We start from the raw sequence: 57671 nt of genomic DNA, 5'->3' as shown, positions 1-57671 counted from the left end.
GGTATTGCTTGGCGCAATTCTAACTTATAGTGGTGTGAGTTTGTTTGTGGTTGTATTTGCAGTATATCCATTTGCAAATCAACTCTTTAAACAAGCAGATATTCCTAAGCGTTTGATTCCAGGCACGATTGCATTAGGTGCATTCACCTTTACGATGGATGCGCTTCCAGGGACACCACAAATCCAAAACGTGATCCCAACGACTTTCTTTGGTACAGATATTTATGCCGCGCCTTTCCTCGGTATTATCGGTGCGATTTTTGTTCTAGGTGTTGGTTTAAGTTATCTTGAATGGCGTCGTCGTGTGGCTGCACGTAATGGTGATGGTTTTGCTTCAGGTATTACACTGACTGCCGCTGAACAGCAATTATTAGACAATGCTTCTACTGATCTCTCAAATGGTTCTGGCTTACGTCAATTCATGGCGTTCGTACCACTGATTTTAGTGGCTGTAACCAATAAATACCTATCAACTGCAATCAAAACTTGGTATCCAAACGGCTTTGATTTTAATGCGATTGGTCTTGCAAATTATACAGTTGATGTTGCGAAAACGTCGGCAATTTGGGCCGTGGGTCTAGCTTTAATCGTTGGTATTATTACCGCTATTTTATTCGATTTCCGTCGTGTGTATAGCAGCTTTAAAGAAGGTGTAAATGCCAGTATTGGTGGTTCGTTATTGGCTGTGATGAACACTGCATCTGAATATGGTTTTGGTGCCATTATTGCAGCGCTTCCGGGCTTTGCTGTGATTAGTCATGCTTTGGGTCATACCTTCACGAATCCTTTGGTCAATGGTGCTGTGACCACAACCGTGTTAGCTGGTATTACAGGTTCAGCATCAGGTGGTATGAGTATTGCGCTGAGTGCGATGGCAGACCAATATAATGCTGCAATTACTGCAATGGGTATTCCACCTGAAGTGATGCATCGTATTGTTGCGATGGCGTCTGGTGGTATGGATACGCTTCCACACAATGGTGCTGTTATTACCTTACTTGCTGTAACAGGGCTTACACATAAACAATCTTATAAAGATATTTTTGCGATTACAGTGATTAAAACAATTGCCGTATTTGTTGCGATTGCAGCATTTACATGGTTCGGCATTGTGTAATTTTGTAGAAAATATTTTTGAAATAGGGAGTAAATAATGAGTCAAATTCTAAAAGACAAAGTTGCATTTATCACAGGTTCAGCAAGTGGAATTGGATTGGAAATAGCGAAAAAATTTGCCTTGGAAGGTGCAAAAGTCGTTATTTCTGATATGAATAGTGAAAAGTGCGATGAAACAGTTTTGGCGCTGAAAAATGAAGGTTTTGATGCCTTATCTGCTCCTTGTGATGTGTCGAATGAAGCAGCCTACGGTGCTGCGATTGATTTAGCACATAAGACCTATGGGCGATTAGATATTTTGATCAATAATGCTGGTTTTCAGTATGTTGCATCTATTGAAGATTTCCCAACTGAAACTTTCCAAAAATTGTTAAATGTTATGCTCGTCGGTTCTTTTATTGGTATCAAGCATGCATTTCCAATCATGAAAGCGCAAAAGTATGGTCGTGTGATCAATATGGCTTCGATCAACGGCTTAATTGGTTTTGCTGGAAAATCGGGCTATAACAGTGCGAAACATGGTGTCATTGGTTTGACCAAAGTTGCGGCACTTGAAGCTGCTCGTGATGGTATTACCGTGAATGCATTGTGTCCGGGTTATGTAGATACGCCACTGGTTCGCGGTCAAATTGCTGATCTTGCGAAAACTCGTAATGTCAGTGAAAGCAGTGCGCTTGAAGATGTTATTTTGGCAATGGTGCCACAAAAACGTTTGCTTAGTGTTGATGAGATTGCTGATTATGCAATCTTCTTGGCGAGTGAAAAAGCAGGTGGTGTAACGGGTCAAGCTGTTGTAATGGATGGTGGTTATACTGCGCAATAATCTTTATTGGTTATTTAGTGGATTGCCTATTTGTTGTATAAGTTGCATGGTGTTTGATTATTCGCTATGTGATTTATACAACAGCGCTTTTGCAAAGTGAACTGATCGTTTAGATTGAATAAGTAAAATATAAAAACTGACGATAAAAAACTCATCATAAAAAATGAATCCAATTGTTCCTTTATAGCGTTATAGATTGTTGTCGTATGTTCAGTATTTAAAAAAAATTCTTTTTTATTTTCAAATTTATTCATTCTCTAAATTTATATTCCCTACGATTCAATTCGCTATAGATTGAATGAACCAATCAAATTGTTATGTGCATTTATTCTTCATTCATGGCTTTAGAAAATGATTGAAAATGAGGGAAACCCAAAGGCTCATTTTTGCTATAGTAGAGCTAGATTTGGGGATATAACAATGCAATTTAATTTTGAAATTGATACAACATGGTGTTTAGAACAATTATTAAAAGACGGTCGAATTACAGAGCGTGAAAAACTATTGGTGCAAACAACGCATCGTCAGCGTGATCAGTTGAAATGGCATCCTTTACAATGGATTGCGAGCTTTAAATTGGTCGATGCAAAAGACCCTGTTAAACGTTTAACACTGACGCATTTAACCGAGTGGTTGGCTGAAAAATCCAAGCTGAATTTATTCACCATAGATCCATTAAAAGCCGATGTAACTTCTTTGACTGGGGTGATGTCACAAGAGTTCGCACTGAGAAATAAAATTTTAGCAGTCGGAGTGACTGCGGACACCATTCTCATTGGTACAGCACAGCCTTTTATCACAGATTGGGTAAATAATTTAGAACGCAGTCTAAGCCCTAAAAAAATTGAACGTGTGGTTTTAAATCCTGAGCAATTGCAACGCTATTTGGTTGAATATTATCAAGTCAGTAAAGCGGTTAGTTCATCACAAAAATCAGGCAATTACGATAAAGAGAATAAAGGTGTCGAAGCACTTTTACAATTGGGAGATACGCAAAACCCAGATGCCAATGATCAGCATATTGTCAAACTGGTCGATTGGGTTTTACAGTTTGCTTTTGAACAAGGTGCTAGTGATATTCACTTAGAACCGCGTAAGGAAAAAGGTAAGATCCGTTTCCGAATTGATGGGGTATTGCATACTATTTATAACATGCCTGCTAATACACTGACTGCTGTGATCTCACGGATTAAAATTCTAGGTCGTATGAATGTTGCGGAAAAGCGTAAACCTCAAGATGGACGCTTGAAAACACGTACGCCGAAAGGGCAAGAAACAGAATTACGTCTTTCAACTTTACCGACTGCTTTTGGTGAAAAGTTAGTGATGCGTATTTTTGACCCAGAAGTGTTGGTACGCAGTTTTCAGCAACTCGGTTTCGATGAGCATTTATTAGAACAGTGGCATAGTTTAACGCAGCATAGTCATGGGATTATTCTGGTTACAGGCCCAACAGGTTCGGGTAAAACCACGACTTTATATTCATCACTGAAACAGTTAGCAACTGAACAAGTCAATGTCTGTACCATTGAAGATCCAATTGAGATGTTAGAGCCAAGTTTTAACCAAATGCAGGTGAATCAAGGCATTGATTTAGGCTTTGCTGATGGTATTCGTGCATTAATGCGTCAAGACCCTGACATTATTATGGTCGGTGAGATTCGTGACCAAGATACGGCAAATATGGCGATTCAAGCAGCTTTGACAGGTCATTTGGTTTTATCGACTTTACATACCAATGATGCACCTTCAAGTTTGACCCGTTTGCATGATTTGGGTATTCAGCCATTTTTGACTGCTGCTACAATTCTCGGGGTACTTGCACAGCGTTTGGTTCGAAAATTATGCCCGCATTGTAAGCAAGAAACTTTTATTAATGAACAAGAATGGAAGCATTTAACCTTTGGTTATCAAACCAAAATGCCTAATTTTGTATTTAAAGCTGTCGGTTGTGAAGAATGTCGTCATACAGGATATAAAGGGCGAGTGGGGATCTATGAATTCATGCCTGTCAGTTTAGAAGCTAAACAAAAAATCAGTGCTAATGCGACTTTAGATGATTTACGTGCTCAGGCGAAGAAAGAAGGCATTGAACCTTTACGCATTAGTGGTGCTCGAAAGGTGTTAGAGGGTACGACAACTTTAGAAGAAGTGTTAAGGGTTGTGCCGTTAAACTAAGCATTGTAAATAAAACGTCAGTTCGGGATAAACTTTGATGTAAGTTATTGAAAAGATAGATTAGGCACAGCGGAGTCTTACCATTTAAAAGTCAAATGCAAGGATTAACCCACTTCGTCTTGCACTTCGCTTGAAATATATTTCAATCTTGTTCAGGTTCGACCTGAGAGGTACTACCTCGCAAGGCTTTCGGGATGAGTGGCACTGCCACGCAATGGCAAAACCTGAGCTGTGATTAAAGCAGCGCAAGAGTCGCCAACTCGACAGATACTATCAAGTACCTAATATATCGCAAAAACAGTATATTGCAGATCTTGCGGAATATATTCCTCATGCCTCGAACAATGCGACTGACGTTTCCGCGTATCATATAGTTGGGAACATATCTTATTCCGAACTCAGGTTAAATAAAGAATTGTAAATATAGCGTTGAATTGAAATTTGCTTAGATTTGAATTTGAAGAAATCTTAAGATTCACCTCATGTTGATTTGTTTAAATGACTTTATTGAAATTGAAATGATCAACATTGAGTGAGTTTGAAGATGAATGTATTGAATAAAACAATTTTAGCGTTAGGTTTGATTGCTACAACAACACTTGCAAGTGCCAATACAACAGCAGTGAATCAATCTGCACTTACACCAAGTTTAACCACGGTAAAGCAAGCTTTAACGATGAAAGACAATAGTAAGGTTCAACTTCGTGGTCATGTTGTAAAAGCGACAGGCGATGAAAAATATCAATTCCGTGATAGCACAGGCTCAATCACTGTCGATATTGATGATGAATTATGGCAGGGCAAACCTATTTCAGCGAATACACCAGTGACGCTGATCGGTGAGGTTGATATTGATTATAAACCACTAAAACGTGTTGAAATTGATGTAGATAGCGTTAAATTTTAATATGTATTTATCCGAAAAATAGCCTGATATTCTCCTAAAACCACATGAGCCATCATGTGGTTTCTTGATGTAAAGTAGCGTTATAACCATAAAATATGATCAATGATTGAGAGATTTTAGATGCGTTTATTACTGGCAGAAGACGATGTATCACAAGCTGAGAGCATTAAAGCTTGGCTAGAAATGGATGGCTATAATGTCGATTGGGTTGAGCGTGGTGATTACGCAATTTTGGCGATTGAGCAACATCAATATGACTGCGTATTGTTAGACCGTGGTTTACCCCAGGCTTCAGGTGATGAAGTTCTTAAAACTCTCAAACAAAAACATCATGATATTCCTGTGATTTTGCTTACAGCAAAAGACAGTATTCAAGATCGTGTGCAAGGTTTGGATTTAGGCGCAAATGATTATTTGGTTAAACCTTTTAGTCTTGAAGAATTATCCGCTCGGGTGCGTGCACAATTAAGGCAAACTCAAACCTCAGGTCAGCATGAAATTAAATATGCAAACCTCATTTTAGATACACAAGCAAAAACAGTTTTACAAAATGAGCAAGTTGTAAATTTGACTGCAAAAGAATTCCAAATTTTATATCGGTTAATGATCAAACCTGAACATATCATAACTCGAGAACAACTTGAAGAATCACTCTATGCGTGGGGAGATGAAATTGAGAGTAATGCTATTGAAGTATTTATTTATCAATTAAGGAAGAAAATAGGCAGCCACATGATTAAGACAATTCGTGGTCTTGGCTATCGTATGAATCAAGAAAATAAATGAAGACATGAGTGAAAATGTAGGATTAAACATGACCCAATCAGCAGTGTCATTACAGTCTAAATTGATCAAAACTTCAATGTTAAGTTCGGTGGTTGCGGGGCTTGTTGCTTTCATTTTGCTGATAGGTCTTTCCATCTACCAAACCATGCAAGTTCAAGATGAAATCATGGATGAAATTGCAGATATGTTGATGATTTCTGATTTAAGTACAACATCAGGATCACAGATTGATGAGTTGAGTGAAGAGTTTGATATCCAGTATCAATTATCCAATCAAACGATGCTTTTGACGCAATCTGCTCAATTTGATTTACATGCTCAAGCTAATAAGAAGTCTAATCAGCAAGAAGGTTATTCATATATTTGGTTTGAACACAAACTATGGCGTAGTTATCAAGCGTTTGATCACGAAACAAAATTAAATGTATTGGTGACTCAGCCCTTAGATATCCGTTTTAAGGATTTATCACAAAGTTTCATCAGTTATCTTCTTATTTTATTTAGCTTATGGTTAATGCAATGGGGCATTTCACATTTTTTAATCAAAAAACAATTTAAACCCATTCAGCAGTTGTCTAAAGATATTGCTGAAAAAAGTGCTCATGATTTAAGCTTGATCCACCAACCGCAACCTGAATTAAAAGAATTACAGCCGATGGTGAATCAGTTAAATCAAATGCTGACCCGGTTGGATCAGTCATTGATTGCAGAACAGCGATTTACAGCCGATGCTTCACATGAATTACGCTCGCCACTTTCTGCAATACAGATGCGGTTACAACTTTTACAACGTCAATATACTGAAATACCTGAATTAAAGTCGCAATTACAATTGATTCAAAATGATGTGAATCGAGGAACACAAGTTTTAGAAAATTTATTATTGTTGGCACGTTTAGACCCGATGGATGAGGTACAACTGCCTAGAAATTGGATAAGTGTCGACACATTAACACAGGATGTATTAAAAACACTTGAACCATTGGTTGATGAAAAACAAATTCAAATTCATATAGATGGTGAAGATTGCAAAATTTATGCAAATGCAGAGCTTATATTTATTTGTATTCGAAATTTAATGGATAATGCAATTCGCTACAGTCCGATACATGGTCATATTTATATTTGCTTTGGGCATTTAAATAATCAAATTTTCTTTGAAATTGAAAATGATGGACAGGGCGTGACGCAAGACGTTTTGGATCGTTTGGGTGAACGTTTCTATCGAGCTTTGGGAACACAAACGCAAGGTTCTGGCTTAGGTTTATCGATTTGTAAGAAAATTATCGCTTTGCATCAAGGACAGATTGAATTTAAGTCATCAGAATATGGCGGTTTAAATGTCACTTTGTATTTACATTAATTTTTTTATTCAATAAACATATCTTAAAGTATTAAAGGAATACGTAAAAAGCAGTATGCGCTGATTCATACTGCTTGTTCCCACGTTTTTTGTTTTTCAGCTTGTTGTTTTTGTTATTTGGTTAAAATTAAACGATTATTACGTGTTAAACGTAAACGGTATTCTTCACCTGCATGCATAATACGAATTTCACGTCCTAGGGCAAATAGATTGTTTGAATGTAACATTGGAAGAGATTGATGAGCTTCGTTGTTACGTGTGAATAGGCTAAAAGGTGCGTTCATTGTTATTACTCCGAGTGGGGTGCTGTTCAAGTAATTTAAATGATAATCATTATCGAATAGATCTGTCAACGATAATTTTTATGATTTATAAAATATCTATAATTCCTTACAATTCTTAAAACCTTGGATGAGTCAGTTTATGTTTAAGCCCAGCATACATGTTGCAATCGGATTGTTATTTTATCGTGGGAAAGTACTGGTTGGATGGCGTAATGCAGATCAGCATCAGGGCAATAAATATGAGTTTCCAGGTGGCAAGGTTGAAGAAGGAGAAACACCTGTAGGCGCCTGTCGTCGAGAAATATTTGAAGAGGTGGGGATTGGTATTCAACAATGGCATGCATTTGATGTGATTCATCATGATTATGAAGATGTTGAAGTTTTCTTACATATTTTCCATGCAACTGTTCCTGAAAAATATTTAGCAGATATTCAAAAGCCTTGGGCGTGGTACACACGTGATCAGTTATTGGAATTAAATTTCCCTAAAGCCAATAAAGATATTATTCAGCGTTTATATTGGTCACATCAGATCAAAATTTCAGATCAATTATCGGCTTATACAACTAGAAAAAATGATCAACTGTTCTATTGGAGAATAGAGTCTAACCAAGAGGCAATTACGCAATTAAATCAGTTTTACAGTTCAAATCAGGATGATTTATCTCAGTTGATAGTAAATATTGATGTGTGGCAACAATTGTCTGAAGCGATACAAAAAAAGATAGGAACGATTCACTTTAAACAGCATCAATTGATGAATTTAACAGTAGGGCAATTACCTATCGGAATCCGTTGTATCGCTGCATGTCATGATCTCGTGTCTTTACAACATGCGCAACAATTGGGTTTTGATGCGGTGACTTTAAGCCCTGTATTAAAAACACAGACTCATTCAGAAACAGTGCCGTTGGGTTGGGAAAACTTTTCGAGCTATGCAAAGACTTGTGATATTCCAGTCTTTGCACTGGGTGGCTTAACTCAGAATGACTTAGAACTTGCGCAACAAAACTATGCATATGGCATTGCTGGAATTCGTCATTTTTAAATTATTGTGCGATTCAATGTGAGCTTTAAACTCATTACAAACTTTGCAGTTGGCGTAATGCTTCTGCAACTGTTTGTTGATTCTTCAATTGTTGCCCTGATTGCAAAATGACATTCCAGAACATTTTTTTCTGTGCTGAACCTTGGGCAAAAGCCAAACCTCGCCGTGCCAATGATTCTGCATTGGCATACTGTTTTTTCTGATTGGCAATGCGTGCTAGATATAAAAATGTTTCAGCAGATTGTGGTGCTAGGCGTTGAGCTTGTAATGCGCTACGTTCAGCAGCATCCCATTGACCTTTTTGAAATGCCAATTGAGTTTGTTGCATCAAATTTTTATACGCAGGAATACTTTGACCATCATCCAATTTTTGTGATTTTGCTTTCTGCTGTGGAATCACAACAGGCACTTTTTCACGTTTAATTTCAGGATGATCATAAGGCGTGATTTTCACGCCGTCTGGTGTTGGAACAGTATGTGTTGCTTTTGGCTTTCCAACAGGTTTGCTTGTTTTGGCTTTCTGTTGAGGTGTTGTTTGACAGCCCACCAAAGCCAAAATAATACCTAAACTTACAGCATATTTTGTATAACGATTAATCATAAGCACTCATCTAAAAGTTCATCAAAACTAGATCAATGTCTAGTTTTGAAAACTACCACTTGAAATGACACGTCCTCTCGAATTAGATAAATCTTGATCCATGTCAGTTTCACTTTCGCGAATATAGTTTTCTATACTATCGTTAGTCTGTGGTTGAGATGCGTTTTGTTGTGTATCGGGAATGTATTGTGGGTCTACTTGGTAATGCGGCATGCCACATTCTGTTGCTGTGTTTGGTACAGTATGACGTAACAACGGAATATACATTGCACCACCACAACCTTGTGCAGATAATTCACCTGTTGCAGAATCAATCCATTGCCATGAAATTTCATCAGGTTGACGTATATTTACAGGTTTTTGGCGTAGTTGTTTCATTGCATTAATCCAAACAGGTAATGCACCTGATGAGCCTGTCAGTCCAGTGACTTTATTATTGTCTAGTCCTAACCAAACCACAGCCAAGTTATTCCCCGAATAGCCGGCAAACCAAGAGTCACGTGTATCATTGGTTGTACCTGATTTTCCTGCAAGTTTTAAATCAGCAGGAAGGGTGTTGTAGGCTGCCTTACCAGTACCTGTTGCCATGACTTGTTGTAAACCATAATTCAGTAAATATGCAGCAGAAGGATCTATGGTTTGTTGTACATTTAAGCCGAAACGTTCAAGTAATCGCCCATTTGCATCTACTACAGTGCGAATGGCTTTATTTGGATATTTAAATCCACCTGTCGCAAAGTTCCCATAAATACTCAGAATTTCCATTGGTGACATATCAACAGCACCCAAGAAAATAGAAGGGTAGTTTGGAATGTTAGAAGTCACACCAAATTTAGTTAAATTATTCTTAAATGAAGAAACACCAAACTCATTTCCTAAACGTACCGCAGATAAGTTGTAGGAATGTGCTAGCGCCTGAGATAAAGGAACAAAGCCATGACCTCCACCACTATAATTTTTTGGTGTCCATGATTTATTACCATCTACAGGTAGGCTAATCGGTGAATCTTCAATTGGACTTGCCCAGTTGTAACGTCCTGACTCTAAAGCATTTAAATAAATCACAGGTTTGAGTAGTGAGCCGACCTGACGTTTTGCATCTAAGGTGCGGTTAAAACCAGTAAACTCTTGAGTTGAGCCGACTGCAGCAATCAATTCACCATTTTCAGGGTGTGAAATTAAAATGGCACCTTGTAAATCTTTTAATCGTGAAGGATTCGCATTGGCTAAGCGCGCTACGGTTTCTCTAAAACTATTTTGAACTTTGGTCTGTGCAATTGGATCAAGGGTGGTGAAAATTCTTAAACCTTGATTGGTTAAATCAGACTCTTGATATTCCGTTTTCAATTGACGACGGACAATATCTAAAAAGTCAGGGAATCTTGCTGTACCTACAGTTGGTTTACTCACCACATTTAATGGACGAGCAATTTCTTTTTCATACTGTGCTTGGTCTAAATAACCCATCACTAACATATTGTTGAGAACAATATCGCGGCGCTTTTTCGCACTTTCAGGATTTTTCCAAGGATTATATAAAGTTGGTCCTTGTACTAAGCCGACTAAGAATGCTTGTTGCGAAATATTGAGTTCACGCAATGGTAGACCGAAATAAAACTGTGATGCCAAGCCATAGCCATTCACAGAATAGTTACCACTTTGCCCTAGATTTACTTCATTTAAGTAAGCTTCTAAAATTTCATCTTTACTGTAATGCAACTCTAATAACAGTGACATCAAGGCTTCATTGACTTTACGTTTTAGGGTTTTTTCAGGGGTTAAGAAGAAATTTTTAACTAACTGCTGCGTGAGTGTAGAACCACCTTGGCGCTTACCACCTGTAACGTTACTCACTAAAGCCCGTGCCGTACCACGGAACGAAATCCCATGATGATGGTAAAAGTTACGGTCTTCAGTTGCGATCAAAGCTTCAATCAAAGGCTTTGGAACTTTATCCAGTTTAATCAGTACACGATCTTCATTATGTTGAGGATAAATTCCGCCAATCAACATCGGCTCTAAACGTGCAATACCTGTATTGGTCGGTTTTGTGGCTTTAACATCAGCAACCGTATCGTCAGTAAAAGTTACTTGTAAAACTTGCTCAGGATCAACGCTGTCACCATAGTCAAAACCACGTGTATGCACATAGACAGAATTGGCTTGAGTCAGATAACTTCCTGATTTGGTATAACTATCACTACTTTTATAACCGAGTAATTTGAGTTCTTGTTCAAACTCATTTTGGGCGATTGGCGCAGTTGCGTAGATTTCTAAAGGACGAGCAAAAACCTTCGCTGGAATATCCCAACGATTGCCTTCAAATTTGTCCCGAATCACATTATCGAGCTTGATAAGGTAGATACTAAATGCGAGAAATGCTGCAATTACTAATACACAAAAAATCAGTGCAATTAAGCCAATACCACGTTCGGTCTTCATATATAGATGATAATGCCCAGTTTATTTTCGTTAATCATGCGAAGCTTTTCTTAAATTTGCAATAATAAAACTGTGAAATACACAAATTTAAAGACTTTTTAAACATTCCGATTATTTTTCATTGAGGAATGATTTTATAAAAATATTCTGAAAGTGTTATTATAGCTCAGAATTTCAATGGAGCCACAGCACCTGTGCAAATTTCACCAAAGACATTTCGTAACATTGGGTTAATTGGGCGACCAGATAAAAACTCTGTAGTCGATACATTATGCCTTATTCATGATCATTTACTGAGTCTAGGTTTGCATCCCATTTTTGATACGGATACGGCAGAACTCGTTCCTTATGAAAATACGCAAAAAGTCAGTAAAGCATTGTTAGGTGAAGTTGCTGATCTTGTGATCGTAGTGGGGGGGGATGGGTCGTTACTCCATGCTGCACGTGCATTGGTTAAACATAATACGCCTGTATTGGGCGTAAACCGTGGTCGTTTGGGCTTTCTCACAGATATTAAGCCGACAGAAGTGATTTTTAAACTTGATCAAGTTTTAAAAGGTGATTTTCAACTGGATCGTCGTTTCTTATTAGAAATTGAAATTCGTAGTAAAAATGAAACGATTTATGATGCGATTGCTTTGAATGATGTGGTGCTTCATTCAGGTAAATCGGTACATATGATTGATTTCGAATTAAATATCGACGGGCAATATGTGTACCGTCAACACAGTGATGGTTTGATCGTTTCGACACCAACAGGTTCGACTGCTTATGCACTGTCGGGCGGTGGGCCTATTCTTCATCCGAGTATGGATGCTATCGCTTTAGTCCCAATGCATCCGCATACATTATCATCACGCCCAATTGTTGTGGGTGGGCACAGTGAAATCAAAATTTTAATTCGTGAAAATCGTGTATTGCCTATGGTCAGTGCCGATGGGCAACACAGTGTTTCATTAAATGTCGGCGATAGTTTGCATATTCGTAAACATCCATTCAAACTAATACTCTTACATCCACCAGGTTATGACTTCTATATGGCATGTCGCACGAAACTTGGTTGGAATCAAGATTTTGATTCATTTCAGCAGGATTGACCATGAATATTGAACAAATGCTTTCTATTTTAGATGCAGATATTGTTGAGCGTTTAAAAACGGCAGTCGAAATTGGTAAATGGCCAAATGGTGTTGCTTTGACTGCTGAGCAACGTCAAACATGTATGCAAGCTGTGATTGCTTGGGAACATCAAAATGTACCTGAAAAAGAGCGTACAGGTTATATTGATAAAGGACATAAGGAAGAAGGCGAAGAGTGTGATTCTCATGTGCCTGAACCTGAGTTTAAACCGATTCGTTTTGTTTGATGTGTAATCGTTTAATGGTGTAATAGATTGAACCACAGCTATAGCTTAAATAGCTGTGGTTCATAACTGATTCATTTTCGTTCTATATCAGCTTAAAAACGTGTTGCCCAAAGTTCTCTTGCTTTCACCATCGCTTCATCAAAATCACTCACCACACCCATGGTGTACAGTGCAATTCCGATGGTTTCAATCACTGCAACTTCACCATACTCATGATGTTGTGAGCCTTCCCAAACGGCTTTAAATACTGCTAAATCCAGTTCTTCTTCTACAGGGCTACGATTATTCGTCAGTTTTGGCAATTCATATTCATAGAGTTCGCCATTTTTAATTCCGCAAATTAACGTTTTGGCATCTGGATTACGTTCAAATTCACCACCTTCGCCTTTAATCACAGCACTATTTTGATAACCCAATTTAAAAGCAGCTTGTTGATGCGAACTACGATAAGCAGGGTGGAAAATGGCTTGCAACGTTGCTTTTGCATTAAATGGATTGATTAAACGAGCAAGTGTATGAATGGGGGAGCGCAAACCCATGACATTTCTAAGGCTAATTAATTCACTCAGGATCGGTGAAATTACCTCAAGTGGTAAGTAAGCAAAATGTTGAGTTTTTAACTGTTCTGCGACTTGCTGTTCATTTTGGCAAATCGGGTAGCCTAAATATTCTAAAACTTGTTCTGTATAAATTCGGTTAATGGTATGCCCAGATGCGCCATGCATGACAATATTGTAACCATGTTTGGCCAGTGTCAGTGCAGCCAGTAAAAACCAAGGATAATGTTTACGTTTACCTGCATAAGACGACCAATCTAGGTCAACACTTAAAGGTTGGAAGTTCAATTGATCTTTGGTTGCTTGAACAAAACCTGCAAGTTCATCGACAGATTCCTCTTTCACTCTGAGCAACATCAAAAAAGCACCAAGCTGAACATCTAAAACTTCATTCTTTAAAATCATTGAAAAAGCATGATAGGCTTCATCATAAGTTAATGATCGTGCACCATTTTTCCCTTTTCCAATAATGCGAACATACTGTGCAAATGGATGCTCAAAGTCTTTATAAAGATTACGTTTTGTGTTCATGATGAAATGACGAATTTGATCTAAGCCGTGTGTTAAACACTATGACATAAATCTGAGCAGAAAATACAGTGATAAGTTTTATTCGACTAAGGTCTAATGATAAATCGATGGATATTTAAACACTCCCGCTTACGGAGGAAGTTTGAGAAGAGAAAATTCATTAAACTTAGCCCGTTTCATATTTTTGATATTTATTGACTCCCAATCTACATTTATTTGGAATTATTTTATTTTTCTAATAAATAGTTTCAAATAACACTTCATAGTTAGCTTGTAGCTAGTATGCACGATTTTCAGAAAACCGATGTCTTCTGAAGGGACTTTTTATTTTCAAAATCTTCTCCCACCCTTATCGTTTTAAAGGGACTTAAGGGCGTGTGCTACGCATGCACGTGGAAAGACGGATATTTCTGCATATAGAAATAAAGACAGAAGTTACTATTATGGCTAAAAAACCACTGTATAAATCACTTTATTTTCAAGTGATTGTCGCTATTATTTTGGGTGTGTTAGTCGGGCATTATTTCCCGAGTGGCACGCAACTGATTAATGGCGTTGAAAAACATATTCCAGGTTTGGGTGAACAACTAAAACCATTGGGTGATGCGTTTATCAAGCTTATTAAAATGATTATTGCACCAGTCATTTTCTGTACAGTTGTAAGCGGTATAGCAGGTATGGAAAGCATGAAATCTGTTGGTAAAACAGGTGGTATTGCACTGCTTTACTTTGAAATTGTTTCCACAATTGCTTTAATCATTGGTTTGGTGGTGATTAACATTGCTAAACCAGGCGTGGGTATGAACGTCGATCCTGCAACTTTAGATACCAGTGGTATCAGTAAGTATGTAGAGTCTGGCGCATCACAATCTACAGTTGATTTCCTTTTACATATTATTCCAAACACCGTTGTAGGTGCATTTGCAGAAGGTGAAATTCTGCAAGTGTTGCTATTTGCATTGTTATTCGGTTTTGCCTTACATAAATTAGGTGATGCAGGTAAACCAGTATTGAAGTTTATTGATCAGATTTCGCATGTGTTCTTTAACATTGTGAATATGATTATGAAACTTGCGCCGATTGGTGCATTTGGGGCGATGGCATTTACCATTGGTAAGTATGGTATTGGCAGTTTGGCGCAATTATTCCAATTAATTTTGTGCTTCTATGTGACTTGCTTATTGTTCATCTTCATTGTCTTAGGTTCGATTAGTCGTTTCTGCGGATTTAGTATTTTAAAAATGATTCGTATGATTCGTGAAGAATTATTGATTGTTTTAGGTACGTCTTCTTCTGAATCTGTTCTGCCACGTATGTTGAAAAAACTTGAGATTGCTGGTTGTGAAAAATCAGTAGTTGGTTTAGTTATTCCAACAGGTTATTCGTTTAACCTTGATGGTACGTCTATTTACTTGACGATGGCTGCGATCTTCATTGCGCAAGCAACCAATACGCATTTAGATATTTGGCATGAAATTACCTTACTTGCAGTTTTATTGATTTCATCAAAAGGCGCTGCGGGTGTGACAGGTTCGGGCTTTATCGTGATGGCAGCGACGTTGGCAGCGGTAGGGAATATTCCTGTAGCTGGTTTGGCACTGATTCTTGGTATTGACCGTTTTATGTCTGAAGCACGTGCATTGACGAACTTGATTGGTAACTCTTTAGCGACGATTGTTGTGGCTAAATGGGTCGGTAAACTCGATATGGAAAAATTTAATGAAGCATTAAATAATCCTGCTGAAGTTGATCGTAAAATGCTTGAAGAGTCTAAGGATGAAGCAGTAAAAGCATAAGGTTAATATTGATTCATTGCATTTAAAATTAAAAAAGGAAGCTTCGGCTTCCTTTTTTAATACTTAGATTCTCAGATGTGAGTTTAATAAAAGTTTTGAAAATATATTTCACTTCTTAAACGATTTCACAGCATTACCACGTTCAATCAAAGCATGTTGTAAATGCTGTGCTTGCTTATGATTTGCATGATTATTTTCAAGTTGTTGCTGTAATTTTAAAGCAATCAATTCTTTTGCCAAACGTTTATTGGCATGTTGACTGCGCTCAGACATGACTTTGACACTGATCCCAGAAGCAATATGTGTTGCATGAATTGCTGAATCAGTCGTATTGATATGCTGCCCACCTGCACCTGAAGCACGACAGGCTTGAAACAGAATCGTGTCATCACTTGGGAGTTGTTGTGGTGTTTCAAACTGCGTAATACCAACAAACCAATTTTTACGTTTATGATTTGGACGAATTGGACTTTGGAATGTCCATTGAATTGTACCTAACCAAGTGTTGAGCCAAGTCGGAGCATCATCTGCAATATTCAACAACAGAGATGAATATCCATGCTGAGTTTTGTTATTTTCAATAATATCGAGTTGTATTTTTTGCGCCTTTGCTTGCTTTTGCATTTCTTGCAAAGTGTATTTTACGGCAAGTTCACATTCTGCGGGTCCAAGCGCAGCACTAATTTGGACGATAGACAATATTGGAATCCTTTAAATCATTTTTGAAAATTGAAAAATAACCGAATTTGATCTTTTGATAGAGCTTGGTTGAGCAATAGAAAAATCTTTTAAATATAAGTTTAGAGAAAAATGAATTGCTGTTGTTATTTTCCAAGATTGATATTGTATAAAAATATGAATAAAAAACAACCGTAAAGTGGAGTCTTAATTGCTATTTACGCTTAATTATAAGCAAAGTGAGTGAAATTTAATGACAAGCTGAATAATACTATTCGAGAAATTTTTCAAAATATGGCAAAATATACAGTTTTAAAGATTTCAGAGGATTGGCAGCATGCGCTTTGTTGATGAAGCAGTCATTACCGTAGAGGCTGGCGACGGTGGCAATGGCGTAGCCAGTTTTCGCCGTGAAAAATTTGTACCATTTGGCGGTCCAGATGGTGGTGATGGTGGTCGTGGTGGGATGGTCTATATCCAAGCTGATGACGACACCAGCACCTTAGTAGATTATCGTTATACCCGTAGATTTCGTGCTGAACGTGGTAAAAATGGTTCTGGCGCAAACTGTGCTGGCCGTGGTGGTGAGTCTGTAACACTGAAAGTTCCAGTGGGAACAACCATTGTGGATACTGAGTCAGGCGATATTATTGGCGACTTGGTTGAAGACGGTCAAAAGGTTTTAGTTGCACTTGGTGGCGATGGTGGTTTAGGAAATACGCATTTTAAATCATCGACAAACCGTTCACCACGTAAGTGTACACATGGTATTAAAGGTGAATACCGTGAAATTCGTTTAGAACTCAAAGTTCTTGCGGATGTTGGTTTACTTGGTATGCCGAATGCAGGGAAATCGACCTTTATTCGTGCAGTTTCTGCTGCAAAACCAAAAGTTGCGGATTATCCATTTACAACCATGGTACCGAACTTAGGTGTGGTCGATGCGGATCGTCATCGTTCATTTGTGATGGCTGATATTCCTGGATTAATCGAAGGTGCATCAGAAGGTGCAGGTTTGGGGATTCGCTTCCTTAAGCATTTGGCACGTACACGTATTCTTTTACATATTGTTGATGTACAACCGATTGATGGTTCAGACCCAGCTCATAATGCAAAAGCAATTATGGAAGAATTGAAAAAATTCTCTCCAACTTTGGCACAATTACCAATGGTACTTGTTTTAAACAAAGTGGATCAGTTGAGTGATGATACGAAAGAAGAATGGTGTAATCATATTCTTGAAGAATTACAATGGGATGGTCCAGTGTTTGAAACTTCTGGCTTGCTTGCAGAAGGGACAAAACCTGTTGTGTATTATCTGATGGATCAAATTGAACAACAACATGAGTTGGAAGCAGAAGATCCTGAATATGCAGCGAAAATGAAAGCATTCCGTGATCAGTTAGAAGCTGAAACACGTGAACAAACCATTGCAGCGAAAGAAGCTTATCGTGAAATGCGTCGTCAACAACGTCTTGCAGGTATGTTGGCAGATGATGATGAAGACGATGACGGTGATGATGGCGAAATGGAAGTGCACTACGTACGTTAATTTCTAAGTACATCGGCTTAGAATAGGAACTGAGGACAAGATGATAGAAGTGGTAGATGGGCAGCGTCAGCTCAAGGCTTTAAAACGTATCGTTGTTAAAATCGGATCATCTTTACTCACAGCAAATGGGCAAGGTCTAGATTTGGAAGCAATTTCGCATTGGGCGAAACAAATTGCAGATCTACACAATGCAGGACATGAGATTATTCTTGTGTCTTCAGGCGCTGTGGCTGAAGGAATGGTTCGCATGAAGCTAGACAGCCGACCCACCGATCTACCCAGTCTGCAAGCTTGTGCCGCTATTGGTCAAATGGGCTTAATCCAAACGTGGTCAAGCGTTTTGGAAAACCATACTATTCAAACGGCTCAAGTACTCTTAACCCATGATGATTTGGCTGATCGCCGCCGTTATTTAAACTCTTGTGATGCTTTGCAAAATTTAATTGATTGGCGCGTGATTCCAGTGATCAATGAAAACGACACAGTTTCTACTGATGAAATTCGTTTCGGTGACAATGACACATTGGCAGCTATGGTTGCAGGTCAAGTACATGCAGATTTGTTAATTATTCTGACAGATCAACAAGGCATGTTTGATTCTGATCCTCGTTCAAATCCGAATGCAAAATTGTTCCATACTGTTCGTGCGATGGATGAAACACTATTTGATATGGCAGGCGGTGGTGGTAAGTTTGGACGTGGTGGTATGCTAACCAAAGTTCGTGCTGCACGTTTAGCGGCTAAGTCAGGTTGCCCAACCTTGATTGCCAGTGGTGAAAGTGACAATGTTCTGGCTCGTTTAATGTCAGGCGAATTATTGGGTACTTTATTTATTACCGACGATGATCGTGTGACAGCGCATCAACAATGGTTAGCCGCACATTTACAAACAGCAGGTCGTTTGGTTTTAGATGATGGCGCAGTAAAAGCTATTAAAGAAAATCATCGTAGTTTGTTGCCTGTGGGTGTTAAAGCCGTTGAAGGGCATTTTGAACGTGGTGATGTGGTTGAATGTGTAGACCAATATGGACACCGTGTTGCAGTTGGACGTGTCAATTTTAGTTCTCGTTCAGCAGATATTGTCAAAGGTTTAGCATCAGATAAAGTTCATCAGGTTTTAGGTGAAGCACGTTCTTTGGAAATGATTCATCGAAACCATATGGCGATTTATTGAGTTAAATACCTCCCTTTACCCTGAGCTATTCATGGTTCAAGGAAAAGGGAGGTTATTAAGTGATTAAAATATTTAACTGATGGAATAACTGCTTTAGTGATTTTTTACTTGAATAGATTTCGTATTTTTATCTAAAAATCAGCACACAATAAAATTCAAATAAATACATTAAGCAAAACGTTTTTCTTCTTCTAAATAAGGTAAATCCTGATCTTTGCCAACCATATATTTAAAATCAGCCAAACTCAGCATATCTAAATCTTCTTCACTATTGCCATAGGCATAAATTTTATTATATTGGGTTAAATTATATTTTTCTAAAATACGAATCCGTTTTTGTTCACAACTACAATCAGGCGTTGAATAATGACCAGTGAATTGGTTATTCACAATTTCTGTACCTGTACAAATCAAATCAATATTCAAAATTTGGCAAATTGTTTTTAAATACAAATCAACCGAAGCCGAAACTAAAACAATGTCATCGCCATTATGCTGATGGTCTAAGAGTTGTTGATAAAGTTTTGAGTCGAGTTGCTCAGTTAAACTATGTGCATATTCTTCAGCAATGGTTAAAATTTCATTGGCTTTCGCATCTTTAAACATGGCTTTAAAAAGGCGAGGGCGCATGGAGTCTGCAGGGTAGATATTTAAATAATAGGCCTGAATCCACGGTAAAATTTTAAAACCTTGTTTGACGATATGTCTTTTTGATAAAGCATAAAAAATGAACCCTGTGAAACTGTCTTTTTTACACAAGGTTCCATCAAAATCAAATAAGGCTAGATTCTTATACGTTTTGCTCGTTGCATGCATGTTTCATATCGTCCGTTTACGCGGCTTGCATACCAATTGGTATTATAATCACGACTGAGTTTAGGGCCTGAAATGACCACTTCTGGCATGATTGCATAGATAGGGTCTTTGCCTGTTTTATCTTTATATAATTTTGAAACTGCAATATAAGTTTGAGTTTTTTCAAAACCTTTCTCTTTCTCTTTTTTCAAATCATCACGTAACTGGCGTGGTGTGATCAGTACATTATTTTTTGCAAATAAAGCTGTCAGTGCTTTTTCGGTCGTCGTGATGGCAGGACGCGGATCACCATTTTTATCGTAAGAGAGTAAATCACCATCTAAGTCCAAATCGACATCTGACGATTTTTCAATCATTTTTTGAAATGCAGCATTTCGACTTGAATACATGCCTGAATTATAATCAGCGAAACGATAAATTGGCTTATCATAATCAGCTGGATACATCATCAAACGATGGATACCATAGTACAAACCACCATATTCTGTATATAAATCATCACGTAATTCATTGGTGCTCATACTGCTACGCTTATGTTCTTTGGCATAGTTAATATGAACTTGCATTGAACCTAAAGTGGTAATTGGGTTCAACTTCTCAGCAAAATCTTGTCCGACGAATTTCGCAGCACCTGTTAAAGCACTGATATGATAATGCTTTGTCATATAGTCAAAAATTTCACGATAAAGAACATCCAGTTCTTTTTCGTTTTTGACTCGACTCATTTGTTTTAAATAGTTGTCTTCAGGTGTTGGTTGGTTTTTTAATACATCCTGAAAATATTCAGCAAGTGGGCCGCCAATGGTTGTACCTAACTTATCTTCAAACTTTTCTTGTAGGCGTGTGCTGACTTCTTTAACAGCTTTCGTACCTAAACCAGGAACATTTGGATTGGCAATAAAATTTGATTCTTGATCTACGACAGCAATAATCGTGCAGATATTTTCTTTGCTGCGAGGAATTTTTAATTCTTCTGAAATATCAAAAATATCTTGCGCCCATGATTTTCGATCATTGACTCGGTTTGGAATAAGCTTACGTATTTGTTCACTTTCTAACTCAGGTTCATCATCATTTGACCACCATGAGCCATTGCCACAAGCAGTAAGCCCAAGAACAAGCGTTGTTAAGCAAGCGGAACGAATCAAGATATTTTGTAAACCAATTTTTATCATACGACTGAAAACACGTTTAGAAATGGATGAGCTCGATGAGCGGATGAAGTATACTATGACTATCTTAAAATGTATGAATATATATGTATATTGGTCCGTATCAACTGTCAAATAATTTAATCGTCGCTCCTATGGCCGGTGGGTTAGACTATTTATAATAATAATTTATAATCAATATCTTAGTGTTTTTTGCGTGGCGTATGGCGTAGAATTGGCGTAAAAAATGAGGTGAAATCAATTCACCTCACTCCAATTTCTCTGAGACTCTTTTTGCAGTGAATCCAACCAAACTGCAACATCCGTTAAGTTTACAAAGTATTCAGATTTATTACCATCTACCTTAAATGCTGGGAAAGGTAGTTTACATTTAGCTGCTCGTTGTTTTGCAGCTGCCATATCTAAATGTGGCATGTAATCTTCAACAATATCTTTTAAGGCAACAACAGGTCTTTTATAACGCAGAATCAACATCATTGATGTGTCGATTTGGTCATTTCGATTGATAGCTACTCCCATTATTCATCCTCCAGAAAATCATCAATATCAAAACGCCATTTTTCAATTTGACCTTTTCCATCAATATTCATAATGATGTAATCGCCATAACCATTTTCAGCAGGGCACAGAGTTCTAGGGACATATCCATCTTCTTGTGATTTAATTGTATTACCAATTGAATCTACCAACTCCCAACCACAGCCATCCGCTACTTTAAAATGGATACTTGCAGTTTTCCCAATTTCCCAATTCTCAATAATTCCAGTAGCCACATTAATGACTGGACACCATAAATCGCCATTTTTACAAGGTGTGCTGTCACCACTATCAGTATCTTCAACACCATTAATTGTAGAATCTTCCCAATATCGAACAGATGCCTTTACAATCACTTTTGCTGGCACCTTTGGTGTTGCACGTGTAATCCAAGATTTTTCGCTTACTTCAAACTCTCGATCTATTTGAGGGTTTTGTTTTAATATAAAGTCGGCTGGCAAGTTATTTGCCTGAATAAAATAATTAAGATGTGCTTTAAGCTCAGTTTCTAAATCAAAATTAACAATTGTTTGCATCACAGCCACCATAATTCAAAGTTAATAAATACAAATCCGTTCACTACCAACCAAGCCACCAGACAACTCATTCCATGTAATTCACCTTTAACAATATGCAGAATTTCCTTTTCTGCTTTTGCTGTACAAGTCTGTTCAGGTGCACGAAGATGGTTTTCAAATTCAGCTCCAAGCTCATAAGCTGCTTGATTACCTGAAAGGTCTGAGCCAACACGCACATAATGATGTGACTTTTTATATGCTCGTTGTGCTTCTCGACTTTTTGCTCGTGCCACAAAACCACCATCTAACTGCTTCACCTCATACCCCAGTTTTTCTAACCAGATTTTGAAGCCTAAGAAGTTTTTCTGTTTTACTATTGGACGCATAAGGCATTTACCTCAGCTTGAGTGTTATATCCAATCTTTTTAAATAGTGGGTTCAATGCAGAAATATCTAACTGCTTTTTAGCTCGAGTAGCAGCAACATATAAAAGTCGAGCTTCATCTTCGGTTAGGATTTTTTCACCAGGTGCAGCAGCTTCTTTATAAAAGAAATCACCACCAAGTTTGACCTTGTTAAACTCCAAGCCTTTAGACTTATGAGCTGTGGTCACAATGCAGTCATAATCACTAGAATTACTTTTTAGTAATGAGCTGATTAGAGCTTCTTCACCCACTTTATTGATTAGGCTAACAAGTGCTTTTAAGTCATTACCTGAAACTTCATTTGTATATTCAATGACTTCTTCCCAATTGCTAAAGCCTTCAAACACACTTCCATCATGGACTTTTATTCCAGATTTAACTTTTTTGGCATCTTCAATGTTTTTTAATAAAGAACCTGTATCAACCTCCAAGCGTGGTTCACGTCCAATTTTCACTAACTCAACCATATTAGAAAGGGCAGCAGCATTGGTGCGATAAATAAATGCATCGGCAATTTCATCGCTAATTTCGTTAACCTGTGAATCTATCTGTTCAAAACCACGTAATGGAATTTCTTCATCCAAAACGTTGAACAAAATTTTATTTGCAAGATCAGCAATGTTTTCACCAAAACGGAATGATTGACTTAAACGTGTTTCAGCAATATCTAGGGATTGCATCGCATTGACAGCACCACGAAACGCATAGATTTGCTGGTGACGATCACCAACATAAATTACCTGAGCACCTTGCTTACTCAATACATTCAACATGATTGGATCAGCATCTTGTGCTTCATCGAATAAAATAAAGTCAGCATTAATGACTGGGTTACTCAAAGCCCAATATTTTAGGTAATGATCATGTTCGAGACGGTTAATTCCAGCAGGATTTAAAATGTCATTCCAATAATCATGTGCCTTAGGTAATAGGATATTTGCTAATTCAGCACGGTATGTATCATCCATCCAATCGGGAAGTGCAGCGTAAACCTGTGATAGTTGAATTTCGTTGTAATTGGATCGGCAGAAATATCCAACGGCATTCATCATTGATGTGGCCATACGTTTTGAGTTAAATAAACGTTTCTGGTCATCTTCACCACGTTGTTTTACCAAGGCTACTGGTACTTGATAATTCTCAAGATCGTGGCGAGATGCCAATTGGTTTGACATCAAACGACGATTTTTAAGTTTATTGGTCAACCAACGGGGAACAGAGTTATAAGCTAGGCTGTGAAATGTTTTGCATTTAACATTTTGGTTAAATTTAGACTGTGCTTCTGTTGCAATCGCCTTGTTAAATGCCAGATACATACCGTATTGATTAGACTTCGCATTGCCAATCAATTTAAGGGTAGAGGTCTTACCAGCACCAGCGTAAGCGGTCACTTTACAAGACTGACCATGTAATGCCATATCAATGGCATGTTGTTGTTCAATAGTTGGATTCATATCTCTATCTCACTATTGGCACCCTCGTAGATGAGGGCACCACATGCCAATGTTATGTTGTTAATTCAGCTGCTTTACGTTCGTAAATTGAATTGATCTTGTCGATTTGAACATCAGATAAGCCAGACGTATTGGGCTCAAAACGCTCACCCATAATTGAGTTGATAATTTCAACATCACCAGCATCTTCAAGATCAACAAGCAACTGCAAGTAGAACTTCTGCCAGCCATGAGCATTTTTAATTTCAGTTTGCGCAGGTTCACCTAAGTTAGTAGGTACTGTGTTGCTGACTTCTTTTAGCTGTTCCAGTGTTTCAGTCGCATAAATTTGTGCAATTAATGCTGCTGTATTGAACTCGGGTGCCATATCAATAACAGTTTCTTGAGACTGTTCACGTTCAGCCATCTGAGCTTTTAAACCCGATGCACCTTGATGTTTTTTTACCGTTGATTGAACTGGGGTAACATCAAGTTCTTCACGTTCAACAATCTCATCTGGGGTATAAACACCTAGAATTACATCGGGTGTATATAAGCGTGACCAGCGTTTAATAGCAAGATACGCAAGTTGTTGGCGTGGATCACTTACCCATAAAGGTGAATTGCGTACTGAGCCTACTTGTCCCATAGAAATATCAATTTCACGTGGAGAAGTTTCACCCTTTAATGTTGCCCAAACTTTAATGCCTTTATCCCATGATTTATCTTCCTTGCCGTTGATCTTTGCCCAATCGCCATACCATTCAAAATTTAAACGACCTGTGATAGGTGCACGATTGGTAATCACAGCATTCACAAGTTGCGCTTCATACCCTAATACACCATTAATTTGATGAGTTTTTTGAGCAACAGCAAAAGGGTCCATTTGCCACTGTGCTGATTGCATAATGATGGCTAAACAATCTCCAGTATTACCCTGAAGATGTTTAGGCACTGCAAACTTAGAGGAAGCCATGACACTTGCAATACGCTCAAAACGATCCATAATTTCAGGATTCATCATGATGTCAAAAGCAGTTAAGTGGGCAATCTGACCATTTTGTGGGGTTGTTAATGCGTTCATAATAAAATTCCTTAAATTGTTTCTTTAAATTTGTTTGAAATACGGAAAACTCGGGTGCTTGAGGTTTTGCTATATTTCGCAAATAAATCAGGTTCTTCTTTTTTCAACAGCGTACTGTCGATACGAGTAGAGGATTGTTCTTTGTAGGTACAGATGGACTTGCCCTGGCTAATCATCATTTCAGCATCCTGCATCGTGGAGACAATCTTTAACTTGATTTCATCTTCACGAGCCTTGTCCGCTTTTTGGCGACCTTGAACAGTGATAAGTTCTTCAGCAAGCTTGATATGTTCAAAATCAGCTTCGACTTGTTTACCCACAACATGATTTGACCAACGATGCAAAACATCATCAAAACAAGTAGGGTCTGGTGGCACATCAGCAATGACATGGTTGAACCAAAATGCTTTAACTTGTTTAAAGATTGATTCAATTAAATCGTCATCACGTTCAATGCGATACATACGGAACTTATTACCACCAATGAGAACGGCAAGGTGCCATACTTGGAAGCCTGTAAGCTTCATGTACCAAAGGCATTGAGTAAGGTAATAGTCTGGAATTTGGTCTGAACCTTCTTCACCGAATAATTTAGAAAGATATTCAGAAGCCGTTTTACATTCCAAACCTTGGTCAGTGGTCAACTTGCCATCTTTATCGAAATAAACACGACCTGCGATTTCAGGATTTACTACAGCACGGTCAATATTACCGATAGCCCAAGACTCTCCAATGTTTTCAAGAGTTAATTGCTGAGTAACACGTTGAACTTTCATACCTGAGCGACGTGAGAACTCTTTTGCAACAACGTCTTCAAGTAAGTTGCCGAAATGTGCAGACTCGTTTTGTGATTCTTTACGTTCACTACGACCTGTTTTATCAAGCCACAATTGGTATGGTGATTTGTATGGGCTAAAACCAAGGATCGCAGCAACGTCTGAACCACCGATACCTTTTTTACGACCTGCAAGAAATTGGTCACGATTAACTTGGGTATTCATGCTTCAACACTCCCTTTGATACTTTCATAAACACTTTGGCAAGTAGCCCAATTTAGAGAACCGTAATCCTCATTTTCTTCATCCCAATCACCGTGAAATGGGTTATCAGAAACAGAAGTCATATGAAATCCAATCGCAGGTACATCTGGATCAGTATCTAAATAGTCTGCAATTGCTGGCCAATGATTAATGTGGTCTTCAGGCTGAGGAAAATCATTTAAAAATGCACGTATATCTTGTGCTGCATGTTTGAAATCTTTTTTCTCAATGTACATTCGATCCATTGTCATTAAATGGAGGGTACGATGAACCAATGGAACAGATTCATCACGACACAGAGCCCAAAGTTTTTCACCACTATCTTCAAAAGTAGCAGCCATAAAATGTGGTTTATCCAGATACTTTTGAGCCATGGCATCCCAAATTACTGGTGCTGAACCCCAAGCATTACCAAGTTCAAATAGTTCCTCGACTTTTTCGCCAGGATGAACAGCTAAAACAGTTGTATAACTCATGCTCTAAATCCTCTACGTAAATTCATAATTTCCAAACAAATTGAACCAATACCCACATCAATAACTAATTCACGGAAATTCTCATTTGAAGAGATACCAAATTTGAAAGCCCATCCACCACCAAATCGACCAGAACCCTTAACCTTTAGAGGGTTCCATCCCCAAAATTCACCGTTATGCTGATCAAATGGTTCATCTTTAAAAACCACATGCCAAGGAAAGCCACGCATTAGGCAAATAACAGTTTTATTCCCAATATCGAATTCAAATTCGTTGTATTTAACAGGTTCACCAAATAAAGCTTGATATACATCAGCTTGAAGGCTTTTAGAGTGATCGGTTGGTTCACTAGAAGCTGTTTTAATTTCAATTAAATCAAGCATATTAACCTCTCAATTTATGCAATTTCACAGCGATAGAGTCTTCAAGAGCATCATTGATTTTTACGAGTTCATAACGATCAAGATATGCATTGATTTCGCCATCTTCATCACCGACCAATTCAGGTTCTAAGCGATCAATCTGAATGCCTACAGCACGATTAAAGCCGTTACCATCATCGAAACCTGAATAGTCAAAATTCACTTCGATGTAATACTGGTTATTTGCTGTTAATAAGGTTGCATGACAGTCATGTTGACAGTCGTTGTATGGGCCTAAATCGAGCTCATCCACCTTGTAGATGTCTGATGCCACTGTGATCTGCTGCTGTTCTTCAACAGGTAGCTTGGCTGGTTGATACATTTGCACAGACGCAAAAACAGCTGTCATTGCTACTGCACCACCTAAACCCAACAAAATTGATTTGAAATTTAATGAAACCATGTTCATAATCTCCTTATAGCGATTGCTATACGCCTTAAAGAAGCCCCGTCCTCGATCAAAATTTCGGGGCTTTTTATTGCTTAATTTTTAGTTTTAAGCGGAAAAGGTACCAATACGGACAGGGTTTTCAGGAAGCAAGGCAATCACTTTTTCTTTGAATTCTTGAATAATTTCATTACGCAAGAGTTCTTCTTTAACGATTTGCAATGCAAACGATGGCTCACCATCTGAGCTATTTACTACAAGACGCAAGCGAATAGTTTTGTCATCAAGACCAACATAAGCTGGATCAATGATTTCAAAATAACTTGGTAATTTCCCTGCTGTGCTTGAAGCTTCAACTTTGTCAAAGACTGAGCGAGTTTCTTGCATGTTTGATACTGACGAGTCAGTAGTTGAAGATGCGCCAACTTTCATGTTGCGAACTGCATTAATTGCTTCCGCAATATGGATGGTTTCACCAGTTTCACTTGTTGCAGCGAATACACTTGCCCAATCTTCAAGTAATGTTGCAAAACGCTTTTGATTGAGTTTGTTATCTTTAAGTTGATTAAGCTTTTCCCAAACTACAGTTGGTTCAAGCTGTAACACTGCTTTATGGTCACAATGACCTTGAGCCAATCCAACAACTTTGAAGTTTAAAATTGCCGTTGCTGATACATTTTTGTGGTCAACAAATACAGGGGCATAAACTTTTACTTCAGGAACAGAATTTTCAGACTGTGTATTACCTAAAACATAACTTTTGAAATCATCAAAAGATGGGGTTTTTAAAACACCACGTGCACGGTTACGACCAGCTTGAAATTGTTCTAAATCATGAATATTGAAGTTTTCATGAATGGCAACAAGTTGACCACGAGATAAATCATTTACAGGTAACGCAAGTTCAACGATTTCTTTAGCAGAGTTTTCCATTTTCAGTACCTTATGGATGGTTGGTAAAATTGTTGTAATGAGAAGGGGGCTGTTTAAGCATCTTCGGTGAATAATTGGCTTGTATGGTTAGCGAACAACGTGACATCACCACCGGCATTCAAATGCATTGGAGTTTTTGAGGTGGTGTCCTCTGCACGTTTACCTTTTGCTGTTGGTTCAACAAAAGCGAGTGTGTGTGCAATTTCGACCTGGCTTGAATCACCGATACGAGCAATATCAAGTGTGATTTTGATTTGCCCTTTTTTGTTGTGCTGAACAGCACCTTGAGAAACCATGCTGATAGCTGCACCGAGTTGGTTAGCAAAGGTTCCTGCACCTAAGTCAGCAACAAATTGCTGTGCGTTGGTTGGTTTGGTAGACATTTTTTACCTCACATTGGGTTGGTGTGTGAGATAAATATTAGGCAAACCTAATTATTTAGTCAATAGGTATTCCTAATTTATTTTTAGGTTTGCCTAATATTTTGTTTTTGATAAAAGAAAACCTGCATAGAGCAGGTTGAGTGGAGTTTTTTGGAATTTTATTAGATCATTAAGATAGGTGGATTGCCAAATTTGTAATATTAATTTCCCCATTTCTCCCAGTCACGATAGCCAGTTAAGCCATGGTTCAAAATTTTTATAGATGAGTCTTTTTTCATTATTTCTAAGCTTTTTTCATATTGGCTACAGTATTTAAAATATTCGAAAGTTTGGTGTCCTCTTATTACATATTCGATATGATAATTACCAAAACCCTTAACTGTTAAATTGGGGTGCGTGACTCTTTGTAAGTGATTTCTGAGTAAATCAAGTTCACTTGGCTTATTTCTGCGATCAAGCCAAAAAACGATATAAAAAAATATAATTATTAAACCAATAATGCCCAAGTTATATATAAAGTCATGCATTTTTAAATACCTAAATTATAATTATTTAATTTTTTCTTACTCGTTTGGGCTTAAAACACTTATACCTTCAGGTGTTACCATTTTTCCAATTTCGCAATCTGCCAAACCCAACCAATAATTTCAAATTGTTGAGAGATTCTTTCTTCTGCTGTTAGTTCAATTTCTTTATATTCTTCTGAATTATCAGATAACAATCGGATTCCACCAAAGGGTAGGTTATATAAACGCTTGCAGTAATGAAGCCCACCTATACAAATCACATAGATACGACCATCTTTAACCTCTTTGCGACCAAGATCGATGTGAATTGTATCGCCATCATTAATGGTTGGTGTCATTGAGTCACCTGATGCAGTTGCTGCAACAGCATTAGATTCTGTGATTGCTAAATTGCGTAAAGTAGCTTTGGACATTCTTAATTTACGTCTTTCATTAGCAATAGCTTCATTGAATGAACCACCGCCACAAGCAAAAGAAAAATCCTTGAAAAATGGGATTTCTACTTCGTCGTCATCTACTGGAGTATTGCTATCCCATTCATTTACCTGGGTGAATTGAGGATTAATTTCACCATCTTGTTTAGGTGAGCCTTTCCCAGTAGCTAGCCAAATAGGATTTACATTCAAGTGATGTGCTGCACGTAAAAGATTCTCCCCCTCCATTGTTTTAGATTTACCAGAAAGCCAGTCACTAACAGATGGTGGCTTAACACCAACAGCACGAGCAAGTTCTACACCCTTAATTTTTTTAGGTGGTAAAACTTCCATTGCATATTTTAGTCTTTCAGCAAGTGTCTTCATAAATAACTCTCAAATCATTAGGAAATCCTAACACGAATAAAATTAGGTATGCCTATTGATTATTTATAAGGAATGCCTAATAATTGCTTTTGTTATAGGAGAGCAACATGAATGACAACCAACTTATAGAAGCCCTTGGTGGATGTAATGCAGTTGCACGGCTTTTAGGTATTACAGGACCTTCAGTGAGTGGTTGGAAAGCTATTCCAACTGACAGAAAAATCCGCCTAGCTGTGATTGCAGAAGATCGTGGAATCTGCACACGCAAAGACCTTTTCCCAGAAGATTATCAGGACATTTGGATTGAACTAAGAGAGCCTGAACAAATTCAATAGGTGAACCTATGGAAACAAAAATAATGTTTGTATTCAGCAAAAAACTGTTGGCACCCATGTCAACACGTGTACCGCTGGAAGTCCAAGAGATCATTGATACTTTGGCTGAAAGCCAAGGTAGTGATCGTGCTAAGTGGTTAAGAGATGCCATAGATAAAAAGATCGAACTGGAGACAGGTCAATCATCATCTGAGCACATAGAAAAATCAAAGAATACAACGTCTACCAGTGTATTCAAGAATGTATGCAGAAATTTAAAAAGTTTTTGGCAGGCATTAAAAAAGCCCGACATTGCAGGTCAGGCTTCTAGTACAGCAATTCATAATCATTCAGGAAAATGAACATGAGTAATTTAACAGAACATAAGTGCGCTGGCAAATGTCCAGAGTTTAAAGGGGAACAGTGCCATCACTGTTTAGTTCAGCAAATTGAAAAACGTGAATTTGAATTGGGTGTTGCACCAGATAGTGCATATTTCATTGGTGTTGATTTAGCTACTGATGGGGAAGATAAGTCGGTTGAAGTGGCTTATTGCGTAATCTCTAAAAAATACTGTACCTGCCCAAACGGTGTGCAGATTTGCTTACATGAGCATGGCGGTGCAGTGGTGGAGGTGCAGTCATGACAAATCCAATCTGTCCATACTGCAATAAAGAGTCTGAAGGAGTAGATGGCACAGCCATTTACCCTCATAGACCTGACCTGTCACATAAATGGTTCTACCAATGTGTGCCTTGTGATGCCTATGTTGGTTGTCACCCTGGTACTAAAAATTCACTTGGTCGATTGGCAAATGCTGAACTTAGAAAATGGAAGTCTATAGCACATCGAGTGTTTGATCCGTTATGGCGTGATGGACACATGAAGCGCAAGGAAGCCTATAAAGCTTTGGCTGAAGTAATGAATATTCATCCAAATGACTGCCATATTGGGATGTTTGATGTTGATCAGTGCAAAAAAGTTTATTCAATTTGCATGAATGAACAAATCAAGGCGGTGCAGCATGAAATCAAATGAAGCTAAAAAACCTATGTATATCTTTACTGAACTAGGCAAAGAAAAACTTTGTAAGCACTGTGATGAATATTGGCCTACAGATTCAGAGTTTTGGTTCATGGTGAAATCAAAGTTAAAGGATGGAACCATTACATTTCGACCAGAATCAGCATGTAAAGGCTGCTATGACCGTGTTTATAGACCACATCATGTAAAAGGTGTGAATAAAGTTCGTTCAAGTCATGAAAAGAAGGTGGCAGCATGAAAAAGAAGCGCACCAAAAAGGTTAATCCAAACAAATTATTGCCTTCACAGGTAAAACAGCTTCAACAGGAAGCACAGTACAAAAAAGATATTTCTGAAACTTATGAAATGAGTATGGAATTTATCTCATCTCATGTACGTGACTTCATTGAAGACAAAAAAATCGGGGAAAAATCCTTATTAGATAAGTTCCCTCATGCGGAAACACTGCCTTATCACTTCACCATTGGTGCATATGACTATCAGGATTTATCCATTGCTTTAATTCTTGGTCATGTTGAACAACCAGAAGCATGGAAATTATCTGCTGATATTCACATGATGAATCTTGATGATTTGAGCAAACCAATGGTCACGGTTGAATTTCGTCGTGATTTGCCAAGCATGAGCCATATCGAATTATTACGTGGCAAGAAAGATTGCAAAATTGATCTTGGCCATGGATTGAAAAAGGTTGGTTGGCTTGGTTTGGATCAGGAAATCATTAAAGAAATCGAATCTCAGAAAAATATACCTGAGGATTTTGGTATTGAACAAATTCAGGTCCTTATCGAAGCTGATATTAAATTTATCAATACCAAGTGCTACCAGGAATTTTTAGCAGTTGCTGAGTGGGTAAATGCTGGACATGAGTTAGCTGAAGATCGTTTACGTAAATTATGGATTGCTGACCAGGTGTTAGGTGGTAGCGGTAAAACCATTGGATATGAGGGGGCAGCATGATTATAGGAGTTGCTGTTAAAGCAGGTGAGCTTATGGTCGCTCTACCAAAACCTAATCGCCATGCAGATTGTATCAATATTATTTTGTCACTTGGTTTGGTACCAGATATTCAAAACCAATGGGGGAAATCTGCGCATCAGGGTTTCTATTGTGAAAATGGGAAGTTCTATACACGACCACAAGCTTTTTTACATGCAGTTGAATGTGGTCAGTTGGAATTTTGTGCAAATCAACTTGAACTGATAGCCCTTGGTGAGATGAAGTTTTCTCGCCTTGGGGTATGCAGCGAAGATTTGTGGTGAGGTGGTATGAGCAATTTCAACTTTGTAAAAGCTGTACGTCAAATTTCCATGCCACCAACAACTAAGTTAGTTGCAATCACTTTGGCTACATACGCTGATTATGAAACTGGCGAATGTTATCCATCTATTCAAACGCTCATGGACGATACTGGACTATCAAACAGAGCAGTGGGCTTACACATTAAACACATCGAAAATTTAGGAATATTGGTTGTAGATCGTTCAAATGGTCGTCGATCTTATTACCGTTTTGATGTAGAAAGTCTCACAAAAGCAGTGACGCAGGGTCATAGCTCGGACAATGAAAGCAGTGACTCTGATAACAACACCAGTGACTCTGACGACAGTGAACCAGTGACTTTCACGCAACAACCAGTGACTCTGGTGCAAAAAGCAGTGACGCAGGGTCATACTAACTACCAAGAACAACCAATAGAACAACCAATAGAACGTAGTAGTAATACGCACGAAGAAAAAATTTCACAACCGCCAGTTCAATTTGTTCAGTACCACAATTTTGATCTTGCAAAAATCTCAGTGATCGAACTTGGTCAGAAATATTCAACATTGAAATCTGATTTCATCGAATTGTCTAAACCTAGACACCCTGATCTTGATCAACACGATCTTGAAAACCTATTTGATGAATTTGGAGATTGGTTTGCATCACCGAATGATTACGGTAAGCAATCTTTCAAGACAGCACAGAAGTGGGCTGTAGCGTTTCTGACATGGGTAAACAACAACAAGCATAAACTTATCAACCGAAAGGAGAAAAATAACGTCACTGAGCAATCAGGACGAAATAAGCCTATCCAAACACCATCTGCATACCAAGCTAAACAGGAAAATGTAAATCGTTGGTTGCGTTATGGTCAAAAAGTCCGTGAAGAACAACATCAGGAATCATCATTCATTGATGTGGTACCTGAACCCCCAAAGAACTTTCTGATTGAGGAGGTGGGTCATGCGTGAGTTCACCATTACTGAAGCACGTCATTTAATTGACAAAATGCGTATTCGTTACGGTAAGAAATTTACAGATTTTTGGGCAGCAGTTGATGAAGCTGATCTTGAACAGGCAATGATTGAGGACTTTTCAGGATTGACAGTTCAGCAGCTGGAAAATGGGTATAACCGTATGCTCCATGAACCATGGCCACCATGTATTCAAGATTTTAAGATTTGGTGTTTACAAGGTTCACATTGGCTTACTGAAAATGAAGCATGGCAACAAGCATTGGCATACGAGAAGTCGAATCAGACAATCTCAATCAGTGTGCATGTACTCAAAACTCTTAAAGAATTTAAGAAAGGTTTTGATGAATTAAATCCACGTGCTGAATCACAGTCAAAAGCATTCAAGGATATGTACGTCCGTATCGTTTCAAATGCGAAATTAATGGGAGATGTTCAGGCATTCACTGATCCAGTTGGCGCATTAAAAGCACCTAAGGAAGATGAGAGAAGAATCACCACCTGTCCACCTGAATTGATGGCTCAGATGAAGGGTATTAATAAAATTGCCAAGGCAGGTAGAGCATGAAAAACGATAAGTATTTTTATTTGTTTCTGTCAGTCGTGGCTATTTGTTACACAGTTTTAAAATTAAACGGTATTGACCTATGAATTTATCACCATCTCAAATTAAAAGACTTGTTCATCAACGTGACAATAAGCCTAAACAGCCAAAGTATGGGAATCATAAAGTTGTCGTTGATGGTGAAAAAGTTGCTGATTCACAGCATGAATATCGCCGTTTAAATGATTTAAAGGTCTTACAACGTGCAGGTGAGATCAAGGATTTACAGACCCAGGTTCGATACAACCTGATACCGGCACAGAAAATTTGTGGTGAGAAAGTACGTGGCACAGATTACATAGCAGACTTTGTTTATTGGACTAAAGATGATCATTTCATCTGTGAAGATGCCAAAGGTCATAAAACTGCGGATTACATCATCAAACGTAAATTGATGAAGTTAATTCACAATATTGACGTAGTTGAAGTTTAAGAACGATTTAGGGGAGTATGACAATGAAGTCTAACGCTGAAACAATCCTTGAAGCTATTGAGGATTTACATAATCAAGAGCAGATCGTTACTAGAGAAACTTTGTCACAATTGACAGGCTTCAAATTATCTATCGTTGATGATCGTTTAAGCCATCTTGTCGATAGTGGCCAGATTATCCGTGTACAGCGTGGTGTATTCATTCCAGCCCCTAAACATCGTCCATCTCGTATTATGTCCAAGATGGTTTTACCTGATGGTACCGTTAAAATTGAAATTGGTGATGATCAGATTTTGACATTAACGCCACGTGAAGCACGTAACCTTGGCAATCTCATGGTTGCTGAAGCGATGCAATATGCAAATATTGAGATGGGTCATCATATGGCAATACTTCAGAGTGAAGTTTCAGGTCAAGTACGTAAATTATCGAAGCAAGTAGGGGATTTATTGGATATAGGCAAGCAAGGAGAGCTGTTGTAATTTATCAAAACGGCTTCACCCCCCTCTAAGGTTAGACCTCCCCCACATATATACATGATCATTAAACCAATATGAGGTTTGGTGATCATGGCTGAAAAAAAAGTAATTGATTGGGAAAAGATCGAACTCGATTATCGAGCAGGTATTAAGTCTCTACGTCAAATTGCAGGTGAGCATGATATTGCAGAATCAGGCATTAGACGTAGAGCAAAGCAATACGAATGGGTTCGTGATCTATCTGAAAAAATTAAAGCTAAAGCAGATGACATTGTGCGCAAGGAGAGTGTGCGCAACAGTGTGCGCACGAAAACGACCATTTCAGAAAAAGACAAAATTGATGCAAGTGCCAATGAAGTAGCGTCAGTCCGATTAGCACATCGTAAGGATATTCAACGTTCACGCAAGATTGCTATGAGTCTTTTTGATGAGCTCGAAATGATGGTCGGTCAAGAGAATGTCAAATTGCTGGAAATGCTGGGTGAGCTTATGTGGTCGCCTGATGATAAAGGCAACGACAAGGTGAATGACCTTTACATGAAGATTATCTCAATGCCTGGTCGTGTGAAGTCTATGAAAGATTTAAGCGACACACTCAAAACACTGATTGCTTTAGAACGTCAAGCATTTGGACTTGATGATGAAAACAATAAACCTGTCGATGCACTGACTGCATTACTTGAACGAGTAAGCACTGGAAATAGTTCTGCATTTAAACCAATTGCCGATGACCCTGAATATTAGTGCATGTACGTGAATGGAACGACTAATCACCCACACCAAAACAATTTCATTCACGTACACGCTTCAAAAATGCACCAATGTTGTGCAAAATGGAGTAAAAATTGATTTATAACACTAACTTACAGCCACTACCGACAAATGCCGAGGAGCTTGAACGCTGCTTGGCAGACCCTGTTTGGCGTATTTTTAGTGGCTGTTTATATAAGATCAAAATTAAAGGTGATGACTTCCGTGATGAGTACGGAGTTTTGCAAATAGCAGATACCTTTGAATTACCATTCAAGCCTAATGATGCTCAGATTAAATTTTTAGATCGACTCTGGTATCGTAATATTATCTTAAAAGCACGTCAGTTAGGTTTTACTACGCTGATTTGTGTTCTATGGCTTGATCATGCGCTTTTTAATGCTAACCAAAACTGCGGTATTATCGCTCAAGATTTACCAACCGTTTATAATATATTTAAAGATAAGATTAAATTTGCGTACGATAATTTACCACCTGAAATACGTGAACGTTTCCCACTTAAAACATGCAATAAATCAGAGATGGAGTTTGAGCACAATGGTTCAACCATCCGTGTAGCCACTTCATTTCGTTCAGGCACTATTCACCGATTACATATTTCTGAGTTTGGTAAAATTTGTGCTACTGATCCAGCCAAAGACGATGAAGTAATCACTGGTTCTATACCAACTGTGCCGACCAACGGTGTACTTGTTATTGAATCTACTGCTGAAGGTCGTAGTGGTTCATTCTATCCAATGGTGCAAACAGCACAGTCGAATTATGCTGCACGTAAAAAATTAGGTCTCAAGGATTATAGATTTCACTTCTATGCTTGGTGGCAAGAACCTAAATACAGAATTGATTCTTCAACCATTAGAATTTCACCTGAAGATCATGAATATTTTGATGAGATACAAGAAAAAGTTAAGCAATTTATGGGGCTGGATTGCTTCATTGATCCAGATCAACGTGCTTGGTATGTCATAACTCGTGACAATGATCTTAAAGGTGATCAGTCAAAGATGTGGCAAGAATATCCATCATTCCCAGATGAAGCTTTTCAGGTCGCTAAAGACGGCAATTATTATGCAAAGGATATGCTTGCGTTACGAAAGCGTGGTGGTATATGTCAGGTTGAAGTTCTTGATTTACCAGTAAATACATTTTGGGACATCGGAAATAGTGACGGTTGTTTTATTTGGTATCACCAAATGATTAACCAACAAGATCGTTTTATTAATTGTTATGAAGCACATGGTGAAAATCTTCAACATTATGTAGCTGAACTTACTAGGCATGGTTATGTATTTGGTACGCATTATTTACCTCATGATGCAGCACATCAACGCTTAGGTGATTTTAATAAATCCACATTAGAACAATTACAAGATTTGTTACCTGGTCACGAATTTGTGATTGTTCCTCGCATTACCCTGTTAAACACAGGCATTCAATTAACACGCAAATGTATGAAAAATTACTGGTTTGATGAAAAACGCTGCAAGTTAGGTATTGAAAGAATTGAAGGTTATCAGAAGAAATTTTCTCAAAGTGAGAAACGCTTTATTGATGCACCAAATAAAGCAAATGGCTGTAGTGAAGGTGCCGATGCATTAAGGCAACATGCTCAAGCTAAAGAAGCAGGTTTGCTTGGTGATTACGTCTATACGGCTAGTCTTACTGGTATGAATCAAGGTACAACACATCAAAATCCACATGGTTATGTCGAAGCACCTCCGACAGATTGGCGTTTATAAGGAAAAGCTATGTTTACTCAAGAAGATACAGCTACAAGTGAGCAGATTAGCGATGATGATACGCTCAGTCTGGAAGAATTAACGGAGATCATGCACGAAATTGAGGAACAACCTCATTGGCGTCACATCGCAGATAAAGAGATGGATTATGCAGATGGCAATCAATTAGATACAGATTTGCTTAACCGTATGCAACAGATCGGTATTCCACCTGCAGTAGAGGACAGAATCAGTCCAGCTTTATTGTCGATTATGGGTTATGAGCTACAGACTCGTACTGATTGGCGTGTAAAAGCTAATGGTGAGACTGGCGGTGATGATGTTGCCGATGCCTTGAACTACAAATTAAATCAAGCTGAACGTTTATCTAAAGCTGATAAAGCATGTAGTGATGCTTTTCGTCCTCAAATTTCATGTGGTTTAGGATGGGTTGAGGTAAAGCGTGAGCAAGACCCATTTAAATATCCTTATCGTTGTGTTGTAGTTCATCGTAATGAAATTCATTGGGATATGAAGTCTACAGAACCAGACTTATCTGATGCACGCTGGTTACGCCGTACACGCTGGGTTCATCCTAAACGATTGATGAGTGCTTTCCCTGAACACAAGGAGCTAATCCAAACAGTTGGTCGTTATGGCGGTTCATGGTGGCAGCAACCTGATGTGCTCGATGGTGGAGCAAGTACAGGCTTACAAAACGCTTGGCTTGATGCACGTTCATGGACGATAAGTGAAAACTACTGGTATAACCCGACATCTAAAGAGATAAACGTTACTGAGGTTTGGTACCGTCGTTGGGTGCATGTACCAGTTTTAAAGTTCAGTGATGGTCGTATCGTTGAGTATGATGCCAATAATATGGCTCATGACTTAGCAATTTATCAAGGTGTTGCACGTGTAGAGCAGGCTACCATATCAAAGTTGCGTCGTTCATATTGGCTTGGACCACACCTTTTACATGATAGTCCTTCGCCATATTCACATCATTATTTCCCCTATGTTCCGTTCTTTGGATTCAGAGAAGATAACACCGGCATACCGTATGGCTTTGTTCGTGGCATGAAGTACAGTCAGGACAGTATTAACTCTGGTATATCAAAGCTACGTTGGGGGATGAGTGTTACACGTGTTGAACGTACCAAAGGTGCAGTGGCTATGACAGACGAACAATTACGTCGTCAAGTTGCACGTCCTGATGCTGATATTGTATTGGATGCAGCACACATGGCTAGACCTGGTGCAAGATTCGATGTTAAACGTGACTATGAATTATCACAGCAACATTTCCAACTGATTAGTGATAATCGTGCTGCCATTGAACAAGTAAGCAATATTACTTCTGGGTTCCAAGGTAAAAAAGGTAATGCTACTTCGGGTAAACAAGAGCAGATTCAAGTTGAGCAATCCAATCAAACTTTAATGAAGATGATGGATAATTTCCGTGAGGGACGTACCCTCATGGGAGAAATGCTACTATCAATGATCGTTGAGGATATGGGCACTCAGCAGCAGACTATCATTATTGAAGGTGATGCGGTACGTGAGGATCGTACAGTTGTTATCAATAAACCTGAGGTTGATGAACATGGTTATCCTTATGTTAGTAATGATGTTCAACGTACACGCTTGAAAGTTGTACTTGATGATGTTCCAAGCACCAGCACATTCCGAGAGCAACAGCTTAATGCCTTGTCTGAGATTGTTAAATCCTTACCTCAAGAGGTTCAAGTTGCAGTATTGCCTTATGTGATGGCCTTGACTGACATTCCATTCAAGAAAGATATTATTGAATCTATTCGCCAAGCTACACAGGCACCGACACCAGAACAAGTTGAACAACAGATCAAAGAGGCTGTAGATAGAGCACTTGCCGATGCTGGTATTGATCTAAAACGTCGAGAGCTTGAACTTAAAGAGCGTAAAGCAGTCAGTGAAATTAAGGAAATAGACGCACGTTCAGTACAAATTGGTGTGCAAGCTGCATATTCAGCAATGCAAGGAGGTTCACAGGTAGCAATGATGCCGCAGATCGCACCTATTGCTGACGAGATTATGAAAGGTGCAGGTTATCAGCGTCCTAATCCGATGGGTGATGATCCTAACTTCCCAACCGCAGAACAGACAGCAGCACGTGATGTACGTTCACCATATTTAGAAGGTGAAGGGGCGCAGTTAGGCAGTGAAGGACTAGCAGAGGTACAACAGAATACAAGTCCAATGAACCCACCAGTACCACAGCAAGGTTCAACAGGAATGCAGGGAATTGAGACTCAACGAACCAGTGATAACATGCCCCCTGTAAGGCAAGAGTAATTTTTATTGTTCACAGATACTAAGGCAGTCAAATCGACTGTCTTTTTATTGAGGATTTATTCAATGCCAGCACCAATTTTAAAATACTTCAACTATGAGCATCTACCTGAACACTTACAGGTTGTAAGTAAGCCTATTGGTGATTTGGCTCGTCAAATGGATGCGCAGTTGCCAGATGGGCCAGAAAAATCCACTGGTTTACGAAAGTTGCTTGAAGCCAAAGATGCTTTTGTACGTCAAGCATTGGATAAACAGCAATAAAGTAGGATTTTATAAGCTAAGTTTGTTAAAATTTAACCGTTGGCTAGGCTGATCCCCGAAAGATGCGTTTACCTACCGCATTTGCCAACACCATAGTAGGTTTTGCAGAGGTGTAAAATGTATAAAACAGAAATTATAAGTAAGTTTGGTGGTATTAATAAGTTAAAAGATGCGATTAAAACAAAGTCACTTGATGATGTTTATTGTTGGGAGAATGGCAATTGGTACACGCAAAGATACTGGATTCATATTGCTAGTAAAAATCTCAAAGGTGAAACATTATTAGACTTAATGACGGGAATCCCATTGGATGCCACTCATTTTTCTGGTCCGCTTTTCCTTAAAAAGGATGAAAAAGGAAATGTTTATGAGTGGGTGCCAAAGCTAAAAAAATGGCTATATGTAGGATGGCATCCAAATGCAAGCATTAAACCACTCGATTGAGTGGTTTTTTATTTTTTGATTTGCCAATCCACAGCATGATTGCCATTGTCGCAATCATGGCTCACACATTCACCTTTGTGATTCACCTGAATTACACCACAACCGTCACAAATAACATTTGCTAGATAGTTAGGTTTACATTCATTGATAAACCCATTACTCATTCCATATTGCTTGGCGCATTGAACACAATATTCTGCCATTAATCCTACCCCCTGTAAGGCTAACGACATCATATATAAATCCTAGACACTTGTCTCATGTTGAGCAATCAACAGCTAAACGCTAGATAACTCTAGCCATTCGCCTTTGCGGTCACAGCGATAAGTGATAGGACAGACATGGATATTACAGAGCAACAAAATGAGTTGATTGAAGCTAACGGTGGTAAAGCATCACCTGAACTTGCAGCGCAGCTTTTAGAGCAAGCGTTAAATGGCGATACCGCAAATGCGGAAAATGGTAGTCAGCCAGCAACTACCCAAGTTACAGAAGAAAATACCCCAAAAGTTGAAGGTCAAGACGGTACGCAACAACCAGCTGATACACAACAAGCACAACAGCAACAACAGGTCGATGAAAGCCAGTTAAATGCTGAAAATGCTGTGATCTTAGCTAAAGACGGAAAACACACCATTCCCTATGACAAGTTAGTGGAAGCACGTAACGGTGAAAAGGAATGGAAGCAGAGGTTTGATGAAGCTCAACAACAGTTGGCACAACTTCAAGCTGATGCACAGGAACGTAAAGATAACGGACAAGCTCCAACTACACAGGACAACCAAGCTGATATCGCACAACAAGCGATTGATCAGGGTGTAGACCCTGCAATCTTTGGGGATTTTAGCGAAGAAGCTTTGGCTGCTGGTATTCAGAAACTTGTTAATTCACAGGTTTCAACTTTGGTGCAACAGCAATTACAAACTGCTTTAGCTCCAATTCAGCAACAACAGCAGGTCAGTGTAGAGCAAGCCCATTTTAACGAAATCTTTACAGCACACCCAGATGCAGAATCTATTGTTGAATCGAAAGAATTTAATGATTGGAAGAATGCACAACCAAGTTTTCTGAAAGATGCGTATGAAACAGTTTTGGATAAAGGTTCAGCTGCTCAGGTGGTAGAACTTCTAGGATTGTATAAGTCGAATACCCAATCAGGTCAACAAGCTGCTCAACCTGCCAATGATGCAGTAAAGGCAGTAGCGCAAAAAGCTGTGAGTCAGGCTCAAACACCACCACCGAACAGTCTGAGTGATTTGCCTGCTGGTAGTCCTGCTGGTGTTTCTCGTGATGAGCGTTTGGCAGCAATGTCGCCAGCGCAACTTGCAGAGGAAATGCAAGGATGGACACCCGACCAAGTGGAGCAATTTCTCAATAGACGTGTTTAAACATACGTGATGAGAGTATTTGAAACATGACTACTAAAACTAACGCAAGTTATGGCGATAAGACCAATTTAGTTACCCAAGCGGTAGGTCTGTTCGCTACACACATGAATCGTAACAGCACCTTAAACCTATTGGCTGGGAAAATGCCTAAGGGCGAAGCAGGTGCGGAAGCGACTCTCCGTAAACAAACCACATCCCATATGCCTATTGTTCGTGTTCAGGACTTAGGAAAAGGGCGTGGTGATGAAGTGACATTCCACTTACTAAATCCAGTCGGTGCATATCCAATTATGGGTAGTGCGTATGCTGAAGGTCGTGGTGTGGGGATGTCTTTGAATGAAGATCGCCTACGTGTGAACCAAGCTCGTTTCCCTGTTGATTTGGGTAACGTGATGTCACAGATTCGTAGCCCAGCTGATTTACGCAAACTTGGTCGTCCAGTCGCTCAGAACTTGATGGATCGCTATTGTGATCAGTCATTACTGGTGCATATGGCTGGTGCACGTGGTTCTCATAACAACATTGAATGGGTTATTCCTAAAGATAACCATAAAAACTTCAATGAAATCATGGTGAACCGTGTTAAAGCACCAACTAAAAACCGTCACTATGTTGTTGATGGTTCTGGTGTGCAGAGCGTTAAAAGCAATGCAGGTGAGTTTGATATTGCAACAACTGATCTATTTACAATGGATTCAGTTGATTCAATGAAAACTGTTCTGGATCAAATTGCTTTACCACCACCTATTTGTAAGTTTGAAGGTGATGTTGCTGCGGAAGATTCACCATTACGTGTATGGCTTGTATCGCCAGCACAGTACAACAAATTTGCTGCTCAACCAGGTTTCCGTTCTTTCCAATCATCTGCATTTGCACGAGCAAGTCAGGCAAAACAACATCCGCTTTTCTTAGGTGATGTAGGTTTATGGAACGGATTTATTATTCGAAAAATGCCACGTCCAATTCGTTTCTATGCAGGTGACACAATTAAATATTGTGCTTCGCATGATAGTGAAGCTGAATCAGATTTAATCGTGCCATCAAGCTTTGGTAGCAATTTCGCTGTTGACCGTTCAATTATTTTGGGTGGACAAGCAATTGCGGAAGCAATGGCTGCAAGTGATAAGTCTGGCGTACCTTTCTTCTGGTCTGAAAAAGACCTTGATCATGGTGATAAATGGGAATTATTGATCGGTGCCATTCGTGGTACATCAAAAATCCGTTTCGCTGTTGATACTGGTGAGCGTACAGAATTTACCGACTATGGTGTAACTGTTGTCGATACCGCTGTGCCAATCATTGGTGCTAATCAGTAATTGTTTTGGGTATGTCCAGTTATGGGCATACCTCATCTTATTCTAATCCTTGGAGATTTTTAAAATGGCGACAATTAAGAAGAAGCCTAGTGGTTATGGTCAGTTTGGTGGATTCTCACCATATGGCAATGTTACAGCGTTAGCATTTTTTCTTGCCACGAATGCTTCAGGTGCCGTAATTGATTCAGACACAACTGTTGCAGTAGCAAGTGGTGATGTTATCGATTTAGGTGAACTACCAGAAGGTATGCGCCTTGATGATGCTCAAATCCTGATTAAAACAGGTATGACAGCCACCGTTACAGGTTCACTTGGCTTTAAATATGTTGATGGTGATAGTACAGAAGTACCACAAGATGCAGCATATTTTATCAATGCTGGTGATCTTGCAACGGCAGGTCGATTACGTGCTAATACAGGTAAATTGGTAACCTTGCCTAAGGCTGCACGATTGATTTTAACCACTGGTGGCGCAGCGAATGCCAAGGCAAGCGACATCAAGGTTATTGTCAGTGGTGAATTGACAGGTCCTCGTTAATGTTTTGATGGTGTAGGTTTTAGACAGGCCTACACCATTCTTTTTATTTTTTAACTTATTACGGTGATAAGATGAAAACGATTGCAATAGCGATGATGTGTCATGTGATTAATGCTGCATATTGCCAATCAATGGGTGATGATAGTCAACCTGCTTGGGATGACACACCAGAATCACATAAACAAAGTTTGATTGCTGGCGTTGAAATGCATTTGGCAAATTCTGATGCAACACCTGAACAGTCTCATGAGTCTTGGTATAAGGTCAAAGAAGCTGAGGGCTGGAAGTATGGTGAAGTAAAAGATATGGAGAAAAAAGAACATCCATGTTTTTTACCTTATGAAGAATTACCAGATGAACAAAAGGCAAAGGATTATTTATTCCGTACAACAGTTCATTTGGTTAAGGACTTGCCTGATCCTGAAGATTACTTGGCATTGAGTGCGGAAGTTGTGAATCTACGCCAAAAGGTTGAGCATCAAAAGAATGTCGCAATTAATACAGCGACAATTACCCCAACCAATGTTGTTCAAAAATCTGCTGGTGTATCAATTCAGTATATTGGAAATAAATCTCTATATACCGACCACTTATACGAATCAGCTTTAACCTTTGAACAAGGTCAAGTGCGATCAATTCCAAGTGATTTGGCAACCAAGTTTTTAAAACATCCTGAGTTTACTCGTTATGAGGGTGAGCCTGAATCCATTTCTGGTGAATCTACTGAGCAAGGCTTAGATGATGATACGTCAAGTATTCTCAATCGCTCTAAAGAAAAACAGCAAGAAGAAATTGATAAAGAAAATAAAGTTCTTGATGAAATTGAAACGATTGGAAAAATGACAAAGGCTGGCTTGGTTCAATATGCTTTAGAAAAGTATGAGCAGAAACTTAGCCCACAAAAAAATCTTGATGAATTAAAAGAGTCAGTTACTCAAATGATTCATCAATATGGGGTTGTGTAATGCAGCTAAATGACCTGATCAGCCGTTTTCGTACACTGGCCAACGATAAAGTAGAACCATATTTTATTGATGATGCTAGTGTCATTGATTGGCTTAATGATGCCGTAAGTGAAGCGTGTATCCGTGGTCGTTTATTGCATGAATCTCAAAACAATGATGTTTGTAAGATTAATGTATTAATTGGTTCATCTCGTTATCAGTTACATGAATCGTTATACGAATTGACTCGAGTGTGGTTCCAGCCAAGCGATGGAACAAAAGGGCAATACTTGACTTTAATGTCAGCTGAATTACTCGATCATTACTATGATGGTGAGAATTGGCGAGTGAAACAGGGTAAACCTGAACACATTATTCAGGATGACACAGGTATTCGTCTTGTTCCAATTCCTGATGTAGGCGGTGAATTACAATTGGAAGGCTATCGTGTGCCATTGTCACCAATGGAAAGTGATACTGATATTCCAGAAATTAACCAAATTCACCATGTTCAATTGATTCAGTGGGTTCTACACCAAGCGTTTAAGGTACCAGATGCAGAATTCTTTGATCCAAATCGGTCAGCCCAGGCTTTGCAAAACTTCACGGAATACTTTGGGGAACGTCCTGACAGTGATTTGCGACGCATTACTCGTGAGGATATACCGCATAACGTTATTCCATTCATGCCATGACTTGCTTGTGACATAAGCACCCCTGTAAGGCTAAAGCTTTTCAGGGGTTTTTTACATAATGATCTTACTTATTTTATTTAATCATGCACAAAGATGGGCAAACGTACAATTGATTTAAAGACCGAAGATACGCTTTACATTGGCGGTGCCAAAGTTCAATTGATCAAAAAATCAGGACAATTGGCTCGAATTTGTGTTGAAGCAGATAATCGCATTGAAATTAAACATGAGCGCATGAGTGCTTCAGATTCAACTATGGAGACTCAAGCACATGGCAAACACACTCTATGACGAAGCTCGAAAGGGTTATCTCGAAGGTCAATTTAACTGGCTAACCGACACAGTAAAAGTACTCCTGGTTAGTACATCGGCATATACCGTCAATGCGTCCACTCACAAATTTTTGTCTGATATTTCAGGTTCCGCACGTATCGCAGGTCCAGTCACGCTAACAGGTAAAACCACAGCTGGTGGCGCAGCTGATGCCAACGATGCAACATTCACTGCTGTATCTGGTGGTGCGATTGGTGCGATTGTGATTTATGTAGATACAGGCAGTGAAGCAACCAGTCCATTGCTGGCTTTCCTAGATACTGCAACAGGCTTACCTATAACGCCAAATGGCGGTGACATTATTATCACATGGGATAACGGGACCAATAAGATCTACAAGGTGTAAGCACCATTAAACGTGCCTACATTCTTGTAGGCTTTTGGAGAATCTAAATGTCCGAAAACAAACCTGAGCCAATTGTTATCAATATGGAATCCATTACGCCAGAACCTATCGTTATGGGTGGTGTGAATCTAATACATGATTGGTTTACTTTGATTAATTCAGCACCCTTCCAAATGTTCTGTTGTGAAACACGCGCTCAAGGCGAACAGGGAACACACAACATTGAGGACTGGATTAAACAGATAATTGAGCCAGAAGTCCTATCCGATGAAAGCAAGCTGTTTAATGAATTTGAAGCCTGGCATACAGCAAAAGGATATTGGCCTAACGAAACGGTATATGGTGAATTGAAATGAGTGGTCAGGTAAAGTGGTTTAGTTCTGATAATTTGAATGCCCCTAAGTTGACAAATACATGGGGGAGTATGATCGATGTACTTGATGAATGTTTAATAAATGGTTTTGGTACTCAAGCACTAATATCGCTACAAATACAAGATGGTGTTGGGATTGCAACATTTGCTAATCCACACAAGATCAACCAATTTCAGTGGATTGAAATTTCAGGAGCCGACACACCTGAACTCAATGCTGAGTTTAAAGTACTTGGCATCACATCAAATACTTTGGAGTTTTTAATAGATTTACCGGATCAGACTGCGACAGGTTCAATCGCATGTAAATTAGCTTCAGTTGGATGGGTGAAAAAGTTTTCAGGTACACATAAAGCCGTTTATCAGGCGAAGGATTTGGTCGCAAATCCTTATTTTCTGCGTGTTGATAATAGTCTTGATCCAGTCTATACAACGACTTATGCGAAGTTTGCAAAAGTAGGTATTCTGGAATCTTGTACTGGTATTGATGATATTGGTGGAAATCAAGCCCCATTTGATCCAACGAACTCAACTAAAAATTGGCTTGGAACAGGTTCTGGTTCGTCTGCAATCAGTGGTTGGGCGAAGTGGTATCATGCTACAGCTATTAACTCAAATGTTGGTAGTACTTGGTCTGAAAATAGTGTGGCAGCAAATGGGGACCGAGACTGGGTGTTGGTGGCAACGAAAGACAGTTTTTTTATTCTACCTAGTGTGGCACCCAATACTTCAACTAATAGCAATCGTCACTGTTCTACAGCATACGGTTTTGGCGTGTTTGATGGTCAGGACATACCTTTTTTATCAGCGCAAATTCAATATGCAGCAGCAAGCACATCCAGATCATATTCAGGTACCAATACAACATTTTGCACTTCAGACTTTGATGGTTTAATTCTACTCAAGGATGTTTTTGGTGCATATCAGCCTGATACATTTACTCGTATTAATTTTACACTTGCAGGCGGTAATTTTACAGGATATTCAGACTCTTTCTCTAAGAAAACTGGTGAAAATATTTATCACTGCCCGTTTTTATGTGTAGATAAGAGTAATTACCTGATTGGAGAGCCACCGCTATTGCGCTGTGTTATGAATAGCACTGCATCAACTGAACCTGCATACACATTATTCACAGAAGATAATCGAGCATATTTAAAGCGTAGATTTTTTGGAAGCTCCTTGCGTTATGGATCAATTCTAATTGATTTAGGCGAGGTGTATTGATGCGTCTTAATATACAAGCCAAAAGAAATGCCATAGAGCGCACAGGTAAAACGCGTTTAATAAAGGGAGAGGTTAGACGAAACGGCTTGCCCATAGCGTGTGTAGTGCGTGCATACAATCGAGAAAGTGGAGAGCTTGTCAGCCAAATGCAGTCAAAGACAGATGGTTCGTATATTTTGTTTGGTAATAACTTTGGCTCAAGCTATGTGGTTGCGATAGATCCTGAGCTTGAATACAACCTTAGCCGTCATGATCGGGTTTAAAAGTCGTTATGCCATATTCTCCTGGATCTAAAAACAATTTGATATTAAGTTTTGAGGGCACATATACTCAGCCCTCAAAATACAATTTGATATTAGCTCTTGGGGATGATGCCAGTGGTGAAGATCAACTCATTGGTGGGATTGGTTTTGATTCTTTTACACCAGGTCAGACCATCATTCGTAATCGCAATGAGCGTATTGCACCAGTTGGTGTACTGTCTAATCAATACGGCCTACCCGATGTAAAGAACTATCACAAATTTGTCACACCACCAGGTCTGAACGCAACGGCTTATGGTCGTTTCACCATCATCACCAAAAACCGTTATGTGCGCCCTGGTGGGTATGCTGCAACTTTATATGGTAAGCCGTTAGTCGATAACCGTTTAAACTATATTCGATTATCTGGCATCAATAGTTTTGTGTCAGGTGAAGCGAAGGCCGCAAACCTACGTCGTTATGTTGCGCCACAGGGTTTGGGGCAGACAGCATTTGGCTCAATTAAAATTGAGAACAAACTACGTTTCTTGCGCACTACTGGTCGGGATAGTCTGGTATTTGGTAAGTTAAAGATCCAGAGCCTACGCTCATATATCCCTATAGCTGGCTTGGGGAGCTTTGCCGCAGGTCGTGCTCGTATCAGCTTTAACCTGCAAAAAGCAACCATGAAGCAGGAGAATGTATCAACCCTTTGGGGTGCTAAAACCTTTGTTGCTTTCGGCTTACGTTATGTAGAAGCCAATAGCAATTTTGATATGGCCAAATATGGTAAAGCCTGGATTGAATATAATCCTCGCTATATTGAGCCACGTGGCATCTTTGAACAGTTCCCTTCCAATCACCAGATCGGCATGTCACGATCTGTCGGTATGCTCGGTCATGATTCAGCGCGATTTGGTAGCCGGATTATTCCTGAAAATCGGACATTACTTCCGTCAGGATTCAGCACTATTTTCGGTGAAACCGAAATTTATAACTTTGTGCAGCATATCTATCTGAAAGGATTCCTGACTGCAGGTGAAACGTCCGATCACCGTTGGGGTCGGCAAGAGGTATTCAATAGTACACAGTACCTTGCGCCATTCCATTACGATCAGGACAAGACCACCGGTAAGTGGCAGTATGACGACTACACCACTAAGGAACCGCTACAGGTCCTTAACCGTAATCGAAGGGTACCGACTTTTGGTACCTTGATGCAGAAATTTGGATATGCAGATATTGTTAATGGTGCACGTACTATACATCCGGTAGGTTTAGCATCACCGATTGAAGTTGAAGCAACTAAAACCATGGTGGCCGATGGTATTCGTCCATTCAGAATACCAAGCATTGAGCCGCCACATTTCAGCAACAACCATATTGTCTGGCTCAGTGGGAAGCGGTATAGCATTTCTGGCAGCCTATTTGAGCTATTTGGTATACCGCATGTCGAGAACACACGTCGCATCTATCGCTTTATTAGCCTGGGTGAACAATCCCTGTTTGGTCAGTCTACGGTATCTCATGCAATTCGCAATGTGAGAATCCAGTCTGATTACTCTATTGCTGCACCGGTAATACCAATGCCGGAAGTAAAGCTCGGTGTGCGATATATTGAAGCCAGAGGAATTGACAGTGTTCGCTATGGGTCCGCATTCGTCGAAGAACGCTTTACCAAAATTGCACCAAGATGGATTGCGCAGAATCGTGTGGGTGAGCCGCAGATCCGCAATAAAACGCCACAGCTGAGAGCACGTGGTATTGCTATGGACGAATATGGACAGGCATATATCGGTCTGTATACCAGGCCATTATATGTTAATGGACTGAATGCTCAGATTTTTGGCCGTACTACGATTGCAGATCGAATGCAGCGTGTCGACTTTATGAGCTATGGTGTGGCAATCCCTGAATTTACCAAGACGCATAAAATTGAGGAAATCGGCGCAGGGAATTATCTACCAAAACGGATTTCTCCACCAGGTATGTGGACTGATAACTTCCCAAGGGAAGGTGGGGAGAAACGACATACAGTACGGCAAAATGTATTGTCACCTATTCACGAAAAACCAATGACGCTATATGGTACCGCAGTCGTGACGGCCAACACTATTCGCGTTGAACCAGGATATTATGACCGATTATATGGAAATCCACGTGTCGAACATAAGAATCGCCGCGTGTATGTAGAGGAATGGGAGGAAAACTTGGTGCCACCAAAACCACGTACTTCACCTCTGACTATTTGGGTCACTGATAAGCCACCCAAACAAGCTGTTAATAATCATCCACCACAAAAATTGCCGTTACATCACATTGACGGTTATGGGGTGCCAGGCAAGGATAAGCCAGGTATTGCTTTGGGTGTGCCAAGGATCAGTCATTATCATCAACGTGTATCTGCCGCACTGGGTAGTCAGTTAAAGATAGGGGAGCATCGCGTGTGGCTGCAAAGCAGCTTTATCCTTCCTAAAGGATTTAACAATATGCGTATGGGGCAATTGGGGCCGATTGGTACGCAGCATGTTTCCTTTATACGACCACCATTATTCACATTGTTTGGATCGGCAGAAATTGAACATATCGAGCCGCGCATTATGCCGCAGCCATTGGGATTTAGTTTATCCGTCATTGGTAGACCTGCGATTGATCACTTCCATCGTGAAATCAAGATGACTGGCTTACTTTCACAGGCTATTGGTACACGATTGAATGGCGATACACCGTATATGTGGAAAGGGTTACGTGTTGGTGCGCATGTGCCTTTCGTTCTAGGTGGCGGTGTGATGAGCCGTTACGGTACCGCATGGATCAGTGGCCGGGTGCGTGAGATACGCCCTGTAGGTTTGGACAGTGCATTGGTGGCTATTTATGATCGGGATAACTTTCAGGGTCGCTTACAAGTCTGGATGCGAAAATTTGAACCGGCCATCCCTAAACAGACAGTTCAGGTCAGTGGATTGAGTTCGCTTGCGATTGGCATACCAGATATTAAACCTGCCGTACATTACATCCGGCCAGATGGTAATAGTGACAACTTCCGTAAAGGAGGCGGTCTTTTTTAAATAGTTGTGAGCAAAGCACATGCACGAACCAAAACTCTATGGACTGTTTAGTTATGGTGAACCTTTAACGGATCAGGACCAAGCTTTCATTGACCACTGCGCCAAAAAGCTCACAAACTTTAAGTCCATATCCAACTTGGAAAGCCTGAAATATACCAGGATTCTACCGGATGGCGGCAGCGTCATCCTGACGGATAGTGGTGGTGTTTTTCGAGCCATAGCATTTAAACCAAGCTTAAGAACTTCATCTATATCTGATGATGGACTAACTCACCTTGAAGTCCCTTTTTTGTTTTCCGGCATCGTAATGAATGCTATTTCTCAAGATGGTTCCGGGATCGGTGTTCGATTCAGTAATGAAACACGGCGCAGAATGACCAATTATGAAAGTGTCGGGCCGGATTATCTGGATATGCAGCGATTCCGCTGTACCTATGCACCTGATTTTAAAATGTTCATTCCTGAAATATTGCGTAATCGACCAGGCCGGACGGAACACAGCCAGTATCAACAGCAACATGCAACCTGGTATAGCGGCAGTATGGCTCAGGTCGTACAAATTGTTGGGGCTTATGGTCGTCAGGATTTCGAAAAGCTACCACAAGAGGATCTATACGAGCAGCTGCGTTATACCTTGCCTTTTGAAGTGAGCGAAAAGATCCGGCCAGAAATCGAAAACTGCTGCTTGCCTGGATACACTGGCCGAGCACCGATCAATGGACAGTATCAATACAACTTTCAATTCAATGATACCGACCTGGTAGCATTTGATGAGAAGCGTGAGCCATGGTTAATCAAGATTAATAATGTCGGGATATGGGCAATGCCTTTGCCATTGGTACCAGCAACGACTACCACAGCCTTCCGCGAGTATATTGAAACCATTGGGGATAGTGAGATTGAGAAAATCCTGAATCGCTTTGGCGGTATGCCAAGCGGTGAGGGCTTTCCGTTGGGTGCAGAGTTTTATCGGTGGGTACGTTCCGGTGCGATTATCCGTTTAGGTGATACAGGTAAATTCTTTCAATATTCAGCTTATTCCTCCGCATGTGGCTGGAGTAGTAATCTGGATTGTACCGAAGCGATAAACACCTGTTTTGACTATTCAGATGATGGTTTCTGCTATGGCTATACTTTTATGATTCGCTTTCAGATGCTTTCGGCTGAGAATCGTGGCTGGGCCAAAAGTAAGCAGGTATCACAAGACTGGTCCACGGATGAACGCGACTTATTAAGTGAATATCTATCCAAGCTATTTAACGCATTAAAAGAAAGCACTGAACCTGGTCAACTTGCATCGATCCGTTACAAGCTCAGACGTGTCGATGAATCTGAAATTATAGACCGGGCGCGTAGTCGAAATGGTGCGGTTGATATTGAGTATTGGGATAACTTGCGCCTTGATCCAATCGCTCAGGGTAAAGCGGGTCTAGTCATTACCAATGAGGGTTACTTGCACGAAGGTTACTTGCACGAAGGGCAACGGATAAAACTACCTGAACCATTTGAAGGTGGCTGTGTTTCCATGAACTTTAAGCCTTTAGGTGATAAAGATACCTACCCATATATTGATACTATTATTTTTGCCTATTACATTGGTGACACCTTAAAGGTGATTAAGAACTATCGGGATGACCGCAAGTTTACAGAGAAAACAATTTCCAATTTTGAAGAAAGCATGATTGTCGGGAATTGGGAAGAAAAACGCCTGACAGGTGGTGTTTATAATGGCGGTGATTATTACTCAACTGATTTCGACAATCGCAAGGAAATACCGGGGTCAGTCTATACCACGACTATTGAAGGCAAGGATCAGGGATGGGGGAAACCTTTTGCTAACTTTGGTTTTTACGGATCTACCGAAGGTATATTGACACGTACACGCTATTACACCCATAAGCGCACAGAGGAAAGCACCGGCAATATTGGGATGCGTCAGGGCTTTATCATTCCCTATCTTAACCGCAATATAAGTTTTTACGGCCATCAGGAATGGCATGATCAAGGATCTTATCGGGAAACACTGCGCCAGCATGGAATAACCGATCCCAACTCCTATGGCTTCTGGACCTATGATTTTTCCTGGCATTGGGTCACGATTGAACGCACCATGCCGCGTAATGGTAGACCGTGGCCGGTAGATAGTTTTCCGGTATGGGCAGAGCGATATGACTATAGACCAACGGCTAATTCTGACTTTGCCGATTATGGTGACTGGATTGGCGCCTTACCTGCCGATATATCTCATATCGTGCACCCGCCAAATGGAATCAATATTATATCTTATGGTGGCGAACCTCCACCGGTAGAGGAATACACCATCAACAAGAATGGTGGTCGAGAAAACTTTTACAGCATGGGATGTTCAGTGATGGATCGTGCGGTGAAACTACATGATCAACCGCATACGGCTGATTTCTATTCGCTCTCACCCAATCCAAACGGAACGGTGGTTTATCAGGATGCTTGTAAGGTTGTCTTTGGTGATGTGGAATATGCCAATATCTCATTAAAGAATCTGGCCGGACAAAACTATCGCTTTGGCTATACCAGATTAAACGAAACTCATGTATCGAAAGCCTTTATTGGCGTGATCAATGAATAAGGATAATGTATGCCAGTCAAGAAGATACCAGCCTTTCTCGGAATTAATAATGTCAAGGAAGATGCTGCACTTGAGATAAGAGGGGATTCACCTGGCTTATTTGTCCGTGATGCGGTGAATATCAATTTTTCCGATTCAGGCCGGGCAGAATTGGCCCAGGGAATGCAGCTGCAAAGCAGCAAGGCTATCCGTGATTTATGGCAATCCCCTTTACACAAAGAATGCTTTGCCGCATTGGATGGTCAATGGGTCAAGGTTAATCTTGATACATGGGATACTGAGCCATTGATTGAATGTGGCCAGGGCCCCTTGTTTCATATCGTGCTGAATAATTTTGTCTGTATGGCCTGTGATAATGGCCTTTTTACCTATGATGGCCAGAATGCTAAACGCCTAACCATTGATACACCAGCCAAACCACAAGCCAATGTAAAATATAACTATAGCCTAGATCAAGGTGATTATAGTTTTGCGATTTCCTGGGTGGTAAATGGGCTTGAATCGGCTTTATCGGAAATTAAGAAGGTGCAGCTGCTGGATAAGAGCGGTGTGCAGCTGCAATTACCAATGTGCCTGGATAGTAATGTAACGCATGTACGAATCTATATGTCTGAACCGGGTGGTGGAGAATTGCGCCAGGCGTTTGAATTGCCGATTGATACGATGAGTGTTGATATTCAGGCTTTACCTGAATTGGGCCGGGCTGCCACTTTTCAACACCTATCTCCAATGAAAAGCGGTAATTTCCTACGTTTATGGTGTGGTCGGCTATGGGTAGTGCGTTCCAATGTGCTGTATTTTTCCGAAGCAATGACATATCACCTGACTGATGAGCGTTATAACTTTATTCAGTTTCCGCAGCGAATCCGTTTTATTGAACCGGTGGATGGTGGTATATGGGTGGGTCAAGCCGATCATGTGGTTTTCTTGCGTGGTCAGGATGTGCGCAACATGGCGATAGAGCAAAAGGCATCACGTGCGCCAATCTATGCAAGTAGTGCTGTGCTGCATAGTGATATGGTTAAGTCACTTTCTCAGGGCGGTACATGGTGTGCAGTGTGGCTGGCTGAGAATGGTTTTGTATTGGGTACATCAGAAGGACAGTTGGTTGAAATACAGTCTGATGCGATTTGTGGAATTACTGCAAATTCTTGTAGGCTTGTAGGGTTTGATAACCGATTAGTGGCAGTTGTAAATTAGGTTTTATTTACAATACAGGCCATAGCTATGGATGCAAAACTACAGCGCGCTTTAATGAAAGACGCACTCAATGAGAATTTTGACGAAACTAAAGAGGGTATTTTCTTCCCGAAGCATGGCTTTATGCTTTCAGGTGAATACATGGATCGGGTCAATGGTGGCGAAGCGACCTTTACAAAAAACCTGATTCCGAAAGAAGCATTAATCCATGTGTTAAACGTGGCCATTGGATCTAAAGCAAAGCCGGCAGGCTCATATCTGGCGTTGTTTAACGGTGCTACTGCGCCGGCAGACAACTGGACAGCTGCCAACTTTGCTGCAACAGCCGGTGAAATCGTTTCACTGACTGAGGGCTATACCAATGCAACACGCCCTCAATTCATTCCTTCAGATTCTACCGATCAAAAATATATCGATAACTTTGGCAATGTGGCCAGTGTGACTATTGCAACAACTTCACAGGTCAATGTCACTGGTGTGGCCTTGCTGACTAATAACCAGCGTGGCGGAACAACTGGTGTGCTGCTTTCAGCCACCAAGTACCCGGCAGCGCGTGTATTCCAGAACGGTGATGTGTTTGAAATCGGTTATCGCATTACTGCAACCTCTTAAAACTTAAAGCACTGGTGAGTTGTCATCAGTGCTTTTTATGGAGCACAGCATGGCGATATATCGTGACGATGCACTTGAAGGCATGGTCTTCTCAGATAGTACTTGGCTGCGGTTAAGGGTTATCGCAGAGGATCGAATTGTTTTTTCAGATTCTAATCTTTCCAGGATCAAGGCTCATTTTGAAGATTCCTTTAGTCTGGCTGATGAAATCACGCAGACCGGTGCCATCTCCACTGCTGTAGATGGGTTTAGCCTATTCGATCAGATCACCGGACAACGTATTGCACGTGGCCTGGTATCCGATCAAGTGAAGCTATTTGATGCAGCCTATCGTTTTACAGCTGAAAATATTGAAGATCAGTTCACCCTAGATGATTTCACCCTGTCTACAACACTGGCATTGAGTACCGATTCCATTCACTTTGTGGAGTCTATTTCTGGTCAGCGATATTCAAGAATCCTGAGCAATGACCAATTTAAACTGACAGATCTGGCAAATACCGTCGCATCTGAGCAGGTCGTTGATAGCATTCTTTTAAGTGACTTCACTCAAGACAAGCTGCGTTCACAAAGCTATTTAATCGATTCGATTAGCTTTGGTGATCAGGATTTATCTAGTGTGCAGCTATACAGTCATGCGATTGACACACTAAGACTTGGCGATAGCACACAATCCAAACTGACTGGTCGGACTGATAGCCATGATTACTTATCGCTATACGATGAAATCAAGGACAGTAAAATCTATGGGCAAGCATGGACAGCGAACACAGATACTTGGGCCATGAGTCGCTACATGCCGTTTTCCTTTGATGGCTTGACTGTCATTAACGACAAACTATATGGATGGAATGAAAAAGGTGTGTTCTTAATGGATAAGTCCGATCATTTAATTCATGGTTTGATCGAAACGGGCAAGCTGGATTTTGGTGATAGTCTGGTACACCCTACAGCAGCTTATCTTGAATATGAAATGAGTGGTCAGGACAAGCAGTTGAGTATTGCTGTTACTTCTACCCAAAGCGGAAAACCTACAACCTATACCTATATGCTGCCAAATGAGGAAGCCGATCACTTGACCAATGGTCGGGTACTGTTTGGCCGTGGCTTAAGGGGTCGTCATTTCTGCTTTGCTATTTCTATTGCTGCAACTTCTGCGCAGATTAATGCCCTATCCATGGACTTCACCAAAACGACTAGGAGAATATAATGAGTACCGATTCAAGAGTTGAGCCGGATGGGGTGATGGATGCAGCCATTACCACTGTAATGGACCAGATGGATAAGTTGGACAGTGTGGCCGGCCGCTATCGCAATGAACTTTCACAATCCCTGGCAGGGATCAAAGAAGTTACTGTCACTCAGGTAGATCCACCGACACGAATGCCCGCCCCAGAAACACCGGTACCGAATATAGACCTAACAGATGCTCCCCAATTTACAGCCATTGCACTCGAAAAACCTACATTGCCTGAGTTTCAAAGCATTGAAAATTTACTAAATGAATTAAATTTAGATGATTTGAATATGCCGGAAGCACCGGTCATGCCAACCATGGAATTGCCAAGTGCGCCAGGTATGGCTGTAATTCAGGTACCTGATCGTCCTCAGATAGACACAAATATTCAACTACCTGAACCGCCAACCTTAGAGGTCCCAGAAATGGATGATCTTAAGGAAATTGATATTCCAGTCTTTGAATTTCCTGAATTACCGGACTTTGATGGCGAGCCGCCAAATATCAGCGAAATTACGGTACCAGAAGTATTCATCGAATGGGATGAACCGGAATATAAGTCCGAGGTCCTGGATGAATTAACGGATTATATTAAGAAGGGAATTACAGAAGGCGGTACCGGTTTACTGGCTCCAATAGAAGAAGCCTTATTCAACCGGGCACGTTCACGTGAAAGCAAGGAAACTTCACGTGCAGTTCAGGAAGCCGTCAACGATTGGTCTACACGTAATTTTTCTATGCCGCCTGGC

At 39.8% G+C, this 57671-nt stretch carries 64 protein-coding genes and 1 pseudogene (2 of these 65 cut by a window edge); 44 read left to right on the top strand and 21 right to left on the bottom strand.

The genetic code is table 11. The features are described from left to right. The 6 genes from GGG_RS0105425 to GGG_RS0105400 all read left to right on the top strand — a co-directional run. Positions 1–1117 carry the 3' portion of a GntP family permease gene (locus tag GGG_RS0105425; protein WP_010112886.1) on the top strand. It extends 308 nt beyond the left edge of the window, so only the last 1117 of its 1425 coding nucleotides appear in the window; its start codon lies off the left edge, out of view; its stop codon occupies positions 1115–1117. A 36-nt stretch (positions 1118–1153) separates the two neighbouring features. Continuing rightward, entirely contained in the window at positions 1154–1939 is a 786-nt protein-coding gene (locus tag GGG_RS0105420) for a 3-hydroxybutyrate dehydrogenase (protein WP_010112885.1), read from the top strand. A gap of 420 nt (positions 1940–2359) precedes the next feature. Then, a complete protein-coding gene (locus GGG_RS0105415; RefSeq protein WP_010112884.1) occupies positions 2360–4117 on the top strand; it encodes a GspE/PulE family protein in 1758 nt (585 codons plus the stop codon). 544 nt (positions 4118–4661) lie between these two features. After that, positions 4662–5024, top strand: coding sequence for a NirD/YgiW/YdeI family stress tolerance protein (locus GGG_RS0105410; protein WP_010112883.1), 363 nt, complete (start codon positions 4662–4664; stop codon positions 5022–5024). A gap of 120 nt (positions 5025–5144) precedes the next feature. Next, on the top strand, positions 5145–5810 hold the full coding sequence (locus GGG_RS0105405; protein WP_010112880.1) for a response regulator transcription factor: 666 nt from the start codon (positions 5145–5147) through the stop codon (positions 5808–5810). Positions 5811–5838: 28 nt separating this feature from the next. After that, positions 5839–7173: a sensor histidine kinase KdpD gene (locus GGG_RS0105400; protein WP_029574459.1), complete on the top strand. Its 1335-nt coding sequence runs from the start codon at positions 5839–5841 to the stop codon at positions 7171–7173. 113 nt (positions 7174–7286) lie between these two features. Here the strand turns inward: GGG_RS0105400 and hemP are convergent, their stop codons facing one another. Next, positions 7287–7457 (bottom strand): hemin uptake protein HemP, encoded by a 171-nt coding sequence (gene hemP, locus GGG_RS0105395; protein ID WP_010112877.1) that lies wholly within the window; start codon positions 7455–7457, stop codon positions 7287–7289. A 139-nt stretch (positions 7458–7596) separates the two neighbouring features. Here hemP and GGG_RS0105390 point away from each other — a divergent pair, with 139 nt between their 5' ends. Next, entirely contained in the window at positions 7597–8505 is a 909-nt protein-coding gene (locus GGG_RS0105390) for an NUDIX domain-containing protein (RefSeq protein WP_010112875.1), read from the top strand. 34 nt (positions 8506–8539) lie between these two features. Here the strand turns inward: GGG_RS0105390 and GGG_RS0105385 are convergent, their stop codons facing one another. Beyond that, entirely contained in the window at positions 8540–9106 is a 567-nt protein-coding gene (locus GGG_RS0105385; RefSeq protein ID WP_010112873.1) for a lipopolysaccharide assembly protein LapB, read from the bottom strand. A gap of 39 nt (positions 9107–9145) precedes the next feature. After that, a complete protein-coding gene (gene mrcB, locus GGG_RS0105380; RefSeq protein WP_010112871.1) occupies positions 9146–11548 on the bottom strand; it encodes a penicillin-binding protein 1B in 2403 nt (800 codons plus the stop codon). A 158-nt stretch (positions 11549–11706) separates the two neighbouring features. Between mrcB and GGG_RS0105375 the strand changes: the two genes are divergently transcribed. Both GGG_RS0105375 and GGG_RS0105370 read left to right on the top strand, forming a co-directional pair. Further along, on the top strand, positions 11707–12645 hold the full coding sequence (locus tag GGG_RS0105375; RefSeq protein ID WP_029574458.1) for an NAD(+) kinase: 939 nt from the start codon (positions 11707–11709) through the stop codon (positions 12643–12645). 2 nt (positions 12646–12647) lie between these two features. Next, a complete protein-coding gene (locus GGG_RS0105370; protein ID WP_010112869.1) occupies positions 12648–12914 on the top strand; it encodes a YeaC family protein in 267 nt (88 codons plus the stop codon). A 92-nt stretch (positions 12915–13006) separates the two neighbouring features. Here GGG_RS0105370 and GGG_RS0105365 read toward each other — a convergent pair whose 3' ends face one another. Further along, entirely contained in the window at positions 13007–14002 is a 996-nt protein-coding gene (locus tag GGG_RS0105365; RefSeq protein ID WP_010112868.1) for a glycosyl transferase family protein, read from the bottom strand. 443 nt (positions 14003–14445) lie between these two features. Between GGG_RS0105365 and GGG_RS0105360 the strand changes: the two genes are divergently transcribed. Further along, positions 14446–15798: a dicarboxylate/amino acid:cation symporter gene (locus GGG_RS0105360; RefSeq protein WP_010112867.1), complete on the top strand. Its 1353-nt coding sequence runs from the start codon at positions 14446–14448 to the stop codon at positions 15796–15798. Between the two features lie 108 nt (positions 15799–15906). Here GGG_RS0105360 and prfH read toward each other — a convergent pair whose 3' ends face one another. Beyond that, on the bottom strand, positions 15907–16497 hold the full coding sequence (gene prfH, locus GGG_RS0105355; protein WP_010112866.1) for a peptide chain release factor H: 591 nt from the start codon (positions 16495–16497) through the stop codon (positions 15907–15909). Positions 16498–16813: 316 nt separating this feature from the next. Between prfH and cgtA the strand changes: the two genes are divergently transcribed. Both cgtA and proB read left to right on the top strand, forming a co-directional pair. Beyond that, positions 16814–18028 (top strand): Obg family GTPase CgtA, encoded by a 1215-nt coding sequence (cgtA, locus tag GGG_RS0105350; RefSeq protein WP_010112864.1) that lies wholly within the window; start codon positions 16814–16816, stop codon positions 18026–18028. 40 nt (positions 18029–18068) lie between these two features. Beyond that, entirely contained in the window at positions 18069–19202 is a 1134-nt protein-coding gene (gene proB, locus GGG_RS0105345; protein ID WP_010112862.1) for a glutamate 5-kinase, read from the top strand. A gap of 168 nt (positions 19203–19370) precedes the next feature. On the opposite strand, the gene GGG_RS0105340 is transcribed toward proB, so the two are convergent. The 15 genes and pseudogenes from GGG_RS0105340 to GGG_RS0105270 all read right to left on the bottom strand — a co-directional run bounded on the left by GGG_RS0105340 (position 19371) and on the right by GGG_RS0105270 (position 30156). Then, positions 19371–20018: an HAD-IB family hydrolase gene (locus tag GGG_RS0105340; protein ID WP_010112860.1), complete on the bottom strand. Its 648-nt coding sequence runs from the start codon at positions 20016–20018 to the stop codon at positions 19371–19373. Beyond that, positions 19985–21193, bottom strand: coding sequence for a DUF1615 family protein (locus GGG_RS0105335; RefSeq protein ID WP_010112858.1), 1209 nt, complete (start codon positions 21191–21193; stop codon positions 19985–19987). Before GGG_RS0105335 ends, GGG_RS0105340 begins: the two co-directional genes overlap by 34 nt. 234 nt (positions 21194–21427) lie before the next feature. Further along, positions 21428–21709, bottom strand: coding sequence for a pyocin activator PrtN family protein (locus GGG_RS0105330; RefSeq protein ID WP_009586842.1), 282 nt, complete (start codon positions 21707–21709; stop codon positions 21428–21430). Beyond that, positions 21709–22263, bottom strand: a complete 555-nt coding sequence (locus GGG_RS0105325; protein ID WP_010112853.1) for a hypothetical protein — start codon at positions 22261–22263, stop codon at positions 21709–21711. The genes GGG_RS0105330 and GGG_RS0105325 overlap by 1 nt, the downstream gene beginning before the upstream one ends. Before the next feature lie 140 nt (positions 22264–22403). Beyond that, positions 22404–22631 (bottom strand): annotated as a pseudogene (locus GGG_RS21325) (hypothetical protein); the annotation flags it as partial. Next, entirely contained in the window at positions 22619–24124 is a 1506-nt protein-coding gene (locus GGG_RS0105315; RefSeq protein WP_010112851.1) for a 3'-5' exonuclease, read from the bottom strand. The gene GGG_RS0105315 and the pseudogene GGG_RS21325, both read right to left, overlap by 13 nt. A 52-nt stretch (positions 24125–24176) precedes the next feature. After that, positions 24177–25187, bottom strand: a complete 1011-nt coding sequence (locus tag GGG_RS0105310; protein ID WP_010112850.1) for a RecT family recombinase — start codon at positions 25185–25187, stop codon at positions 24177–24179. 11 nt (positions 25188–25198) lie between these two features. Beyond that, complete coding sequence (locus GGG_RS0105305; protein WP_010112849.1) at positions 25199–26188, bottom strand: YqaJ viral recombinase family protein; 990 nt, start codon at positions 26186–26188, stop codon at positions 25199–25201. After that, the gene (locus GGG_RS0105300; RefSeq protein ID WP_010112847.1) at positions 26185–26703 is read right to left on the bottom strand and encodes a hypothetical protein; all 519 of its coding nucleotides are present in this window, start codon (positions 26701–26703) and stop codon (positions 26185–26187) included. The genes GGG_RS0105305 and GGG_RS0105300 overlap by 4 nt, the downstream gene beginning before the upstream one ends. Further along, positions 26700–27086 carry a hypothetical protein gene (locus GGG_RS0105295; protein WP_010112846.1) on the bottom strand — a complete coding sequence of 129 codons (387 nt, stop codon included), beginning with the start codon at positions 27084–27086 and terminating at the stop codon, positions 26700–26702. Before GGG_RS0105295 ends, GGG_RS0105300 begins: the two co-directional genes overlap by 4 nt. 1 nt (position 27087) lies before the next feature. Further along, the gene (locus tag GGG_RS0105290; RefSeq protein WP_010112845.1) at positions 27088–27528 is read right to left on the bottom strand and encodes a hypothetical protein; all 441 of its coding nucleotides are present in this window, start codon (positions 27526–27528) and stop codon (positions 27088–27090) included. Positions 27529–27621: 93 nt separating this feature from the next. After that, complete coding sequence (locus GGG_RS0105285; RefSeq protein WP_010112844.1) at positions 27622–28446, bottom strand: DUF2303 family protein; 825 nt, start codon at positions 28444–28446, stop codon at positions 27622–27624. A 53-nt stretch (positions 28447–28499) separates the two neighbouring features. Then, positions 28500–28829, bottom strand: coding sequence for a hypothetical protein (locus GGG_RS0105280; protein WP_010112842.1), 330 nt, complete (start codon positions 28827–28829; stop codon positions 28500–28502). 200 nt (positions 28830–29029) lie between these two features. After that, the gene (locus tag GGG_RS0105275) at positions 29030–29356 is read right to left on the bottom strand and encodes a hypothetical protein (protein WP_004761409.1); all 327 of its coding nucleotides are present in this window, start codon (positions 29354–29356) and stop codon (positions 29030–29032) included. 74 nt (positions 29357–29430) lie between these two features. Beyond that, entirely contained in the window at positions 29431–30156 is a 726-nt protein-coding gene (locus GGG_RS0105270; RefSeq protein WP_010112841.1) for a helix-turn-helix transcriptional regulator, read from the bottom strand. Between the two features lie 107 nt (positions 30157–30263). Here GGG_RS0105270 and GGG_RS0105265 point away from each other — a divergent pair, with 107 nt between their 5' ends. The 16 genes from GGG_RS0105265 (at position 30264) to GGG_RS0105190 (ending at position 40798) form a co-directional block, all read left to right on the top strand. Continuing rightward, the gene (locus GGG_RS0105265) at positions 30264–30491 is read left to right on the top strand and encodes a Cro/CI family transcriptional regulator (RefSeq protein WP_004761406.1); all 228 of its coding nucleotides are present in this window, start codon (positions 30264–30266) and stop codon (positions 30489–30491) included. An 8-nt stretch (positions 30492–30499) separates the two neighbouring features. Beyond that, the gene (locus GGG_RS0105260) at positions 30500–30832 is read left to right on the top strand and encodes a hypothetical protein (protein WP_010112838.1); all 333 of its coding nucleotides are present in this window, start codon (positions 30500–30502) and stop codon (positions 30830–30832) included. Positions 30833–30834: 2 nt separating this feature from the next. After that, a complete protein-coding gene (locus GGG_RS19515) occupies positions 30835–31116 on the top strand; it encodes a hypothetical protein (protein WP_010112836.1) in 282 nt (93 codons plus the stop codon). Then, positions 31113–31508: a zinc-finger-containing protein gene (locus GGG_RS0105250; protein WP_010112834.1), complete on the top strand. Its 396-nt coding sequence runs from the start codon at positions 31113–31115 to the stop codon at positions 31506–31508. The genes GGG_RS19515 and GGG_RS0105250 overlap by 4 nt, the downstream gene beginning before the upstream one ends. Continuing rightward, positions 31495–31752 (top strand): hypothetical protein, encoded by a 258-nt coding sequence (locus GGG_RS0105245; RefSeq protein ID WP_010112832.1) that lies wholly within the window; start codon positions 31495–31497, stop codon positions 31750–31752. Before GGG_RS0105250 ends, GGG_RS0105245 begins: the two co-directional genes overlap by 14 nt. Beyond that, complete coding sequence (locus GGG_RS0105240) at positions 31749–32474, top strand: hypothetical protein (RefSeq protein WP_010112831.1); 726 nt, start codon at positions 31749–31751, stop codon at positions 32472–32474. Before GGG_RS0105245 ends, GGG_RS0105240 begins: the two co-directional genes overlap by 4 nt. Beyond that, on the top strand, positions 32471–32776 hold the full coding sequence (locus GGG_RS0105235; protein ID WP_010112830.1) for a hypothetical protein: 306 nt from the start codon (positions 32471–32473) through the stop codon (positions 32774–32776). Before GGG_RS0105240 ends, GGG_RS0105235 begins: the two co-directional genes overlap by 4 nt. 6 nt (positions 32777–32782) lie before the next feature. Further along, positions 32783–33751: a helix-turn-helix domain-containing protein gene (locus tag GGG_RS0105230; RefSeq protein WP_010112829.1), complete on the top strand. Its 969-nt coding sequence runs from the start codon at positions 32783–32785 to the stop codon at positions 33749–33751. Beyond that, entirely contained in the window at positions 33744–34322 is a 579-nt protein-coding gene (locus GGG_RS0105225) for a hypothetical protein (protein WP_010112827.1), read from the top strand. Before GGG_RS0105230 ends, GGG_RS0105225 begins: the two co-directional genes overlap by 8 nt. Before the next feature lie 79 nt (positions 34323–34401). Continuing rightward, on the top strand, positions 34402–34791 hold the full coding sequence (locus tag GGG_RS0105220) for a DUF1064 domain-containing protein (protein WP_010112826.1): 390 nt from the start codon (positions 34402–34404) through the stop codon (positions 34789–34791). 23 nt (positions 34792–34814) lie between these two features. After that, a complete protein-coding gene (locus GGG_RS0105215; RefSeq protein ID WP_010112825.1) occupies positions 34815–35273 on the top strand; it encodes a hypothetical protein in 459 nt (152 codons plus the stop codon). An 87-nt stretch (positions 35274–35360) separates the two neighbouring features. Then, positions 35361–36014: a hypothetical protein gene (locus tag GGG_RS0105210; protein WP_010112824.1), complete on the top strand. Its 654-nt coding sequence runs from the start codon at positions 35361–35363 to the stop codon at positions 36012–36014. A 101-nt stretch (positions 36015–36115) separates the two neighbouring features. Continuing rightward, entirely contained in the window at positions 36116–37780 is a 1665-nt protein-coding gene (locus GGG_RS0105205; protein WP_010112823.1) for a hypothetical protein, read from the top strand. Positions 37781–37789: 9 nt separating this feature from the next. Beyond that, positions 37790–40093: a hypothetical protein gene (locus GGG_RS0105200; RefSeq protein WP_010112821.1), complete on the top strand. Its 2304-nt coding sequence runs from the start codon at positions 37790–37792 to the stop codon at positions 40091–40093. Positions 40094–40156: 63 nt separating this feature from the next. Further along, entirely contained in the window at positions 40157–40354 is a 198-nt protein-coding gene (locus GGG_RS0105195) for a hypothetical protein (RefSeq protein WP_010112820.1), read from the top strand. Between the two features lie 117 nt (positions 40355–40471). Next, on the top strand, positions 40472–40798 hold the full coding sequence (locus tag GGG_RS0105190) for a hypothetical protein (RefSeq protein WP_010112819.1): 327 nt from the start codon (positions 40472–40474) through the stop codon (positions 40796–40798). An 8-nt stretch (positions 40799–40806) separates the two neighbouring features. On the opposite strand, the gene GGG_RS0105185 is transcribed toward GGG_RS0105190, so the two are convergent. Continuing rightward, positions 40807–41034, bottom strand: a complete 228-nt coding sequence (locus GGG_RS0105185) for a hypothetical protein (protein WP_227500484.1) — start codon at positions 41032–41034, stop codon at positions 40807–40809. A 105-nt stretch (positions 41035–41139) separates the two neighbouring features. Between GGG_RS0105185 and GGG_RS0105180 the strand changes: the two genes are divergently transcribed. From GGG_RS0105180 to GGG_RS0105105, 16 genes are all read left to right on the top strand, one after another. Next, positions 41140–42186: a hypothetical protein gene (locus GGG_RS0105180; protein WP_010112817.1), complete on the top strand. Its 1047-nt coding sequence runs from the start codon at positions 41140–41142 to the stop codon at positions 42184–42186. A gap of 26 nt (positions 42187–42212) precedes the next feature. Further along, complete coding sequence (locus GGG_RS0105175) at positions 42213–43502, top strand: DUF4043 family protein (protein ID WP_010112816.1); 1290 nt, start codon at positions 42213–42215, stop codon at positions 43500–43502. 64 nt (positions 43503–43566) lie between these two features. Then, positions 43567–44040 carry a hypothetical protein gene (locus GGG_RS0105170; protein ID WP_010112813.1) on the top strand — a complete coding sequence of 158 codons (474 nt, stop codon included), beginning with the start codon at positions 43567–43569 and terminating at the stop codon, positions 44038–44040. Between the two features lie 71 nt (positions 44041–44111). Then, complete coding sequence (locus GGG_RS0105165; protein ID WP_010112811.1) at positions 44112–45005, top strand: RyR domain-containing protein; 894 nt, start codon at positions 44112–44114, stop codon at positions 45003–45005. Then, complete coding sequence (locus tag GGG_RS0105160) at positions 45005–45679, top strand: DUF6682 family protein (protein WP_010112809.1); 675 nt, start codon at positions 45005–45007, stop codon at positions 45677–45679. Before GGG_RS0105165 ends, GGG_RS0105160 begins: the two co-directional genes overlap by 1 nt. A 93-nt stretch (positions 45680–45772) precedes the next feature. Further along, positions 45773–45970 (top strand): hypothetical protein, encoded by a 198-nt coding sequence (locus tag GGG_RS0105155; protein ID WP_010112806.1) that lies wholly within the window; start codon positions 45773–45775, stop codon positions 45968–45970. Beyond that, positions 45951–46358, top strand: a complete 408-nt coding sequence (locus GGG_RS0105150) for a hypothetical protein (protein ID WP_004822044.1) — start codon at positions 45951–45953, stop codon at positions 46356–46358. Before GGG_RS0105155 ends, GGG_RS0105150 begins: the two co-directional genes overlap by 20 nt. Positions 46359–46405: 47 nt before the next feature. Next, positions 46406–46714, top strand: coding sequence for a hypothetical protein (locus tag GGG_RS0105145; RefSeq protein ID WP_010112804.1), 309 nt, complete (start codon positions 46406–46408; stop codon positions 46712–46714). After that, complete coding sequence (locus tag GGG_RS20420; protein WP_010112803.1) at positions 46711–47958, top strand: hypothetical protein; 1248 nt, start codon at positions 46711–46713, stop codon at positions 47956–47958. The genes GGG_RS0105145 and GGG_RS20420 overlap by 4 nt, the downstream gene beginning before the upstream one ends. 104 nt (positions 47959–48062) lie before the next feature. Next, positions 48063–48221: a hypothetical protein gene (locus GGG_RS21000; protein WP_157998075.1), complete on the top strand. Its 159-nt coding sequence runs from the start codon at positions 48063–48065 to the stop codon at positions 48219–48221. An 8-nt stretch (positions 48222–48229) separates the two neighbouring features. Then, positions 48230–51268: a hypothetical protein gene (locus tag GGG_RS0105130; RefSeq protein ID WP_010112800.1), complete on the top strand. Its 3039-nt coding sequence runs from the start codon at positions 48230–48232 to the stop codon at positions 51266–51268. A 19-nt stretch (positions 51269–51287) separates the two neighbouring features. Beyond that, on the top strand, positions 51288–53873 hold the full coding sequence (locus GGG_RS0105125) for a hypothetical protein (RefSeq protein ID WP_010112799.1): 2586 nt from the start codon (positions 51288–51290) through the stop codon (positions 53871–53873). A 9-nt stretch (positions 53874–53882) separates the two neighbouring features. Further along, on the top strand, positions 53883–55073 hold the full coding sequence (locus GGG_RS0105120; RefSeq protein ID WP_010112798.1) for a hypothetical protein: 1191 nt from the start codon (positions 53883–53885) through the stop codon (positions 55071–55073). 27 nt (positions 55074–55100) lie between these two features. Then, on the top strand, positions 55101–55685 hold the full coding sequence (locus tag GGG_RS0105115; protein ID WP_010112797.1) for a hypothetical protein: 585 nt from the start codon (positions 55101–55103) through the stop codon (positions 55683–55685). 49 nt (positions 55686–55734) lie between these two features. After that, positions 55735–56895, top strand: a complete 1161-nt coding sequence (locus GGG_RS0105110) for a hypothetical protein (RefSeq protein WP_010112796.1) — start codon at positions 55735–55737, stop codon at positions 56893–56895. Further along, positions 56895–57671, top strand: the 5' end (the start) of a protein-coding gene (locus GGG_RS0105105) for a hypothetical protein (RefSeq protein ID WP_010112794.1). The gene runs 1134 nt beyond the window's last position; only the first 777 of its 1911 coding nucleotides appear in the window; it begins with the start codon at positions 56895–56897; the stop codon falls past the right edge of the window. The genes GGG_RS0105110 and GGG_RS0105105 overlap by 1 nt, the downstream gene beginning before the upstream one ends.

This window comes from Acinetobacter sp. P8-3-8 (genome assembly GCF_000214135.1).
Classification (GTDB): domain Bacteria; phylum Pseudomonadota; class Gammaproteobacteria; order Pseudomonadales; family Moraxellaceae; genus Acinetobacter.
Note: the sequence above shows the minus strand (reverse complement) of the source record. Positions and strands in the feature narration are given on the sequence as shown.

Bases quoted from the DNA above. Each gene is read 5' to 3' on its own strand.
- GGG_RS0105420 (WP_010112885.1), top strand. From the start codon at position 1,154: ATGAGTCAAATTCTAAAAGACAAAGTTGCATTTATCACAGGTTCAGCA.
- GGG_RS0105415 (WP_010112884.1), top strand. From the start codon at position 2,360: ATGCAATTTAATTTTGAAATTGATACAACATGGTGTTTAGAACAATTA.
- GGG_RS0105410 (WP_010112883.1), top strand. From the start codon at position 4,662: ATGAATGTATTGAATAAAACAATTTTAGCGTTAGGTTTGATTGCTACA.
- GGG_RS0105405 (WP_010112880.1), top strand. From the start codon at position 5,145: ATGCGTTTATTACTGGCAGAAGACGATGTATCACAAGCTGAGAGCATT.
- GGG_RS0105400 (WP_029574459.1), top strand. From the start codon at position 5,839: ATGACCCAATCAGCAGTGTCATTACAGTCTAAATTGATCAAAACTTCA.
- hemP (WP_010112877.1), bottom strand. From the start codon at position 7,457: ATGAACGCACCTTTTAGCCTATTCACACGTAACAACGAAGCTCATCAA.
- GGG_RS0105390 (WP_010112875.1), top strand. From the start codon at position 7,597: ATGTTTAAGCCCAGCATACATGTTGCAATCGGATTGTTATTTTATCGT.
- GGG_RS0105385 (WP_010112873.1), bottom strand. From the start codon at position 9,106: ATGATTAATCGTTATACAAAATATGCTGTAAGTTTAGGTATTATTTTG.
- mrcB (WP_010112871.1), bottom strand. From the start codon at position 11,548: ATGAAGACCGAACGTGGTATTGGCTTAATTGCACTGATTTTTTGTGTA.
- GGG_RS0105370 (WP_010112869.1), top strand. From the start codon at position 12,648: ATGAATATTGAACAAATGCTTTCTATTTTAGATGCAGATATTGTTGAG.
- GGG_RS0105365 (WP_010112868.1), bottom strand. From the start codon at position 14,002: ATGAACACAAAACGTAATCTTTATAAAGACTTTGAGCATCCATTTGCA.
- GGG_RS0105360 (WP_010112867.1), top strand. From the start codon at position 14,446: ATGGCTAAAAAACCACTGTATAAATCACTTTATTTTCAAGTGATTGTC.
- cgtA (WP_010112864.1), top strand. From the start codon at position 16,814: ATGCGCTTTGTTGATGAAGCAGTCATTACCGTAGAGGCTGGCGACGGT.
- proB (WP_010112862.1), top strand. From the start codon at position 18,069: ATGATAGAAGTGGTAGATGGGCAGCGTCAGCTCAAGGCTTTAAAACGT.
- GGG_RS0105340 (WP_010112860.1), bottom strand. From the start codon at position 20,018: ATGCATGCAACGAGCAAAACGTATAAGAATCTAGCCTTATTTGATTTT.
- GGG_RS0105335 (WP_010112858.1), bottom strand. From the start codon at position 21,193: ATGATAAAAATTGGTTTACAAAATATCTTGATTCGTTCCGCTTGCTTA.
- GGG_RS0105330 (WP_009586842.1), bottom strand. From the start codon at position 21,709: ATGGGAGTAGCTATCAATCGAAATGACCAAATCGACACATCAATGATG.
- GGG_RS0105325 (WP_010112853.1), bottom strand. From the start codon at position 22,263: ATGCAAACAATTGTTAATTTTGATTTAGAAACTGAGCTTAAAGCACAT.
- GGG_RS0105315 (WP_010112851.1), bottom strand. From the start codon at position 24,124: ATGAATCCAACTATTGAACAACAACATGCCATTGATATGGCATTACAT.
- GGG_RS0105310 (WP_010112850.1), bottom strand. From the start codon at position 25,187: ATGAACGCATTAACAACCCCACAAAATGGTCAGATTGCCCACTTAACT.
- GGG_RS0105305 (WP_010112849.1), bottom strand. From the start codon at position 26,188: ATGAATACCCAAGTTAATCGTGACCAATTTCTTGCAGGTCGTAAAAAA.
- GGG_RS0105300 (WP_010112847.1), bottom strand. From the start codon at position 26,703: ATGAGTTATACAACTGTTTTAGCTGTTCATCCTGGCGAAAAAGTCGAG.
- GGG_RS0105295 (WP_010112846.1), bottom strand. From the start codon at position 27,086: ATGCTTGATTTAATTGAAATTAAAACAGCTTCTAGTGAACCAACCGAT.
- GGG_RS0105290 (WP_010112845.1), bottom strand. From the start codon at position 27,528: ATGGTTTCATTAAATTTCAAATCAATTTTGTTGGGTTTAGGTGGTGCA.
- GGG_RS0105285 (WP_010112844.1), bottom strand. From the start codon at position 28,446: ATGGAAAACTCTGCTAAAGAAATCGTTGAACTTGCGTTACCTGTAAAT.
- GGG_RS0105280 (WP_010112842.1), bottom strand. From the start codon at position 28,829: ATGTCTACCAAACCAACCAACGCACAGCAATTTGTTGCTGACTTAGGT.
- GGG_RS0105275 (WP_004761409.1), bottom strand. From the start codon at position 29,356: ATGCATGACTTTATATATAACTTGGGCATTATTGGTTTAATAATTATA.
- GGG_RS0105270 (WP_010112841.1), bottom strand. From the start codon at position 30,156: ATGAAGACACTTGCTGAAAGACTAAAATATGCAATGGAAGTTTTACCA.
- GGG_RS0105265 (WP_004761406.1), top strand. From the start codon at position 30,264: ATGAATGACAACCAACTTATAGAAGCCCTTGGTGGATGTAATGCAGTT.
- GGG_RS0105260 (WP_010112838.1), top strand. From the start codon at position 30,500: ATGGAAACAAAAATAATGTTTGTATTCAGCAAAAAACTGTTGGCACCC.
- GGG_RS19515 (WP_010112836.1), top strand. From the start codon at position 30,835: ATGAGTAATTTAACAGAACATAAGTGCGCTGGCAAATGTCCAGAGTTT.
- GGG_RS0105250 (WP_010112834.1), top strand. From the start codon at position 31,113: ATGACAAATCCAATCTGTCCATACTGCAATAAAGAGTCTGAAGGAGTA.
- GGG_RS0105245 (WP_010112832.1), top strand. From the start codon at position 31,495: ATGAAATCAAATGAAGCTAAAAAACCTATGTATATCTTTACTGAACTA.
- GGG_RS0105240 (WP_010112831.1), top strand. From the start codon at position 31,749: ATGAAAAAGAAGCGCACCAAAAAGGTTAATCCAAACAAATTATTGCCT.
- GGG_RS0105235 (WP_010112830.1), top strand. From the start codon at position 32,471: ATGATTATAGGAGTTGCTGTTAAAGCAGGTGAGCTTATGGTCGCTCTA.
- GGG_RS0105230 (WP_010112829.1), top strand. From the start codon at position 32,783: ATGAGCAATTTCAACTTTGTAAAAGCTGTACGTCAAATTTCCATGCCA.
- GGG_RS0105225 (WP_010112827.1), top strand. From the start codon at position 33,744: ATGCGTGAGTTCACCATTACTGAAGCACGTCATTTAATTGACAAAATG.
- GGG_RS0105220 (WP_010112826.1), top strand. From the start codon at position 34,402: ATGAATTTATCACCATCTCAAATTAAAAGACTTGTTCATCAACGTGAC.
- GGG_RS0105215 (WP_010112825.1), top strand. From the start codon at position 34,815: ATGAAGTCTAACGCTGAAACAATCCTTGAAGCTATTGAGGATTTACAT.
- GGG_RS0105210 (WP_010112824.1), top strand. From the start codon at position 35,361: ATGGCTGAAAAAAAAGTAATTGATTGGGAAAAGATCGAACTCGATTAT.
- GGG_RS0105200 (WP_010112821.1), top strand. From the start codon at position 37,790: ATGTTTACTCAAGAAGATACAGCTACAAGTGAGCAGATTAGCGATGAT.
- GGG_RS0105195 (WP_010112820.1), top strand. From the start codon at position 40,157: ATGCCAGCACCAATTTTAAAATACTTCAACTATGAGCATCTACCTGAA.
- GGG_RS0105190 (WP_010112819.1), top strand. From the start codon at position 40,472: ATGTATAAAACAGAAATTATAAGTAAGTTTGGTGGTATTAATAAGTTA.
- GGG_RS0105185 (WP_227500484.1), bottom strand. From the start codon at position 41,034: ATGATGTCGTTAGCCTTACAGGGGGTAGGATTAATGGCAGAATATTGT.
- GGG_RS0105180 (WP_010112817.1), top strand. From the start codon at position 41,140: ATGGATATTACAGAGCAACAAAATGAGTTGATTGAAGCTAACGGTGGT.
- GGG_RS0105175 (WP_010112816.1), top strand. From the start codon at position 42,213: ATGACTACTAAAACTAACGCAAGTTATGGCGATAAGACCAATTTAGTT.
- GGG_RS0105170 (WP_010112813.1), top strand. From the start codon at position 43,567: ATGGCGACAATTAAGAAGAAGCCTAGTGGTTATGGTCAGTTTGGTGGA.
- GGG_RS0105165 (WP_010112811.1), top strand. From the start codon at position 44,112: ATGAAAACGATTGCAATAGCGATGATGTGTCATGTGATTAATGCTGCA.
- GGG_RS0105160 (WP_010112809.1), top strand. From the start codon at position 45,005: ATGCAGCTAAATGACCTGATCAGCCGTTTTCGTACACTGGCCAACGAT.
- GGG_RS0105155 (WP_010112806.1), top strand. From the start codon at position 45,773: ATGGGCAAACGTACAATTGATTTAAAGACCGAAGATACGCTTTACATT.
- GGG_RS0105150 (WP_004822044.1), top strand. From the start codon at position 45,951: ATGGCAAACACACTCTATGACGAAGCTCGAAAGGGTTATCTCGAAGGT.
- GGG_RS0105145 (WP_010112804.1), top strand. From the start codon at position 46,406: ATGTCCGAAAACAAACCTGAGCCAATTGTTATCAATATGGAATCCATT.
- GGG_RS20420 (WP_010112803.1), top strand. From the start codon at position 46,711: ATGAGTGGTCAGGTAAAGTGGTTTAGTTCTGATAATTTGAATGCCCCT.
- GGG_RS0105130 (WP_010112800.1), top strand. From the start codon at position 48,230: ATGCCATATTCTCCTGGATCTAAAAACAATTTGATATTAAGTTTTGAG.
- GGG_RS0105125 (WP_010112799.1), top strand. From the start codon at position 51,288: ATGCACGAACCAAAACTCTATGGACTGTTTAGTTATGGTGAACCTTTA.
- GGG_RS0105120 (WP_010112798.1), top strand. From the start codon at position 53,883: ATGCCAGTCAAGAAGATACCAGCCTTTCTCGGAATTAATAATGTCAAG.
- GGG_RS0105115 (WP_010112797.1), top strand. From the start codon at position 55,101: ATGGATGCAAAACTACAGCGCGCTTTAATGAAAGACGCACTCAATGAG.
- GGG_RS0105110 (WP_010112796.1), top strand. From the start codon at position 55,735: ATGGCGATATATCGTGACGATGCACTTGAAGGCATGGTCTTCTCAGAT.